A 54,643-nucleotide genomic window follows, 5' to 3' on the forward strand; every position below is an offset into this window, starting at 1 on the left:
GCTTCCACACCACCTTCCTCGTGCAGCACTGGCTCGGCAACATGGGCATGGCCCGCCGCTACGCCGACTACCTGCCCTCGGACGGCTTCACCCCCCTCAACATGGTCTCCACCATCGGCGCCTTCATCCTCGGAGCCTCCACGTTGCCGTTCATCTGGAACGCCTTCCGCAGCGCCAGATTCGGCGAGGTCGCCACCGTGGACGACCCCTGGGGCTACGGCAGCTCCCTCGAATGGGCCACTTCCTGCCCACCCCCGCGCCACAACTTCCTTGAGATCCCCCGCATCCGCTCCGAGCGCCCCGCGTTCGAGCTGCACTACCCGCACATGTCCGAACGCATGCGCGCCGAAGCGCATATCGGCAAGCGGCACAAGGGCGAGCTCGACCAGCACTGACCAGCAAGCTGATTTGGGAGCAATGACGCCGATGGGCGCACAGCCACAGCCGACAGCGCTCATCACAGTCACTGGGACAGACCGCCCAGGGGTGTCCTCGGCGCTCTTCGACGGTCTCGCCCGTGTCGGGGTGAGCCTCCTCGACGTGCAGCAGGTCGTGATCCGGGGCAAGCTCACGCTCGCGGTGCTGGTCCGCTCGGACGAGGACCCCCGACTGCTCACCGAGGTCTTGGAAGAGGCGACGCGCGATCTCGGCGTGCGGCTCTCGGTCGAGGTCGGCGAGGGCGTGTCTGCCCGCCCGCCGGTGTCCACACATGTGGTGACCGTCCTCGGCAGCGCGCTGAGCGCCCAGGCGTTCAGCGCGATCACCTCCGCGCTCGCGCAGTCCGGCGCGAATATCAACTTCATCCGGGGCATCACGGACTACCCGGTGATCGGGATCGAGCTGTGGGTCCAGGCTTCGGCCTCGGGCGTCGAGGCCGACACCGCGCTGCGGGCCGCGATGGCGCTCGTCTCGGCGGCGGAGGGCGTGGACATCGCGGTGCAGCCGGGCGGCTTGGAGCGCCGGGCGAAACGGCTCATCGTCTTCGACGTCGACTCCACCCTGATCCAGGACGAAGTGATCGAGCTGCTCGCCGCGAAGGCCGGGCGGGAAGAAGAGGTCGCCCAGATCACCAAGCGGGCCATGGAGGGCGAGATCGACTTCACCGCCTCCTTGCGCGACCGGGTGGCGACACTGGCGGGCCTCCCGGAGTCGGTGATGGCCGAAGTCGCGTCGGAGCTGCGGCTCACGCCGGGCGCCCGCACCACGATCCGGACGCTGCGCAGGCTCGGCTATCGGTGCGGTCTCGTGTCCGGCGGCTTCCACCAGGTGATCGACCCGCTCGCCGCCGAGCTTGGCGTCGAGTTCGTCGAGGCCAACACGCTTGAGGTCCGAGACGGCAAATTGACCGGCAAGGTGATCGGGCAGATCGTCGACCGCGCTGGAAAAGCGTGGTCCTTGCGCGCGTTCGCGCGCCAAAGCGGCATTCCGCTTTCCCAGACGGTCGCGGTGGGCGACGGTGCGAACGATATCGACATGCTGGCCGCTGCGGGCCTCGGCGTGGCCTTCAACGCGAAGCCCGCGCTGCGCGAAGTCGCCGACGCGAGCCTCAACCAGCCGTATCTCGACACTGTGCTGTACGTGCTGGGCGTGACCCGCCATGAGATCGAAGCGGCGGACGCTTTGGACGGCGTCCAGGCCGAGCGGCCCGCCCTCGAGGACGGCGAAACGGCCCGGCAAGAGCCCTGATCGGGGTTCTTCGAAGAGGACCAGTGTGTTCGCATATGCTTATGCCGACTGGGGGACAGCCCTGGGCAGGTCGCATCAACGATGAGCGAAGGGAATTGAGGAAGCACATGGCCACGGGAGAGGTCGGGGCGGTCGCGTTGCACGTGTCCACGCTGGAGTACGTGCGGAAACTGGCGAAGACGGAGAGCGTTCCCACCGTGCTCGCTTGTTATCAGGGCTTCTACACGGACATCGAGCGCCGCCGCAAGGAATGGGAGCTCATGAACCAAGAGCTCAACGAGAAGGGCATCCTCCGGGGGGAGGCGGTGCATCCCGAGCTCCAAGAATGGCTTGAGGCGCTGGACCACCCCGACCGAGAGCTCTCCGGGCGGATCAAGCGGGGGGAGTCGATGCTGAGGTTGACGTTGGTCCGCCGTGGCAAGGTGCATGCCCTCGCGATCCGCTACGGGGACGAGATCGTGATCCAGGACTTCGAGTACGACGCGCAGAAGTCCTCCGGCCAGCTCGCGAAACCCGCGCTGGTCGTCTTGGGCGAGGGGGTGACTCCGGACTTCAACCGCGTGAGCGCGCCGACGCAGAGCATCGTCGACGCGATGCCTCGGAGCGTCGAGCTGGACGTGGTCTACACCTCGCTGTTGCGAGTCGGCGCCAGCCCGAAGGACGCGAAGACGCTCGCGACCATTATGGCGAACGTCGAAGTGCAGTCTGAGTTCGTCGCCTATGAGCGGGGAGAGGGCACCCGGGTCCGGAGCAAGGGCGCGGTCTCGATCTTCGATTCCCCCAAGGGCCGGTTCGTCTCCAGCCCCAGCCAGGCGTCGGACGGCGAGATCTGGTCCACGTTCTCGCCTGGCTCGGACCACCGGGTCTCGCAGGCTTTCGCCTCGCTCGTCGAGTTGCTGCCGAGCGAGAAATGGTGGCCTGAGGCCGACTGACCGGCGGCGCTTTCGCGCCGCCGGAGGTCACTGCTTCGGCTGGGGAGCGCCCGGCTGCGGGGGCTGGCCGTAGGGAGACTGCCCCGGAGCGGGCGCATGGCGGCCGCCTGGCGCAGGCCCACCGCCGGGCGGAGGACCTGGCGGCAGAGAACCGCCGGGACGGGGGCCTTGCGGAACCGGGGGGCGCATGGTCCCAGGAAGGGGCCCGCCAGGTCGCGGTCCAACTGGCGCTCCCGGTCCACCAGGCCCGCCCGGAACACCAGGTCGTGGTCCAACTGGCGCTCCTGGTCCACCAGGCCCTCCCGGTCCACCAGGCCCTCCCGGTCCACCAGGCCCGAAGGGCGGGCGCGGGGATCCTGGCATAGGGCCCAACGCGGGGCGCGGGCCTCCCGCAGGCGGTTGTCCCGGTCCGACTGGGCCGGAAGGCGCGGGCCCCGGTTGTCCAGGCAGGCCAGGGGCGCCGGGCCTGGGCGGGACGGGCTGGCGCGCGGGCGCCTGCCTGCCTTGGCCGTAGAAACGAAGCTCTTCTCGGGGGTTCACCATGTTCAGGACAAATTCTTTGTCCTCGGTGACCACCTTGACCTGGCCAGGGGACGTGGGGTCCTGGACGAGGGCGAGGTCCACCTCGGGCGTCTTCTCCTTGCCCTGGGGCAGCACGCGCATCACGGTGATCTCGGATCCGTGCATCTGCACGTCCACCCCGTCGAAGACCAAGACGTTGTACTCGCGGCCGGAGTTGCTGGCCCGCTCGGCTGCGGCCTGCCCGCCGGAGAGCCAGAGCGCCTTGCGGCTGTTCACCACGGCGACCATGGGCTGCCAGATGTGCGGACGGTCGGTGTGGACGAGCACGCGCGCGCCGACGCAGAGCGCACGGAGCACCACCTGCTGCGCGAGCTGGATGTCGCCGATGATTTCGACGTTCGTCGACTGCTGCGAGCTCGACGTGACGCCGAAGAGCGCCATCGTGACCGCCTGGCCGTTTTGATTGGCCCCGATGAGCTGGCCGCAGCCGGACGCTTGGATGCGCAGATCGCGCAAGCGCTTGGTGGCCGCGGTGATGCTCGGCGCGGGGGCCTCAAGGCTGCGCGTGCCGAACGGCAAGCTGGAGAGGAAGCCTTTCAGCTGCTCGCCGCTGAGCCGGGACAAAGTCGGCAGCGGGGGAGCGCTGATCTGCTTGGGCGTGAGGTAGCGGACGAACCCGGAGATTTGGACGTAGTCGCGGACGTCGGTGTGCCCGCCCGCCGGACGCAGCCGCAAGGTGACGGTGGTCAGGTTCGAGGGCACGGTCCAGAGCTGGGTGAGCCCGGCCCGGCTGAACGCGGCGGGCGAGATCTGGAAGGTGGTGAAGTGGCGGTACTGGCCGCCGTTGATCTCTTTCCACGACTCCGTCATATCGTCGAACCGGAGCCCCTCGGAAAGCCGCCCGATCGCCGTGTTCATCTGCGCCGCGTTGAGGATGTGCACTCGTTGGCCGCTCTCCCTGAGCCGGTGCGCGACGCGGCTCGTGGCGCTCATCATGGTCTTGAGCACGCCTTCCGGGCCGCCGCCGCGTTTTTCGACGGCTTCTGGGCAGCTGAGCGGGTTCAGCCGGAGCACGACCCAGACCGAGCGGTAGGCGATCGCGGGAAGCTTGCCGAGGATGCTCTCGTAGACCTGGGTGTACGGGGCGTTGTTGGGGGCCCGCCAGCCGTGGCTGATCACGTCGATGCCGTCGAGGACGATGTCTTTGTACTGGTTGAGCGATGCGGCGAGCGTGTCGAGGGACACGATGTCGTCGGTCTGGATGTCTCGGGGCGAGAGCGTCGTCGGCTCGTATGGGCGAGGGGTGACGTGCAAGACGGAGATGAGCAGGTCGTCGTCCCAGCGGAAGCCGAACAGCGCGCCGCCCTCGCCGCTCACGTCGAACGCGTTCGGGATGTGCTCGGGGCCGAGCTTCTTGTTGGGCTTGACCATTTTGCGCCACAGATAGGCGGCGAGCGTGCCGATCCGGACGGTGAGCGACTTCCCCCGGACCTTCAGGACGAGGAGCAGCGCGAGGACGGCGGGGACCGCGATGACCGCCCACAGCGGGGCCTTGAGCTTCGCGAGGAGGAAGAAGGCGAGGACGGCGACGATCTCGGCGGGGACAAGGTTCTTCGGACGAAGCTCCAAGCTCGCCAAGAGCGGCTTGCGGCCCGGACGGAACTGGGCCTCGGCCTTCTTGTCGGCTTTCTGCTTGGCTTTGAAAGCGGCGACTTCCTCTTTGGTCGGCTTCGCCGCGTTCGACTGGCGATTGCGGAACGCCATATCGAGATGATCGGGCGCCGGCGCGGGCGCTGGTGCGCTCATTTTTTCCCTCCTGTTCGATTCCGACGAGCGTCGCGGATGGGGATGCTCACCACGGCTCCCAGTGCCAAGAGCAGCAACGCGATGCCGCTCACCATCAAGGCGAAGTCCCTCGGCCGGTGCTCGGGCAAGGGCGGTGGGACCGGGGGCGCGAGCCGCTTGGTGGCGTACTGCTGCATGAAGTCGAGCGCGGGGCCGGGCTGCTCGGTCAGCGCGGCGACGATGTCGACCAGGCCGTATCCGACGAAGTTGTCCCTGCCGCGCGGCGGATGGATCGCGGTGCGCTCCAGCTGCTCGATCACCTGCTCGTGGTTCCAATCGGGGTGCTGTTGCCGCAGGAGCGCGGCCGCGCCGGAGACGATCGGAGCCGCGAAGCTGGTGCCTTGGATGGTCTGCAGTTTTCCATCGCCCTGCGGGGTCGCGTCGGCGAGGTCTCGGGGCTCTTGGACGTCTTCGCCGGGGCGGGGGTTCACCGAGATCATGCTGTCGCCAGGCGCGGCGATGCCGACCCAGGGGCCGCCGATCGTGCCGCTGCTCTGCTGGCCCTGGCCGTTGAGGTCGACGCCCGCAGGCTGGCCGGAGCGGTCGATCCAGCCGACGGTGAGCACGTACTGGTACCACCACGCGGGGGTCACGACGGTCTGCAGGGTCGACCAGTTCGCGGGGTTCGCCGGTTCCGCCGTGTTGAACGGGGCCTTCGGGTCGTAGGGATAGCGCTGGGTGGCGTCGTAGTCGGGGTTCTGCGCCTTGCACGTGGCGTCTTTGCTGCCGCCCGCCATGTTGCCCGCGGCGACGACGACGACGGCGTCTTTCGCCTCGGCGGCGTAGCGCAGCGCGGCTCCGAGGTCCGCGTCCTTGAACCGGTTGTCGTTCTGCTGCCAGTTGCCCGCCACGAAGCAGGAGTCGATGGAGATGTTGATGATCTGCGCGCCCTTGTTGGCGGCGTGGACGACCGCGTGGGCGAGGGTGTCGAGGGTGCCCGCAGGGTTGTTGTTCTCGCTGCCTTTAGGGCCGAAGAGGTCGCTGGACTGGCGGATCGAGATGATATGGGCGTCGGGGGCGACGCCGACGAAGGAGTCGGTCTCGGGCTTGGCCTTGGCGGCGATGATGCCCGCGGCGAAGGTGCCGTGCAGGTCGCAGTCGTCGAGGCCGTTGGTGTCCCCGCCATGGCCGCCCTGGCCCTCGCCGCGCACGTAGTCGCCGCCGCCCTCGACGCCTTCGAGGCGCCCGGGGACCGTGCTGACCCCGGTGTCGATGATCGCCACCTTGATTCCGGCCCCGGTGGCGATTCTGTGCGCCGCGTCCAGGTCGAGGCTGCGCTGGCCCCAGGTCGGGTTCTTGAAGTTCGTGTCCGGCTCGTGCTCGCCGGTGCGGCAGAGGGATTTCTGCTCGTACTCGACATCGCCGCTGGAGACCACGTCGCTCGGCACGCCGTCAGAGGCATTCGGCGGACCGGTGACGCCGTTGTCGGCGAAGGCCAGCGGTGCTTGGGAGCCGGGGAGGGGGGAGACCGCGAGGAAGACTCCGGCCATTCCTGCCGCGACCGCGCGCAAGCCGATGTTGCGGGCTGCTGCTGTGGAACTCGTCTTCTGCGTCATGGCCGCTGCCCCCTCCTGGCGCGCAAGAACAAAAATCGGATCAAAAGGACGGCGCCGAAGACGAGCAGGGCTGCTCCGGAGATAACCCCGACGACAATGGCAGGCGATGTGGCCTTGGACGCGGAAGAGGGACCGAGCGGCGCGGGCTCCGCCCCGTTGAGCGCGGCGACCGGGTCCACGACGCCGTAGCCGACAGCGGGATTCCAGCCGCCTTCGGGGTGGCGGGAGAACTTCTCCAGCCGCTGGATGACTTCTGCCGCTTTGAGCTCGGGATATTTCGCGCGGATCAGCGCCGCCGTCCCCGCGACGTACGCGGCCGCGTAACTGGGGCCTTGGATGAACTGGAGCTTCCCGTCGCCCGCAGGGGTGCCGTCGGCGAGGTCTGCGTTGGGTTTGCCTTGGACGTCCTCGCCGGGGCGCGGGTTCAGGGAGACGATCTCACTGCCCGGTGCGGCGATGCCGACCCATGGGCCTGCCAGCGTGCCTGTGGATTGCCGCTGCCAGTCGCCGTCGGTTCCAGCGCCTTGTCCGTTCTGGTCGGACCAGCCGACGGCCAGCGCCCATTGGGAGTGCCACGCGGGGGTCATCACAGTCCGAGCCCGCCGCCATTGGGCCTTGTCCGAAGGGCTCTGGGCCTGGCCGGGCGAGATCGCTCCGAACGGGTTCGAGGCGCAGCTTTCGTTGATGAAGCCCGCAGAGGTCACGACGACGGCGTCTTTCTCCTCGGCGGCGTAGCGCAGCGCGGCCCCGACCTCTTGGTCGGTGGTGAGGGCCGTGTTCTGCGCGAAGCCTTCGACGGCGAAGCAGGAGCCGACGGCGATGTCGATGACCTTCGCCCCGAGGCCTGCGGCGTGGACGATCGCCTGCGCGAGGGTGTGGAGCGTGCCCGCAGTGGTGTTCTCGCTGCCTTTGACTCCGAAGAGGTCGCTGGACTGGCGGATGGAGATGATATGGGCGTCGGGGGCGACTCCGACGAAGGCGTCGGTCGAAGGTTTGGCCTTGGCTGCGATGATGCCCGCGGCGAAGGTGCCGTGCAGGTCACAGTCGTCGAGGCCGTTGGTGTCCCCGCCATGGCTGCCTTGTCCCTCGCCCTGGACGTAGTCGCCGCCGCCCTCGACGTCGTCGAGGCGTCCGGGGACCGTGCTGACCCCGGTGTCGATGACTGCCACCCTGACGCCTGCCCCGGTGCTGATCTTGTGCGCCGCGTCCAGGTCGAGGCTGCGCTGGCCCAACGTCGGGACCTTGAAGTCCGAGTTCGGGAGGTGCTCGCCCGCGCGGCAGAGGAACTTTTGCTCGTACGCGAGCTCTGGGAGGACTTGGCCGGACGGGGGAGCGGCGGTGATCGCGGGCGGGCCGTCGAAGCCGCTGTCGGCGAACGCGGGCTGGGCGGTCGAGCCGAAGACGAGCAGGGTCGCTGTCGTCGCAGACGCGGCCCGCGCGGCAAGACGTGCCATGGGCGAACCGGCAGGGATCATATCTCGACGTTCCGTACCGCGCTGTAGAGGCCCATGATCCAGAACACCAGCGGGAAGATGATAGCGATGAGCACGTATTCGAAGACCTCGCCCGCTCGCCGCATCACCGGGGAGTACGTCTGGTTCGGCACGACCACGCCGATGATCAGGAACGCGATGGAGAAGAGGATCAGCGCCACGCCGAGCGCCAGCGCGATCCACGGCTGGTGCTCGAGCGTGCCCCGGCCCCCGGAGTAGACCAACGCGACGAAGAGGATGAAGCCTGCCGAGATCATCACGCTCGCCTGCACGAGGTCGGTGAAGCTGCGCCCGCGCAGCACGAGCACGATGGAGACGATGAGCCCGAGGACGATGCCCTGCCACGGGTAGTCGGCGGTGGGGCGGGCCGCCGCGAGCGCGCCGCCGATGGCGATCAGGCTCGACGCGATGACCAGCCCGGTGAGGTAGTTGTTCGAGGCTTTGGCGCGCTGCTCGAGGTCCTTCGCGTTGGGCAGCGCCATCGCGCCGATGGCGCCGATGCCCTCGACCGAGGGGTGCAGGTCGATCTCTTCCGCGTCAACGGCCTGGCCTGCGGTCGGCACCGGGGGGAGTGGCAGCTTGGCGAGGGCGATGGTGAGCTTCGAGCCAGCCGAGATGATGAAGATGGCGGCGCAGACCAGAGCGGCCCCGACGACCTGGGGGCCGTGGTGGAAGATGTCCATGTCCGCGTAGGCGACGCCGACCAGCAGGGTGAGCGTCGCCAGCGCGGTGTGCAAGACAGTGCCGGAGATCGAGATGCGGGAGGAGATGATGGCGATCACGAAGCTCACCGCGCACGCCGCCCAGATGGCGGACAGGCCGATGGCTCCGGGGACGGCGACCATGACGCCGAAGAAGACGAACGGCACCGCGCACCACGACAGCACGTTGGCGGTCGTGTGCTGGTGGTAGCGCCTGCCGATGATCCAACCCGCGACGTTGAAGAAGACGCCCCAGACGATCAGCAGGACCGGGGCGAGGAAGTCCTCGAACCGGCTCGCGTGCGGCACGCTGCCGTACAGGAACAGGAGCCGCGCGGCGAAGAACGAGGCGATCACGAGCGTCGCCATGCCGAGGTAGCGGGCCGCGGTGGCGCTCCAGTGTCGGAACGCGTGCTGGTTGACCCGAGCGACGGCGTCGATCACGTCGTCGAAGAGGAGCGGCGACTCTTCTGCCGCGACCGCTCGGAGGATCAACAAGTCCCCGTCGTACACGCCTGCCTCGGCGAGCGTCTTGGTCAACGGGATGGGGGCCTGGCCGACCCGGCCGAGCGTCCATTGGTTGCGCGCCTCGTTCTGGCTGCCTTCGCCGCCGAGGTTGGGCACCCTGGTCTGGATGAGCGCGACGAGGTCGGGGATGAGCACCGCGACCGGCACCTCGGCCGGGAGCCCGACGTCGAACTGAGCGTTCCCCCCGAGCACGGCGACCCGGCACAGCGCGGGCTCGATGCTGCTTCCCGACTCCTTGGTCAAAGCTGGTGAGCTCACCGGCTGCACTCCCTCCGAGGACTGACGGTCCGAATCAGGCCGCCCCTCTGGAGGCCCCTTCTCCGGATTTCACAATTATTGTCGTGAGTAGACACTAGACCACTATCATGGGGCGCCGCTCCACCAGTGTCCAGTGAAGGGCCCGCCGCGCCCTCTGCGCGCGTTCGCGAAGGGAACACGGCAGACTAGGGGCATGACAACGACCGACTCCGATCTGGTCCTCGATTTCACGAGGGTCCTCTTACGACGCGGCAAAAACACGCTCGTCGGGCCGATCGACTGGAAAGTGGAGCTCGACGAGCGCTGGGTCGTCATCGGTCCGAACGGGGCCGGGAAGACCTCGCTCTTGCGCCTCTCGGCGGCACAAGAGCACCCCACAGCCGGGACTGCGATGGTGCTCGGGGAGCGGCTCGGACGGACCGATGTCGCGGAGCTGCGGCCGAGGGTGGGGCTCGCCTCGTCCGCGCTGACCCCACGGATCCCCTCGGACGAGGTGGCGCTGAACCTGGTCATGTCGGCGGGGCATGCGGTCGTCGGGCGCTGGAAGGAGCGCTACGAGCGATTGGACGAGGACCGGGCGCACGCCGTCCTCGGCATGCTCGGCGCGGAGAAGCTCGCCGGCCGCAGTTTCGGAACCTTGTCGGAGGGGGAGCGCAAACGGGTGCTCATCGCGAGGGCGCTCATGGTGGACCCCGAGCTGCTGCTGCTCGACGAGCCCTCCGCCGGTCTCGACCTCGGCGGACGGGAGGACCTGGTGGCCCGGCTCTCCGTGTTGGCGGACGACCCGGACGCCCCGGCGATCGTCATGGTCACCCATCACGTCGAGGAGATTCCGCCCGGCTTCAGCCACGCGTTGCTCCTGCGCGACGGGCTGGTCGTGGCCCAGGGCTTGCTGGCCGATGTGCTCACCAGCGAGAACCTGTCCAAGACGTTCGACCAGCCGATTTTTCTCGCGAAAGCGGGCGGGCGCTACTTCGCCAGGCGCGCGAGCAGCTCGGCCCGGCGGCTGGCCGGCGGTTGATCCGCTGCTGGTAGGGTGCGCTGTATGGCTGAATTCGTGACTGCGCAGAAGCAAGCGGAACACCCCGGAGTGGCGGTCATCCGCCTCGACAGGCCGCCGATGAACGCCCTGAACGCGGCGCTCTTGCGCGAGATCTCCGCAGCGGTCGACGAGGTCAGCGCGGACGACGAGGTGCGCGCGGTGGTCGTCTACGGCGGCGAGAAGGTGTTCGCGGCGGGAGCGGACATCAAGGAGATGGCTGGTCTCAACCATGACGAGATGGTCGCGCGGGCAGGCGAGCTGCAGTCCGGCCTGAGCGCGCTCGCGCGGATCCCCAAGCCCACCGTCGCCGCCATCACGGGATACGCCCTCGGCGGCGGTTTGGAGCTCGCGCTCGGGGCCGACCGGAGGATTGTCGGGGACAACGTGAAGGTCGGTCTGCCGGAGATCCTGCTCGGCGTGATTCCGGGCGGCGGCGGGACGCAGCGGCTGCCCCGTTTGGTCGGGGTCGCGAAGGCGAAGGACCTGATCTTCTCCGGGCGGTTCGTCGGGGCGGCCGAGGCGCTGCAGATCGGCCTTGTGGACGAAGTTGTGGCCCCTGACGAGGTGCTGGGCGCCGCTCTGGCGTGGGCTTCGCGGTTCTCGGGGGCGGCGAGTGTCGCGCTGCGGGCCGCCAAACGCGCGATCGACGAGGGCGTGGACACCGATCTCGATTCCGGTCTCGCGCTGGAGGAGGAGCTCTTCGCCAGCCTTTTCGGGACCGAGGACCGCGCGATCGGCATGGCTTCCTTCATCGAGAGCGGTCCCGGGAAGGCGAAATTCGTCGGGCGTTAATCCGGCACGATAAGCTGTCGCGTTATGACTGCGCACGAAGAAGCCCCGCCCGTCGGCGGAGAAGACATCGCTCAGCCCCGCCCGCACGCCACCGCCGAAGAGGTCGCGGCCGCGTTGCAGGACACCAAGCTCGCCCAGGTGCTCTACCACGACTGGGAAGCGGAGACCTACGACGAGAAGTGGGCGATCTCTTACGACGAGCGGTGCGTCGAATACGCCAAAAACCGGTTCGACCTGGTCGCCCCTGGGCAGCGCCTGCCGTACGGGCGCGCGCTCGAGCTCGGCTGCGGCACGGGGTTCTTCCTGCTCAACCTCATGCAGGGCGGAGTCGCCGAGAAGGGGAGCGTCACCGATCTCTCGCCGGGCATGGTCAAGGTGGCGTTGCGCAACGCCGAGCAGCTCGGTCTGGACGTGGACGGACGGGTGGCGGACGCCGAGGGCATCCCTTATCCGGACGACACCTTCGACCTCGTGGTCGGGCACGCCGTGCTCCACCACATCCCCGACGTGCAGCAGGCGCTCGCCGAGGTGCTGCGGGTCTTGAAGCCGGGCGGGCGGTTCGTCTTCGCGGGCGAGCCCACCACGATCGGCAACTGGTACGCGCGGCGGCTCGGCCAGATCACTTGGCACACCACGATCGCGGTGACCAAGCTTCCGTTCTTCAAGAGCTGGCGGCGGCCGAAGCAGGAGCTCGACGAGTCCTCGCGGGCCGCGGCGCTGGAAGCGGTCGTGGACCTGCACACGTTCGACCCCGCGCAGTTGCGCGAGATCGGCCGTCGGGCAGGAGCCCAGGATGTGCGGGTGGTGACCGAGGAGCTGTTCGCGGCGTTCGTCGGCTGGCCGGTGCGGACGTTCGAAGCCGCCGTGCCGCAAGGGAAGCTCGGCTGGGGCTGGGCGAAGTTCGCCTTCAACGCCTGGAAGGGCGCGAGCTGGCTCGACACGCGTGTGGCGCACAAAGTGGTGCCGGACAAGTTCTTCTACAACGCGTTGATCACTGGCGTGAAGCGGGGCTGAGGCGCCGCTTCGTTCTTGCTCAGCCGGGAGTAGTGAGGTGGTGCTGGCCGGTCGGGCTGGTCCAGTGGACGGTTCCGTCTGGCTCTTGACGGTCTTGCCAGTGTCCGTGTGTTTTGGCTTTGGGGGCACCTCCCACGAGTTCTGCGAGTGGGGGAGGGTGGTGTCTGCACAATCGTTTGAGGTTGTTGGGGACAGTCAAGCCGCCCGTGTTGGGATCGTTGTGGTCGAACGGGATGTGGGGGTACCGCCCGCGGCCCCCTCGGGGCCGTGGGGGAGGGTCGAGTTCTGTTCGCGCTCTTCGGTGGCAGCCTGGGAATCGGCAGTGCTGGTCGCGCACATTCACGTGGGTTTCGAGGGCCGGTGTGGGTTGGGGGTACCTCCCGCGAGCGCTAGCGAGTGGGGGAGATTGCTCTGGTGTGGTGGTGAAGCGGATGTGTTTGGCTGTTTTCGCGAGTATTCGTGCGAGGTCCGGGTCAATCGGGGCTCCGTCCAGCAGGGCTGGGAGGTCGTCTTTTCCGATGAGGGCGGGGAGCTGGACGACGAGTTCGATGTTCTTGGGGTGATGTGCGGGGCGTTGGGCCGCCTTGCAGGACGGCTTGCCGCATTGGCAGACGAGTTGGTGCTCGCCGCGTGCGAGTGCGGCTAATGCGTCGCTGTGTCGGGTGTGGAGGGGGCGGGGGTCGCCGAGGGGGGATGTGCCAGTGCAGACGGTGCGGGCGATGGCGTCGAGTCTCTCGCGGAGCTCTGCTGCCGCTTCGAGTGGCATGGTGCCGCGCAGGTCGGACAGACGCGCAGGGCGGAGCCCGGAGTGTCCAGAAAGCTCAGTGCCGTCACTGACGGGGGTGATGGTGAACGAGCGGGACTTGTGCGCCCGCTCGCGACGTTTCTTGCACCACTCGGGGTCCAGGCGCAGGTACTGGGCCTCCATGAGTTGCGAGATCTTCCGTAGGAGTGTGCCCGCCAGCGCGGGGCTTGCACGGCGAGCCACGCGTCCAGCTCCTCCCGGCAACCCGAAGGAGCGAAACCCAAGTTCTCCCCGATGTACCGAGCCGCTTTCGCCGTGACCTCGGCCGCCGCCAGCTTCGCCCCGAGCTTCGGGTAGTTGGCGGTCCCATTTTTTGAGGTCGACACCGTCTCCGCGAACGACAACATGGCCTCCGCGCCGCGCGACGAGACCCGAGCGCAGGCCCGATCTCCAACAACACCGCCTCGCGCGTCGCGAACGAGAAAATCCCTTTCCCGCACTGACGCTCTTCCACGATCTGGCGCTGCGCGACCTCCTCGGCGATCCTCGCCACCAGCACAGCCTTCTGGGAGAGCAGCAGGGACTCCTCGCGCTCCACCTCTGCGAGCGCGGCGAACAAATCCCTCACCGCCGAACCGGCCCCGACCGTACTGTCCATATGTTCGATTCTACCCGAAAACGCCAGGCAGAACAAGGAAAAACCAAAAGAAAATCGAGGGAATATCAGCGCTTGCGAGAGAGCGAGAGGCCGAAATCGCCGTCCGGGTCGGTCCACCAGCCGACGAGGTCGAATCCTGCCTCGTCCAGCTCGCGGGCGATTCCTTCGCGCCGGAATTTGCAGCTGACTTCGGTGTGGAGCTCCTCGCCTTCGGCGAAGCCCACGTCGAGGCCGAGGTCTGCGACCCGCACGCGCTGCGCGTGGACGGCGCGCAGCCGCATCTCGATCCACTCCTGCTCCGTGTCCCACAACGCGACGTGCTCGAAGCCGCCGAGGTCGAAGTCGGCGCGCAGCTCTCGGTTGAGGATCGCGAGGAGGTTGCGGTTGAACGCGGCAGTGACCCCGGCGCTGTCGTCGTAGGCCCGCACCAGCCGCTCGGAGTCTTTCACGAGGTCCGTGCCGAGCAGCAAGGTCTCGCCGGAGCGCAGCGTGTCCGCGATGTCGGCGAGCAGCTTGGCGCGGGGCTCGGGCGCGTAGTTTCCAATCGTGCCGCCGAGGAAGACCAACATGCGGTCCTCGCCGCCGGGGAGGAATCCGAGGTGCCGGTCGAAGTCCCCGACAACACAGTCGACCTGCATCCCCGGATAGCGCCGGGTCAAACCGCCCGCCGCGCCGTCGAGGGCGGACTCGCTCACGTCGAAGGCGACGTAGCGGCCGGGCCGCAGCGCGTCGAGGAGCGTTCTGGTCTTGTCGGAGGACCCCGAGCCGAGCTCCATGGCGGTCCGCGCGCCGGAGAGCTCCGCGATCTCGTCCGCGGCGAGGCGCAACGCCGCGCGCTCGGCCTCGGTCGGGTAGTACTCGGGCAGCATGGTGATCTCGTCGAACAGCTCGCTGCCGCGCTGGTCGTAAAGCCATTTCGGCGGGATCCGCTTCGGGGCCGACCGCAGCCCGGCGAGCACGTCCGCCCGCAGGCCCTGACGCAAGTCGTCCGGCAGCAGCAGTTGGGTATGGGTGATGACCGATTCGGTGTAGAGAGGCATCAGGCGTCCTCCGCCAATCGCAGTCCCGCGAACGGCCAGCGGCAGGCGGGGCCGAAGAAGTTGCGGTAGGTGATCCGGGTGTGCCCGACCGGGGTGACGCAGGCTCCGCCGCGCAGCGTCATCTGTCCCGACATGAATTTCCCGTTGTACTCGCCGACGGCGCCTGCGGGCGGGGCGTAGCCGCGGTAGCCGACGTACGGGCTCGCGGTCCACTGCCACACCTGCCCCTGCCATTGCCCGTCCGGGGCCGCGCCGGGGCGCAGCCCGATCTGGCGGCGCGTGTCCGGGCCGACCCCCGCCTCGCGGGCGGCGTGCTCCCATTCGAACTCTGTCGGCAGGCGCCTGCCCGCCCAGCGCGCGAACGCGTCGGCCTCGTAGTGGCTCACATGGCTCACGGGCTCTTCCGGACGGACCGGCGCGAGCCCGCCAAGGCCGAATTGCAGCCATTGCCCGTCCTCGCCCCGCTCCCAGTACAAGGGCGCAGCCCAGCCGTCGGTCTGGACCGTGCGCCAGCCGTCCGACAGCCACAGCTCCGGGCGGCGGTATCCGCCGTCTGCGATGAAGGCGAGCCATTCCGCGTTCGTGACGAGGGACGACGCGATCCGGTACGGCTCAAGCCACACTTTGTGGCGGGGGCCCTCGTTGTCGTAGTGGAAGCCCTCGCCCGCATGGCCGACCTCGACCAAGCCGCCCGCGTGCTCCGACCATTGCTGCTCGGCGGCGCCAGTCGGGCGCGGGTCCGCGTCGAAGCGGGGGAGGTAGGCAGGTTTGAGGGGGTTCGCCGCGAGCGCGTGCTTGATGTCCATGAGCAAAAGCTCCTGGTGCTGCTGCTCGTGGTTGAGCCCGAGGACGACAAGCTCCGCGAGCGTGTCGTCCGTGCCGGGCTCCAGCAGCGCGGCCATCGCCTCGTCGACCGTCTGCCGGTACGCGGCGACCTCCCCGATCCCCGGCCGGGTGATCATGCCCCGATGGTTGCGCTCGTGCCGGGGGCCGACCGCCTCGTAGTACGAGTTGAAGAGGAACTGGAAGTCCTCGCTGTAGACCGTGTAGCCGGGACATCGGGGCAGGAGCACGAACGTCTCGAAGAACCATGTGGTGTGCGCGCGGTGCCATTTGGTCGGGCTCGCGTCGGGCATGGACTGCACCGTCTGGTCTTCGGGGGAGAGCGGCTCGGCGAGGCGCTCGGTCGCGACGCGCACCGCGCGGTACTGCTCGGCGAGCGTCGCGGGGCTCGGCGGCGCCTCCGTCCCGGTGGGATGGAGGCGGACGCTCGGGGTTTCGGTGAGGGACATACGTTGGCCTTTCGCCGGATTATCCGTCCTCAAAACACCCTACACGCGGGCGCCGACAAAGATCTTTCGATCTATGGCACAGCACACACCCTGCTGGCGAGAGAGAGCAATCAGCCCTGGTGGAGGCCGCATTCCGTTTTGCTGAACCCAGCCCAACGGCCGCTGCGGGCGTCTTCGCCGGGGAGCGGCTTGCGCGTGCACGGCGCGCAGCCGATCGACGGGTACCCCTCTTCCACGAGGGGGTTCACCAGCACGCCGTGCTGGCTCGCGTACGTGGCGAACTCCTCGTCGCTCCACATCACAATGGGATTGAACTTCACCAGGCCGAAGGCTTCGTCGTAGACGACTTTCGGCGCGTTGGCCCGCGTGGGGGACTCTGCCCGGCGGATGCCGGTGATCCAGGCCCGGTAGTTCGCGAGCCCCTCGGTGAGCGGCACGACTTTGCGCAGCCTGCAGCATTCTCCCGGCTCGCTGGCGAAGAGGTCCTTGCCGAGGAGCGCGTCCTGCTCGGCGACCGACTGCTTCGGCGCGAAGTCCACGACGCGGACGTCGGGATAGACCAGCGGGACCGCGCCTCGGACGCCGAGCGTCTCGGGGAAGTGGTAGCCGGTGTCGAGGAAGATCACGTCCACGTCCGGCTTGATCTTCGCGACCACGTCGACCAGGACCGCGTCCTGCATGTTCGAGGCCACGGCGATCTTGCCGTCCACATGCTCGAACGCCCACCGGACGATTTCCTCGGCCGAAGCGTCGGCGAGTTCCCTCGCGCCGCGCTCGGCGAGCTCCCGGTCGTGTTCTTTCTGGTCGGTCGTCGCAGTTGTCACGCTCACCTCAACACTCTCAGCGAAGTTCTTGTTCCTCGGCCCGCCGCGCCCAGTCGGCGAACCGCTCGCCTTCGGCGCGGTTCTGCACGTAACTGGTCACCACTCGCTCGATGTAGTCGCCGAGCTCATGCGTGGTGACCTTGTGCTGGCGCAGCTTGCGGCCGAAATCCGGGCCGAAGCCGAGGCTTCCGCCCAAATGGGCTTGGAAGCCTTCCACGGGGGATTCGCTCTCGTCGTCGTTCACCATCTGCCCCTTGAAGCCGATGTCGGCGATCTGGGAGCGGGCGCAGGAGTTCGGGCAGCCGTTGATATTGATGGTGATGGGGGAGTCGAGCTGGCCGTCGAGATGCGCGAGCCGGGTCTCGAGCTCGGGGACGAGCACCTGGGACCGCTTGCGGGTCTCCGCGAACGAGAGCTTGCAGAACTCGATGCCGCTGCACGCCATCAGATTGCGCCGCCAGATCGAGGGCCGGGCTTTGAGCCCGAGGGGCTCGAGCTCGTCGATCAGCGTCTCGACATGCTCGTCCGCCACGTCGAGGACGAGGAATTTCTGGTACGGGGTGAACCGGATCTTGTCGGAGCCCGCGCGCTCGGCCGCCGCTGCGGCCTCGGCGAGGATCGTGCCCGAGACGCGGCCCGCGATCGGCGCGAAGCCGACGGCGTTGCGCCCGTCCTTCTGCCGGGTCACGCCGACATGGTCTCGGGTCGGGACCTGCGGGGGAGCGGGCCCGTCGACGAGCGCCCTGCCGAGGTACTCCCCTTCGAGGACCTGGCGGAATTTCTCGATCCCCCAGTCCTTGACCAGGAACTTCAGCCTGGCTTTCGCGCGAAGGCGGCGGTAGCCGTAGTCGCGGAAGATGCTGACCACGCCTTCCCAGACATCGGGGACCTCGGCCTCGGGCACCCACGCGCCGACCCGTTGCCCGAGTATCGGGTTCGTGGACAGGCCGCCGCCGACCCACAGGTCGAAGCCGGGGCCGTGCTCGGGATGGACCACGCCGACGAACGCGACGTCCTGCACCTCGTGCGGCACGTCCATCAGGCCGGTGATCGCGGTTTTGAACTTTCGGGGCAGGTTCTGGTACTCGGGCTTGCCGATGTAGCGGCGTTTGATCTCCCCGATCGCCCAGGACGGGTCGATCAGCTCGTCCTCGGCCACGCCCGCGAGCGGGGAGCCGAGGATGACGCGGGGGCAGTCGCCGCAGGCTTCGGTGGTGCCGAGGCCGACGGCTTCCAGCCGCCGCCAGATCTCCGGCATGTCCTCGACGCGGATCCAGTGCAGCTGCACGTTCTCCCGGTCCGAGAGGTCGGCGGTGTTCCTGCCGAACTCGACCGACAGGGCGGCGATGGTCCGCAGCTGCTCCAGGTTCAACGCGCCGCCGTCGGTGCGGATCCGGAGCATGAAGAACTTCGCCTCCAAGAGGTCGGTGTTGTCGTCCCCGGTGTAGGTGCCGTCGTAGCCCTGCTCGCGCTGGGTGTAGAGGCCCCACCAGCGGAATCGTCCCCGAAGGTCTTCTTTCGAGATGCTGTCGAAGCCCTCTTTCGCGTAGATCTCCTCGATCCGCTCGCGCACTCCGAGCGGAGCGGCCTCCTGCTTGATGCGCTCGTTGTCGTTCAGCGGGGCCTGCCCGCTCACTTTCCACTGCCCCTCGTCGCGGGTCTTCTGCGGTCGAGGGGGTGCTGGGCTGGGCGCTTCGGACATCATGTCCATTGTAGGGGAGGATTCGCCGTGTTCAGTACGCGTGCCCCACACTGGAGCGGTGCGATTGCAACCTGAGGGCGCTGCCCTGACCGCCCCCGCTGTGGCGACTGCGGACGGGTTCCCGCTCGACTCGCTCGGGCCGGGCCCAGACGCGCCGTTCGGGGTGTACGTGCACGTCCCGTTCTGCGCGAGCCGCTGCGGCTATTGCGACTTCAACACCTACACGCCGGGGGAGCTCGGCGGCCGGGGCGGAACGGCGGAGTGGTTCGCGGCGCTGGAGCAGGAGCTCGAACTGGCTTCGGCGGCATTGGGCAGGACGGGCGCCCCGCCCGTCGTCGGCACGGTCTTCGTCGGCGGCGGCACGCCCTCGCTGCTCGGGGCGGACGGCCTCGCGCGCGTCCTCGGCGCGATCGGCTCGCGTTTCCCCCTGGCCGGGTCGCTGGAGGCCACCTGCGAGGCGAACCCCGAGTCCACCTCCCCGGAGTTCTTCGAAGGGATCCGCGCGGCCGGGTACACCAGGGTGTCCCTCGGCATGCAGTCCGCGGCGGCCCACGTGCTCGCGGTGCTCGACAGGGCGCACACGCCGGGCCGCGCCCCGCAGGCCGCCGAGGAGGCGCGCGCCGCCGGGTTCGAGCACGTCAACCTGGATCTCATCTACGGGACTCCCGGCGAGTCGGAGGCGGACCTCAAACGCAGCCTCGCCGTGGTCGCGCAGTCCCCGGTGGACCATGTCTCCGCGTACGCGCTCACCGTCCACGAGGGCACCGCCATGGGGCGGGCGGTCTCGAAGGGGCTGCTGTCCGCTCCGGACGACGACGTGCTGGCCGAGCGCCACGCCATGGTGGACGAGACGCTGGCCGCGGCGGGCTACGACTGGTACGAGGTCTCGAACTGGGCGAAAAGCGCGGACGCGAGGTGCAGGCACAACCTGGGGTACTGGCAGGGCGGCGACTGGTGGGGCGCGGGGCCGGGGGCGCATTCGCATGTGGACGGCGTGCGGTGGTGGAACGTCAAGCATCCGGCCCGCTACGCGGCGATGGCCTCGGCGGGCGAGGTCCCGGTCGCCGGGTTCGAGGCGCTCACCGCCGAGGAGCGGCACACCGAGGACGTGATGCTGCGGCTGCGGCTGCGCGAGGGCCTCGCCCGTTCCGTGCTGCGCGGGCCGGAGCTCGGACGCGCGGAGCAGCTCGTCGCCGAAGGCTTGCTGCTCGACCGGGCGGGACGGATCGTCCTGGCCCCCTCGTCCCGCATGCTCGCGGACGGGCTGGCGGTGCGGTTGCTCAGCGCGTGACCGTATCGGCAGGCGGGGCTGTCGTCCGGCATGTCCGTGCGCCCAAGCGGAGTTTTGGCTCTTGGGGCGTAAAATGGTCTTTCTCAGGAGGTGATTGAGAGCATGACCAGCCCCCAGGACAGGCGGTTCGAGATTTTGCGGGCCATCGTCACCGACTACGTGGCGACACAAGAGCCGGTCGGCTCGAAGGCGCTCGTCGACCGGTACGGCCTCGGCGTCTCCAGCGCGACAGTCCGCAACGACATGGCCGTGCTTGAGGCGGAGGGCTACATCGCGCAGCCGCACACCAGCTCCGGGCGGGTGCCGACCGAGCGCGGCTATCGCGAGTTCGTCAACCGGATCGCGGAGATCAAGCCCCTCTCGTCCCCGGAGCGGCGGTCGATCCTGCAGTTCCTCGAGCACGGCGTCGACCTCGACGACGTGCTGATGCGCAGCGTGCGCCTGCTCACCCAGCTCACCCGGCAGGTCGCGGTCATCCAGTACCCGACGCTGGTCACCGCGAGCGTGCGGCACTTGGAGATCGTGGCGCTCGCCCCTCGGCGGCTGCTGCTGGTCCTCATCGCGGACTCCGGCCGAGTGGACCAGCGGATCGTCGAGCTCGTCGAGGACATCGACGAGGAGACGGCGGCGGCTTTGCGCGCGATGTTCAACAAAGCGCTCGCGGGCAAACGCCTCGACCTCGCGGGCGCCGCGGCCATGGAGCTCGCCGAGCAGGTGGAGCCGAGCCTGCGCAAACACATCGTCACCGTCGCGACGGGCCTGGTGGAGTCGCTCGTCCAACGGCCGCAAGAGCGGCTCGTGGTCGGCGGCGCGGCGAACCTCACCCGCAACGCGGCCGATTTCGAAGGGCTCTCCGGCTCGCTGTGGTCCGTGCTCGAAGCGCTTGAGGAGCAGGTCGTGGTGCTCAAGCTGTTCGCGGCCGCCCAAGACCCTGGCATGGTCACCGTGCAGATCGGCGAGGAGACGCGGTCCGAGCAGATGCGCGGCGCGTCGGTGGTCTCAACGGCCTACGGGACGGACGGCGCGGTGTTCGGCGGGGTCGGCGTGGTCGGCCCGACCCGAATGGACTACCCGGGCACTATCGCCGCTGTCGCGGCTGTGGCGAGGTATGTCGGCGAAGTCCTCGCCGAACGCTGAATTCCACCCGGGCTCCCCGGAACGCGTCCTTTTGTTAGCACTCGGCCTGCGCCTTTGCCAATGTTCGGTAGAGTTCTCATAATGTCTGAGGGGAGCTAAGAGGCCGAAGGTAAGACTATGAGGAACAACGTGGCGCGAGACTACTACGCGATTTTGGGCGTCGACCGCTCGGCGAGCGACCAAGAGCTCAAGCGGGCCTACCGGAAGCTGGCGCGGGAGTTGCACCCCGACGTCAACCCCGGCGAGGAGGAGCGGTTCAAAGAGGTGACCACCGCCTACGAAGTGCTCTCCGACCCGCAGAAGCGCCAGATCGTGGACGCGGGGGGCGACCCGTTGGACTCTCGGGGCGGCGGCGGTTTCGACGGGTTCGGCGGGTTCGGCGGCCTCTCGGACGTGTTCGAGGCGTTCTTCGGGCAGGGGTTCAACGCAGGCGGCGGCGGCGCGGGCCGCTCGCGCGGGCCGAAGGGCCGCGTGCGGGCAGGGTCGGACGCGCTGGTCCGGGTCACCTTGGACCTTGAGGAGTGCGCGAGCGGCGTACGCCAAGAACTGGCCGTCGACACGGCGATCCTGTGCGACTCCTGCGTCGGCTCGGGCAGCGCCACCAGCGCCAAGCCCGCCCGGTGCGCCACCTGCGGCGGCGCGGGCGAGGTGCAGTCGGTGCAGCGCTCCTTCATCGGCCAAATGATCACGGCGCGGCCGTGCCCGACGTGCGACGGCGCGGGCGAAGTGGTGCAGGACCCGTGCGGGAAGTGCGGCGGCGGGGGCCGGGTCCGGGCGCGGCGCTCGATCATGGTGGACATTCCTGCCGGAGTCGGCGAGGGCGTCCGGGTCCGCTTGGCGGGGCAGGGCGAGGTCGGCCCCGGCGGCGGCGCGGCAGGCGATCTGTACGTCGAGGTGCGCGAGCGCGCGCACCCGGTGTTTTTCCGCAACGGCGACGACCTGCATTGCACGGTCCGGGTGCCTGTGGTCGACGCGGCGCTCGGCGCGACGGTCCCGCTGACGACCATTCTCGGCGAGGAGGCGTTGGTCGAGGTGGCGCCTGGCACGCAGCCCGGGACGGTGGCCGAGTTGCGCGGGCAAGGCATGCCGCAGGTGCGCGGCGGGGTGCGGGGCACCCTGCATGTGCATCTCGACGTGGTCGTCCCGGCCAAGCTCGACCACAAGCAGTCCGAGAAGCTGCGCGAGTTCCGCGATCTGCGCGACGAGGAGCCGGAGGTCGTCTCGGCCGCCTCAAGCCACACGGGCGGGTTGTTCTCGCGTTTGAAGGAAGCGTTCCGAGGCCGCTGAGCCGGTCCCGGTGCGGGAGCCTACCAGCCCCGTTCGCGCCATTCGTCGAGATGCGGGCGCTCGGAGCCGAGCGTCGTGCCCTTGCCGTGCCCCGGATGCACCACGGTCGGGTCGGGGAGCCGGTCGAAGATCCGCTCGCTCACATCCCCGATGAGCGAGGCGAAGTCCTTCGGGCTGGTGGTCTTGCCGACCCCGCCGGGGAAGAGCGAGTCGCCGGTGAAGACATGGGTCGGGGCGCCTGCGCGGGTGAGAGAGACCGCCACGGAGCCGGGGGTGTGCCCGCGCAGCTCGACGACTGGCAGGCGCAGCTCGCCGATCCGCAGCTCGTCGCCCTCGGCGAGCAGCTGGTCTGCGGGCACCGGGACGCCGGAGGCGTCGTGGCGCCCGATGGCGGTCGGCGCGCCGAGCTCTTTGGCGACATCGGCGAGAGACTGCCAGTGGTCGGGGTGCTGATGCGTCGTGAGGATGAGCCCGACCTTCGCCCCGGAGCCCTCGACCAGCTCTAAAATCCGCTCGGTCTCGTTCGCGGCGTCGATGAGCAGAGCGGACTTCGTCGCGATGTCCTCGACGAGGTAGACGTTGTTGTCCATCGGCCCGACGGAGATCCGGCTGATCCGCGCTCCGGGGATCTCGACGACTTCGGGGGCATGGGAACCAGTCACTAGGGATACTCCTTGAAAATCGTATGGAACCGATCGGGCCCTTCAGCAGTCATACTATATGTGCGAACTGTGCAGCTGGTTCTCAAGGCGGGGAGCGATGAAGCCTGCCCCTGCTTTTGACCCCTTTGGAAACACCGACTCGGTGGCGGCGCTCCAGGCGTACGCCGAGCGGACGAGCGCTTGCGCCGAGAGCCCGGACCAGGCTTTGCGGGTGAGCGCGGACCGCTACGGCAGGCCGTCCGAGGTGGGCGGTTTCTCGGCGCGAACGTTCGAGCAGGCGGTGTGGCTGGCGCGGCTGGCAAGCGAAGCCCGCGAGTCGGTGTTCGCCAAGCGCACCCTGCAGCTGGCCGAGGCGGCGAGAGGGCTCGGCGAGCAGGAGATTTTGGGTTGCCCGGCTGCTCCAGGCCCGGCGCTCACCCCGGATGTGGTGCCGCTCGCCCCCGGCGTGGAGATCTTCCCCGACGCCTATCGGAACTGGGGGTTCCCCGATCCTGTGCCGCCGCCGGAGGGGGAGCGCCCGCTGTTGGTGGACTGCGAGTCCTGTCCGCCGGAGCAGCGCGACGGACTGCTGCGGCAACTGGCGTGGGCGAGTTCCCCCGACCGCCGCGTCCAGGTGGCGGTCGACGCCTGCGGGGCAGTCGCGGGAGTCTTCGTGTCCCCGGACGCGCCCGAGCGGTACACGGCGGGTTTGCTGTCGGTCGTCGCCCGCAGGCTGCACACCGTGGCGTGCGGCTACATGCGGGGGATGCTGCGCGAGCTCACCGCGCAGGAGTGGACCTTCGCTCCGTATCTGCTGCGCTCGCACAGCGCGAGCTGGACGCGGTGGCCTCGGGCGGAGAGCGAGCTGTGGACGGCTGGCTCGGCGCAGGACGAACGCCCTTCGGGCTGGCCGCGCCTCGACGAGCTCGGCTCGCTCGACGCGTTCCCGCAGGCGTTGGTCTCTGCGGCGCGGGGCGACGAGCCGCCCCCCAGCGGGGCCACGGGGTGGTGCGCCACACCGGAAGGGCAGGAGCTGGCGGTGGACGGCACGGGGCTGCCGAGGCGGATGCTGCCCGCGAACAGGCCTCTCGACACGGGCTGGTACGAGTCGGGGCTGGCCGCAGCCCGAGCGGCGTGCGTCGCCGCGCTCGCCAGAGCCGGATACGGCGGCCCGGTCGTCGAAGTGCGCCCCGATCCGGCGATCGCCCCGCTCTTGTGGACCCAGTCCTGGTGGGGCCGCGCCGGTTCGGAGACCGTCGAGCCGGTGGACGAACGGGCCGGGCGGCTCGCTTTGAAAGTGGCGACGAAGCGTCGCTGCGCCGAGGGCAAAGACCCGGCGTGGGTGGACCGGCTATACGCCAAGGCCGCAGGCGTGCTCGTCGCGGAGCGGAGCCCGGACTCGCTGCTGTCTGTGACGGTCGGCGCGGACTGCTCGCCTGCAGACGTCGTCGTGCGCCCCGAGGCGTGGGCCGTGCACTCTCCTGAACGGGTTGTGGAGCTGCTCAACCAGTGCTACCTCGACGCCGCCGACCAAGTCCGCGCCACGCAGGTCTGGCTGCTGCGCGAGCTATGGCGGTGCCCGGCCGACCTTGTGGTGGACCACTACACCCCGCATATGTCGTTCTTGCACCCGGTGCCCGGGGCGCCCGCCCCGGTGCGGCTCGCGCAGTTGCTCGGCTGAGCCTCCTCAGGCGGAGCGGGGGAGCTCAGAGGCTGGCGAGCCTGGCGACGGTCCTGCCCGCGAGGTCCTCGGACACGCCGGGCAAGCCCGAGACGACGAGGACGTCGATATCGCGGACTCTGGCGACCGTGTAGTAGAAGACCTCGTTGCGGAACGGGTCGGACTTGGCGAAGGCGTAGGTCACTTTGAGCCCGAGGCTGCTGTCGTTCTCGGGGATGGCGGCGGACGAGACCGTGTACGCCGAGTACTGTTCGGAGCTCCCGCTCAAGGTCACGGTGAAGGCGGCGCATTTCGCCAGCCAGTCTCTGGCGAAATCGACGAGGCCCCCTTCGCCTTCTTTGGGCCGCATGAGCAGTTCTGTCGCATACCGTCCGTCGTAGAACATGCCATTGAAATCGTCGGCGTAGGCATGGGCCTCGGCCACTGCTCTGTCGTGCTCGCCGAACAGGCGCAGCGAGCAGTCGGCTGGCTTCGCGGCCTGCGCGGCGACCGGGCTCTTGCTCTGCGCGCTGATCTTCAGGTACTTCGGGACGTCGCCCTGCGTCATCAGCGTGGCGCGGAGCTCCTCGGGGGATTTGTCCGCGAGGCTCGATTTCTGCGGGGCCGCGGCGGGCGGCGGCGGCGCGTCGTCGAAATGCGCGATCCGGCCGAGGCCGATCAAGGCGGCTGCCACGACCACGACGACGGCGAGCGCCGCCACGGCGAGGCGGGGGGCTCGCAGGATCGTCTTGAGGGCGGCTCTGGTCATTATTTCGGGGGGGCGGGCTGCGCGATCTTCTGCAAGATCGCGCTCGTGCTGGTGTCGGCGAGGTCGGTGCTGCTGTACTCGCTGGCCATCGTCTTGACCACCACATCGTGCTTGAGCGCGACGGTGACCCAGTTGAGCAGGGCGCGTTTGGGCTCCTCGTCCTGCGAGATCCGCACGCCGAGGCTGGTGTCGGCGTTGGGGAACGACTTGTTGCCGATCAGCTCCTGCCGGACTGCGACGGAGGCCGAGGTCTGCGGGTTCGTGTAGGTGTAGTTCAAGCACCGGGCGGACAGGGACTCGCGGTACTCGGCGATGGCGTCGGCTTCGGGGCGTTGCACGCCGATCATGATCACCACGCTGTCCGGCAACGAGGTGACTGTGTTGATCACATTGGTGCGGATCGTGGCTTTGGCGGCCCAGGCGACGGATTTCGGTTTGACCGGCTGCGCGCAGTCGGAGGGGTTCGTGCTCACCGACGGGTCGACCGGGTTGGACCCGTTCTCGGGGCCAAGGCCGTCGACGAGCCCGAGGGACGAGGTCCCCTGCTGGCTGACGATCGTCCATCCGTCGGGCGCTTGGGCGGGCAGATACCCGGCGAGCTCTTCGACGGTGTGGTCGCCGAACAACGAGGGCTGCTTGTTTTGCGGGCTGTCGTTCCCGTTCGAGGAGAACGCGAACATCGCGACCACAGAGATCACTGCGACCACGACGAGCGCCCCCGCGATGAGCGGGCCTTTGTTGTCGGCTTTGGCCTGCGGCGGGCTCGGCGGCGGGGCGGTGAGGCTGGACGGCTGGGCCACCAGCGGGGTGAACGGCATCGGCCGGAGCGAGGAGGCGGGCCGTCCCGCGTACAGGGGGCCTTGCGACCTCGGCCGCGCCCGAATAGGCAGCGCGGGCTCGGCGGCGAAAGCGGGCTGCTGGCCCGCGGCTCCCGTTGTCTGGCCGGGAGGCGGGGCGAACGCCAAAGGAGAGGCGGAAGCGGCAGGGGCGAACGGGGAGGGCGACGGCGGCGGGGGAGTGGAGCCGGGCGGCGCCGTGAACGGCGAAGCGTGCTCGGAGGGCCGGGCGAACGGGGATTGCGGCGGCGGGCCGGGAGCCATCCCCGGCCGGGCGGGGCCAGGTTGCGGGGACGCGAAGGGCGATTGCACGGGGCCTCTGCTGTACGGCGAGGACGGCCCGCCGGTGCGCGGCGCGTCCAAGACTGCCGTGCCGCCGGGGCCGGGCGTCCTGCCGGGGGGCGGCTGGTTGGCGACCGAGGCGGTCCGGCGAGCCGGGTATCCGCTCGCCAATCCGGGGGAAGGCGGCAACCCCGCTGGGAACCCCGGCGGCGGCGCCGGTGCTCGCTCGGTCAAGGATCCTCCTCCATCGCCCGACCTCGTCGCCGGGACTGAACGTTCTACGGGAGAATACTACGACCCTGCGTTCGTCGCCACCCAAACAGCCGTGTTCGGAGGCAGCAGGCCCCCCTCGAGCGGCGCGCTGGCGAGCAGCGTCCGGACGCCGTCCGATGCGATCTCGCCCCCGGCGGCCCAGGGCGGCGCGACGGGCGCGTCCGTCGTGTTGAGCGCGCAGACGAGCCCGCCACGGCGGAAGGCGAGCTGCCCTTCGGGCACGTCCAGCCATTCGAACTCCGCCTCGGAGAACTCGGGGCGGCTCCGGCGAAGTGCGATGGCCTCGCGGTACAGCGACAGCGTCGAAGCCCCGTCCGCGCTCTCGTGCGCGACGGTCGAGTCGCCCCAGCCCTCGGGCATGGGGAGCCAGGTGCTGGCGGCCGCGCTGAACCCGTAGGGCGGCTCGTCGCCGGACCAGGGCAGCGGGACCCGGCAGCTGTCCCGGCCTCGGAGCGTGTGCCCGGACCGCTCCCACATGGGGTCTTGCAGCGCCTCGTCGGGCAGCTGGACCGATTCGAGGCCCAGCTCCGCGCCGTTGTACACGAAGACGACTCCGGGGAGCGCGAGCACGACCAGCGCCATGGCCCGAGCCCTGGCGAGCCCGGCCTCGCCGCCGCCGTAGCGGGTCGCCTCCCGCTCGACGTCGTGGTTGGACAGGGTCCACGTGGCGGTCCCCGCCACGGAGCGGACGGCCTCGAACGAGCGGGTGATCGCCTCGCGGAGCTCCTCAGCCTCGAACTCGGCCTCCACGAGCTTGAAGTTGAAGCCGAGGTGCAGCTCGTCGGGCCGCAGGTAGGCGGCGAAGGTCTCGTCGTCGCGGGCCCAGATCTCCCCGACGGTCATTCGGCCGGGGTACTCGTCGAGCACGGCGCGGACCCTGCGGTGGATGTCGTGGACGTCGGGGTGGTTGAACCGCAGGTCTCCAGGGCTGTGGTCCAAAAGGCCCGCGCCGACGTCGGTCATGTCCGGCAGCCCCGGCGGTTTGGCCATCCCGTGCGCGACGTCGATGCGGAACCCGTCCGCGCCCCGGTCGAGCCAGAAGCGCAGCGTGGTCTCGAGGTCGGCGAGGACTTCCGGGTTCTCCCAGTTCAAATCTGGCTGTTCCGGGGCGAAGATGTGCAAATACCACTGCTCTGGTTTTGTCTCAGCCGCCGACGGGCTGCCAGCCCCGTCCGGCCCGTGGACGCGGGTCCAGGCCGGGCCGCCGAAGATGCTGGGCCAGTTGTTGGGCGGCTCGTCGCCGTTCTCGCCCTTGCCGTCCCGGAAGATATAGCGCTCGCGCTCCGGGCTGCCCGGAGCCGCGGCGAGCGCGGCTTGGAACCACGGGTGCTGCTCGCTGGTGTGATTGGGGACGAGGTCCATGATCAGCTTCAAGCCACGGGCGTGCGCCGCGGCCAGCAGCCGGTCGAACGCTTCGAGGCCGCCGAAGAGCGGGTCGACGTCGCGGGGGTCGCTCACGTCGTAGCCGTGGTCGGCCATCGGCGAACGCATGATGGGGCTGAGCCACAGCCCGTCGATCCCGAGGCCGACGAGGTGGTCGAGGCCTTCGGCCACGCCGTCCAAGTCGCCGACCCCGTCGCCGTTCGCGTCCTTGAACGAGCGGGGGTACACCTGGTACAAGACAGCGTCGTCCCACCACTGCTCAGATTGCGTCATACGGCCATTCTGCCCTCTGGCGGTGGATCGCGCTTGCTGCGGGCCGAGACTCTTACGGGGCGTTCATGAGCGAGTTCGCGGCCATCTCGAGGTAGGCCCACAGTTCTTGGCGGTGCGGCTCGTCCATGGCCTCCGGGCTGACGGCTTCCACTCCCGCGCGCATGCAGCGCAGCCACGCGTCGCGCTCGGCGGGGCCGATGACGAACGGCACATGCCGCATCCTCAGCCGCGGATGGCCCCGGCTCTCCGAATAGGTCCGGGGACCGCCCCAGTACTGCTGGAGGAACAACCGCAGGTGGAGCTCGGCTTCGGCGAGGTCGTCCTGGTACATGGGCGCGAGCAACGGGTCTTTGGCGACTTCGACGTAGAAGCCCTTCGTGATGGCCTCGAACGTCGCGGCCCCGCCGACAGCCTCGTAAAAGCTGGGCGGGCTCGTGCCCGCGAGGTCTGCTGCGGGAGAGGGCTCTGGCGCGGAGCTCATCGGAAACTCCCTTCTTCAGATCTGTTCGGCATGTCTGCTCAGCATGCTGAAATCAAAAATATCAGGCGCCGAGCGCCGCCACGTGGTAGGAAGTAAAGAAGTTTGCCAACGCCGACACCGGATGAGGAAGGAAGAGCATTGATCGTGAGGTCCAGATCAGCAAGGTCGCGCAGAGCTTGTGATCAACAGAGCGCCTGCTAGGCGCGCTGACCGGACTTTCCCGCCGATCAAGCTCCACCAGCGACAGGAGCGCCAGAAGATGCCGTCACACCGCCGATCGCTTGCTGGCGGCGCCACGCTGGTTTTGAACGTGGGCTTCGAGCCGCTCAACATCATCCCCCACCGCCGCGCCGTCGTGCTTGTGTACTCCGAGCGGGCCGAGCTGGTGGAGCCGACGAATCTGACGGCGCGCTCGGAGCGGCAGGAGCTGCAAGTGCCGAGCGTCATCCGGCTGTCGCGCTATATCCGAGTCCCGTACCGGGCGACCGTGCCGCTGACACGGACGGCGGTGGTCGCGCGGGACAAGCACCGCTGCGTGTACTGCGGCGGCAAGCCGGAGACGATCGACCACGTGGTGCCCCGCTCGCGGGGCGGGCAGCACGCGTGGACCAACGTGGTCGCGGCCTGCCAGAAATGCAACCACAAGAAGGGCAACCGGCTCTTGGCCGAGCTCGGCTGGTCGTTGCGCGAGGCGCCCGCCGCCCCGAAGGGCGCGGTGCCGGGGTTCGTCTCCGGCGAGCATCCCAGCGCGTGGCGGCGGTACTTGGGCTTGGCCGAGGAGCGCGGCCATTTCGAGCAGCGCACCGCGTGATCCTCTGATCGGGGCTTGCTCCGCGAACCTGCGGGGCCCTTGCTAGAGTGTCCGCATGCCTGTGCCACTCCTCCATAGCCTTCCGCTGGTGGTGATCGCCGTCGTCGCGGTGCTGAGCTACTTCCTCGCAAAGGACCGCGCGCGCCCCGCTCAGTACCGGCTGGGCGAGCCGTGGACCGCAGGCACGGTGCTGTGGAGCGCCGTGGACGAGATCGGCCATGGGGGCTCCCATGGCGAAGCGCACGGCGACGTGGTCGGAAAGGCGGTCAGCGGTGAGTGGTGAGCTTGTGGCGCACGGCGAGCGGGTCCCCGTGGTCTCGACCGCGCTCGATCCCGCGGAGCCGTTGACGCATCTGCCGTTCAGCGTCGAGCAGCGCGTCGCGGTGGACGAGGCGCTCACCCGCGCCACCAGGGGCACGGGCGTGCAGTTCTCGGTCCGGATCGGCGACCTCGGCGCGGACGCGCTGGCAGGCGCGAAGCAGGTCTTCCCGCATGTGCCGGAGGCGCAGCGGGGCGTGCTCATCGCGATCTCCCCGAACGAGCGGAAAGTGGCCGTGGTCTCGGGCTCGGACGTGGAACGGGCGACCGAGCCGGTGCTCCAGCTCGGTGTCGCCGCCGCGACGAGCGTGCTTGCCGAGGCGACGGGGAAAGCTCTGGACAACGCTCTTGTCGACGCTGTCATTGCGGCGATCCGTGTGATCGCCAGCGCCGTCGAGCCTGTCTGACGATTAGGGCGGGCCCGCAGCGGCCCCGATAGGAATTGCTCCGATGATCGAGACGGCGCGGACCGGCGAGGCGGCGCAGGGCTCGAAAAGCGGGCTGGCCGGGCGCGGCGCGCACGTGCTCGTGGCGCTTGTCGCGGTCCTGGTCTTCGCCGGGGCCGTGTGGGTTATCGGCTACTTCGGCTGGTTCGTCGTCCGCAGCGTGTGGAGCGACGACCCGGACCCGCCGAGCGTGGCGTTCGCAGCAGGTGTCGCGCTCTGCGTCGTGGGCTGTTTGGCCGTGGCGACGAGCTCGTTGGTCGCGGTGTTGTGGCGGTTGGAGGTGCTCGGGGCCGATCGCGGCTTCGCGCGCGCGGCGCGCAGGAGCTGGGCGGCGGGCGCGCTCTGCGCGGTGGCCGGGCTGGCCGTGCTCGTCGGGCTCGGCGTCGTGATGACGGCCGTCTCCCAGTTGTCGCCCTACGCGAAGGCCGTTGTGATCGCGGTGTTCGCGCTGTGCGCCCTGATCCCCATCGCTCCCGGCTACGAGATTTGGCGGCGACGCGCAGGCGCGAAGACCGATTGACTGTTTCGCCTCGGTTTTGCCGGTACCCTAGAGAGCTGTGGCAACTCCGAAGGTCGAAAGGTTGATCAACCTCGTGATCGCGCTGCTCTCGGCCAGGGGATACGTCTCCGCGGAGCACATCAGGGACTCGGTCTCCGGCTATTCGGAGACCCCGAGCGAAGAAGCCTTCGAGCGGATGTTCGAGCGGGACAAGGCCGAGCTGCGCGAGCTCGGCGTCCCGATCGAGACGGGCAAGATCTCGCGGATGTACGGCGGCGTGGGGTACCGCATCCGACGCGACGCGTACGAGCTGCCCGAGATCGTGTTCACTCCCGAAGAAGCCGCCGCAGTCGCGGTGGCAGGTGCGTTGTGGCAGACCAAGGAGCTGGCAGGGACGGTCGACCGGGCACTGGTCAAGCTGCGGGCGGCGGGATCCCCGATCTATCCGTCCGACTCGCCCATGGTGGACGTCGTCTGGCAGACCGAGCCCGGCTCGCGCGGCTCGGAGGAGGTGTTCACCGCATTGGTGGGCGCGGCGGAATCCGGCCGCCGGGTTTCCTTCGAGTACCGGGCCGACCCGGTCAAACCCCTCCAGGCCCGGACTTTGGAGCCCTGGGGCGTTGTGACGCACCGGGGCCGGTGGTACGTGCTCGGATGGGACATCGACCGGGACGCGCCCCGCACATTCCGGCTCTCCCGGATCCACGGCGCGGTCAAGGACAAGGGGCGGGCGGAGACCGACTCCCTCTACACCCCCGAGCAGTTGCGGGCGAAGGTCGTGGAGCTCGTCGACCCGCCAGCCCCGACGGAGACAGCGTTGGTGTGGGCGGAGCGCGGCGAGGCGGAGGGCCTGCGCAGGCTGGGCGCGGTCGTCGGGGAACGCGAGTTGGACGGCGCGGCAGGCGATCTGGTCGAGATCCCGTTGAGCTCGACGCAGACCCTCGCGAGGGCGATCGCGGGATTCGGCGCGCACGCGGTCGCGCTTGAGCCGGAACGGTTGCGCGACGAGGTCGTCGCGCGGCTCCAAGCGGTCGCAGGCACGTCCGGGGGAGAGCTGGCTGCCTCCCAGGTGGATGGGATGCCAGGCCATGAGCCCCGACGGGTACTGGGTGGGCGGAGCGTACCCGAGGGGCGAAATAACGCCGCAGACCGCCAGCTGGGAGACAGCTGATGCCGCCGACGAACCTCGCGACCCGGCTCACCCGGATGCTCAGCATCATCCCGTATTTCCTCGCCCATCCTGGGCAGAACGTCCGAGAGGGGGCCCAGGCGCTCGGCATGAGCGTCGCGGACTTGCACCGCGACCTGAACCAGCTCTGGCTCTGCGGCCTGCCCGGCTACAGCCCTGGCGACCTGATCGACATCTCGTTCGCCGGAGACGGAGTCGAAGTCGGCTTTTCCGCCGGAGTGGACCGCCCGTTGCGGCTCACACGGACCGAGGCGACGCTCTTGGTGGTGGCGCTGCGCGCGCTCGCGGAGCTGCCGAGCGGGGTCGACCCGACCGCGGCCCTCTCCGCGATCGCAAAGATCGAGGCGGCCAGCCAGGGGGAAAGCTCTGCCGCGCCCGCCCCGCCCGAGCCCGAGTCGCCCGCGATCCGCACCGCCCGCGCCGCGCTGGCTTCGGGGAAGGCTTTGCAGATCCGGTACTACTCCGCCACCAGCGACGCGGTGACGGATCGGATCATCGATCCGATCCGAGTGGTGATCCAGGGCCGGAGCTCCTACATCCAGGCGTGGTGCCGCGCCTCCCAGGCGGTCCGGCTGTTCCGGCTGGACCGGCTCGACGGCGCGACAGAGCTGTCCGAGCCGTCGCGGCCGCAGGCTTCGCCTGCGGTTCCCGCAGGCTTCTGGGGCGAGTCGGGGCAGCCGCCGCAGGCGCTCGTCGCGGTGGCCCCGGAGTCGACCTGGGCGATCGAGCACCACGGCATGACAGCGCTCGAGGAATCGCCCGCGAGCGGGCGGCACGCCCACACCGAAGACGGCTGGGTCGTCGCCAGGCTGGGGTACGGCTCGTCGGACTGGCTGCGCCGGTTCTTGCTCGGCCACGGCACGGAGATCCGTCTCCTCGAACCCGCCGAATCGGCCACTGACGCGGCAGAGTCCGCGCGACTCGCGCTGCGCCGGTACGCGGCTTTGGCGAACTCTCAGCCTGGCGGGTTAGAATCGGCTGGACAGACGTCTTAGGAAGGTGATCGCACTATGGGAACTTGGAGCGTATGGCACTGGGTGGTCGTGCTGGTCGTTCTCGTGCTGCTCTTCGGCTCGAAGCGGCTGCCGGACGCGGCACGTGGGCTCGGGCGCTCGCTGCGCATCTTGAAGTCCGAGGTTCGGCAGATGAACTCCGAGGACGAGCCCGACTCGGCCGAGGCGAAACCCGCCGCTCCGGCTCCGGCCCAGAAGCCTGCGGCTGAGCCTGCCGCGCCGTCGAGTCTGGAACTGGCCGCCGCGCCCCAGCAGCAGGCGAGCGAGCAGGCTTCGCACGCGACGACCGCCTAGTGGCGGGGGCGGGCCCCGGAGGTTTCTGCACGAGGCCGGACGCAATGCCGCCTGCTCGGGGAGGCGTTGCTTCGTGAAGAAACCTTCCCGCGCGGTCGGGGGCGTGCTGCGTCGGCTCAAACTGTCGTCCTGGCTGCGCAAGCGGCCGAACAACCCCGACGGCGTGATGTCGCTCGTGGAGCATCTCTACGAGCTGCGCCGCCGTCTGCTCATCTCGTTGGCGGCGGTGGCGCTGACGACCGTCTTCGGCGTGCTCTGGTACAACGAGTCCATCCTCGGGATCCCGAGCCTCGGCGAGATCCTGCGCCAGCCGTACTGTTCCCTCCCGCAGAACCTCCGGGTCGACCTCAGCCACGACGGCTCGTGCCGCCTGCTCGCGATCAACCCCTTCGACCAGATCATGCTGCGGTTCAAAGTGGGCCTGCTCGCGGGCGTCGTGCTGGCGTGCCCGGTGTGGCTGCACCAGATCTGGGCGTTCATCACTCCGGGCCTGTACACGCACGAGCGCCGGTACGCGGCCGGGTTCGTCGTCCCCGCCGCGGTGCTCTTCATGGGCGGGGCGGTCCTCGCCTATCTCATCTACTCGCAGGGCCTGAAGTTCCTGCTGCAAGCGGGCGGCGAGTTCCAGATCACCGCGCTCGACGGCGAAGCCTATTTCAATGTGCTGTGCAATCTGCTGGTGATCTTCGGGGTGAGCTTCGAGCTGCCGCTGTTGGTGGTGGCGCTCAACTTCACCGGCGTGCTCCCGTACGCCAAGATCTCCGAATGGCGCCGGGGGATCATTTTCGGGCTCTTCGTCTTCGCCGCCATAGCGACCCCTGGCCAGGACCCCTTCTCCATGATCGCCCTCGCCTTGGCGCTGACCATCCTCTTCGAGATCGCCGCGCAGATCGCCCATGTCCGGGAGTGGCGCAAGGGCCGCAAGGCGCAGCACGAGCCGGAGCTCTCCGACGACGAGGCCGCGCCGATCGACCCCGCAGGCCCAGTCGGCTCCGCCGCGCCGATCGCGTCGGAAGGCTCTGACGACCAGCCCTACGCGGACATCACATGACCGCAGAGAGCAGGGAGCGCCCGTCCTCGCAGGCGGAGGCGCCCGATTACTTCGCGGAGTTCCAGGCGGGCCTGCGGTTCAAGCTCGACCCGTTCCAGGTGCGGGCGTGCCGAGCGGTGCAAGAAGGCAGGGGAGCGTTGGTCTGCGCGCCCACCGGCGCGGGCAAGACGGTCGTGGGCGAGTTCGCCGCCGCGCTCGCCGTCGCCAAGGGCGGCAAATGCTTCTACACCACGCCCATCAAGGCGTTGTCGAACCAGAAGCACGCCGATTTCGCGGCGCTGCTCGGAGCCGACCAAGTGGGCCTGTTGACCGGGGATGTCTCGGTGAACTCCGAGGCTCCGGTCGTGGTGATGACGACCGAGGTGCTGCGGAACATGATCTACGCGCACTCGCCGACGTTGGCCGGGCTCTCCCACGTGGTGATGGACGAGGTCCACTACCTCGCCGACCGGTTCCGAGGCGCGGTGTGGGAAGAGGTCATCTTGAACCTCCCCCGCGAGGTCGTCGTGGTGAGCCTGTCCGCGACGGTCGGCAACGCCGAGGAGTTCGGGGAATGGCTCCAAGAGGTCCGGGGGGACACCGAGGTGGTGGTCGAGGAGCGCCGCCCGGTGCCGCTGTCGCAGCATGTGCTGGTCGGCGAGCGGATGTTCGACCTGGAGCCAGAAGATCCGCGCCACGGCGAGCGAAGCGCGGACGGGGAGCTCTCGAAGGCCGAGCGGCGGCTGCGCCACGAGCTCGAGGCCCATATCAAGCAGCAAGAGGCGCTGGCGAGCTTCGACGACCCGAGGCCGGTCCGCCACCGGGGCGGCCAGCCGCCCCGGCGCCGTGGAGGCCACGGGCAGACTTTCCTGTCCAGGGCGCGGGTGATCGGCAAGCTCGAAGAGGAACGGCTGCTGCCCGCCATCTGGTTCATTTTCTCCCGGGCGGGATGCGACGACGCGGTGGCGCACTGCTTGCGCTCCCCGCTGCGGCTGATCTCGCCGGAGCAGAGCGCCGAGGTCCGTGCGCTGATCGAAGAGCGGACCGCGCAGCTGGACTCCGCCGACCTGCGGGTCCTCGGCTACGAGACGTGGAAGAGCGCGCTGGAGCGGGGCATCGCGGCGCATCACGCGGGCATGTTCACCCTCTGGCGGCATATCGTGGAAGAGCTGTTCGTCAAGGGCATGGTGAAAGTCGTCTTCGCGACCGAGACGCTCGCCCTCGGGGTGAACATGCCCGCGCGCTCGGTGGTCCTGGAAAGCCTGGTGAAGTTCAACGGCGAGTCCCACGTCGACCTGACCCCGGGGGAGTACACCCAGCTCACCGGGCGGGCGGGCCGCCGAGGCATCGACACGCGCGGACACGCGGTGCTGCGTTGGAAGCCGGGCGTGCGCGCGGCCTCCATGCTCCGGCTGACCGACTCGCGCACCTATCCGCTGCGCAGCTCGTTCCGCCCCTCGTACAACATGTCGGTGAACCTCATCGACCGGGTCGGCCCGGCCGCGAGCCGGAGCCTTTTGGCGCAGTCGTTCGCCCAATTCCAGACCGATCGCTCGGTCTCCTCGGCGGCGGTGGTGCTCGCCCGGCGCGAGCAGGAGCTGGAGAAGGAGACCAAACGGCTCGACATCGCGGCCTCCCCGCTCAGCTCTGCGGACGTGCTCGACTATTTGGCCCGCAAATCGGACCTGAGCAGCGGCGCTTCGCGCACGCAACAGCGCAAGGGCCGGTCGGGTTCCGTCGGCGACGGGATCCGGTCGCTGCGGCGCGGCGACGTGGTCCGGGTGCCGGTCGGTCGCAGGCAGGGCTGGGCGGTGGTGCTCTCGCCCGACCACGACGGCGCGCACCCGAGGCCGCTCGTGCTCACCGAGGCGGGCTGGAGCGGAAAGATCTCCGCGGTGGACTTCGCCAATGAGGCTCCGCAGTTGGTGGGGACGATGTCCGTCCCGAAGCATCTCGACCCACGGGACGGGCGGACCAAACGCGACACTGCCGCCCGGCTGACCGCGTACACCGAGAGCCTGCCCGCGCCGCTCCCGAAGCGGGAGCGCGCCGCCGCGTCGGACGGCCCCCGGTCGTTGCGCGAACATCCGGTGCACCGGATATCGCAGCGCGAGGAAGTGCTCGCCATCGCGCGGAGGCAGCGGACTTTGACGACGCAAGTGGAGCGGCTGCGCGAGGAGATCGGCGGCCGCTCGGGCTCCCTGGCCCGGATGTTCGACCAGATCACGGCCCTGCTGGCAGATTTCGGCTATTTGGCTCCCGATCCAGACTCGGACGAGGGGCCGACCACCACCGACCTCGGCCGCATGCTTCGGCGCACCTACAGCGAGTCCGACCTGCTGATCTGCGAGTGTCTTCGCTGGCGGATCTGGGAGGAGCTTTCCCCCGCAGAGCTCGCAGCCGTGGCCTCCTGCGTGCTCTACGAGCCGCGCGGCGACGACGAGCGCGTGTCGCGGATGCCGACGCGCGCCGCGCAGACCGCGCTTGCCGAGACATTGAGGTTGTGGAGCGAGGTCGGCTCGGCGGAGCAGGCGCGGAACCTGCCGACGACCAGGGAGCCTAACGCGGGCCTCGCGCACGCGATGTGGGCCTGGGCCGACGGCGCGAACTTGGGCGACGCGCTCGACAGCCATCGCGGCCTCGCCCTCTCGCCGGGCGATTTCATCCGCTGGTGCAGGCAGGTGGTCGACCTGTTGGGGCAGATCGAAGCTCTCGCGCCGAGCGCGGAGCTCGCCGAGCGCGCCCGCGCCGCGATCAACGGGGTCAGGCGCGGCGTCGTGGCTCTTGAGGCTTGATCGCTGACACGCGGGGACAAGGTCGTCGCCGTGTGGTGTCGGTTCGTCCTGCTGCCTGGGGGCGCATGTCCTGGTGTTCAGCCTGGTGTTCAGTCTGCTGTTCGGCGCGGTGTTCTTCGGCTCGGCGCTGCTGTCGGGAGCGGCGGGGGTCGATCCGCTCGTGCTGTGGGGATTCGCGGTGGCCTTCGCGTTGCTTTTGGGCATGGTGGCGGCCCTTGCGATGCGCCGGGGGCGTGACTGCTCAGGGAGTCTTTAGCCGGTGTGGCCCCTGCCGACTACTCGAAAGCGGCGACCGGCTCAAACGCACTGGCCCGTTGATGATTGCCATATGCGGTGTCAACGCACTGGTCCAGGCTGTTTCGGTCTCGGCCTCCCCGTCGGCGGACAGCGTGCCGTTGCGGCTTCTCTCCGTGGCGTTGATCACGAGCTCGGGCGTGTGCTACTGGATGTGCCCGAAGCTGCCGCGGGCGGGCGCCGAGCTTCTGGCGGCGCCTGAGCGATGAGCGTGGCGCGGGAGCCCTAGGCCAGTTCGGCCTCGGCGAGCAGGGCCGCCCACTGCTGCGGGGTTCGTGCCGCGATCCGCTCGACGGGGCCCGAGACGCAGAGGGCGGCGCGCACGGCGGTCCGTCCGTCCGCCCACACCGGCACGGAGACGCTTGCCACGCCCGGCTCGCGCTCGCCCGCGCTGTGCGCCCAGCCGCGCTCGCGGACGAGCGTGAGCGCCTCCTCGTCGAAGGCGGCCGCGCGCAGCAGGCGGGCGCGCAGCTCTGGCTCCTCCCACGCGAGGAGCACTTGCGCCCCCGAGCCCGCGGTGAGCGGCAGCCGCGCGCCGACCGGGACCGAGTCCCGCAGCCCCGATGCTGGCTCGGCGGAGGCGACACACACGCGATGGTCGCCCTCCCTGCGGTAGAGCTGGACGCTCTCGCCGACCTCCTCCCGCAACGCGGGGAGGGCACGGGCCGCGGCTTCGACGAGCGGGTCGGCCGCATGCGCGGCGAGCTCGTGCAGTCCTGGTCCGAGCATGAAACGGCCGTCGCCGTCTTTGGCGAGGAGGCGATGGGTGTGCAACGCCTGGGCGAGGCGGTGCGCCGTGGCGCGGGGCAGCCCGGTGCGGGCGGTGAGCTGGCCGAGGCTCGCGGGGCCTTGGCGCAGCGCGTGCAGGACGAGGACGGATTTGTCGAGCACCCCGATGCCGCTCGATCCGGTTTCGGGAAAGCTCGGACCTCTGCTATCATTGCCCATATATTGATACTAGCATCTCAAATAGTGAGATTTCTCAATGATGGAGGAGCCGCCGTGACAGCCCCACGGACCTTGCCCCAGAAAGTGTGGGACAACCACGTCGTCGCCCGAGACGAGGCGGGCGGCGCGGACCTGCTCTACATCGACTTGCACCTCGTCCACGAGGTGACGAGCCCGCAGGCCTTCGACGGACTGCGCCTCGCGGGCCGCACGCTGCGCAGGCCCGACCTCACCATCGCGACGGAGGACCACAACGTCCCGACGGACACTGTCCTCGGGCCGATCAAAGACCCGGTCTCCCGCGCCCAGATCGAGGCGTTGCGCGTGAACACCGCCGAGTTCGGCGTGCCGCTGCACCCGATGGGCGCCGCCGAGCAGGGCATCGTGCACGTCATGGGGCCGCAGCTGGGGCTCACCCAGCCGGGGACGACCGTGGTCTGCGGCGACAGCCACACCTCGACCCACGGCGCGTTCGGCGCCTTCGCGCTCGGCATCGGCACCTCCGAGGTCGAGCACGTCATGGCCACACAGACGCTGTGGCTCAAGCCGTTCAAGACGATGGCGATCAACGTCTCCGGCTCGCTCGCGCCGGGGGTGGTCGCGAAAGACCTCATTCTCGCGGTGATCGCCGAGATCGGCACCGGCGGCGGCCTCGGCCACGTGCTCGAATACCGGGGCCAAGCCGTGCGAGAGCTTTCCATGGAGGCCCGCATGACGATGTGCAACATGTCGATCGAGGCGGGCGCCCGCGCGGGCATGGTCGCCCCCGACGAGACGACCTTCGCCTACCTCAAAGGCCGCGAGCGGGTGCCGAAGGGCGCCGACTGGGACCACGCCGTTGCCGCCTGGCGGCAGCTGCCGACCGACGAGGGCGCGCGGTTCGACCGCGAGGTCTTCATCGACGGCTCCAAGCTCGCCCCGTTCGTCACCTGGGGCACCAACCCGGGCCAAGGCGCCCCGCTCTCGTCCGCGGTGCCCGACCCGGACACCCTCGGCGAGGACCAGGAGCGGGCCGCCGCCCGCCGCGCGCTCGAATACATGGGCCTCGCGGCAGGCACGCCCCTGCGGGACATCTCGGTGGACGCGGTGTTCGTCGGATCGTGCACGAACGGGCGGATCGAGGACTTGCGCGAGGTGGCTTCGGTCCTCAAGGGCCGCAAGGTCGCCGAGGGCGTGCGGATGCTCATCGTCCCCGGCTCGGGCCGGGTGCGCGAGCAGGCCGAGGCGGAAGGGCTCGCGGAGGTGTTCGAGCGGGCCGGGGCGCAGTGGCGCCAGCCGGGCTGCTCCATGTGCCTCGGCATGAACCCGGACCAGCTCGCGCCAGGCGAGCGCTGCGCGTCCACGTCGAACCGCAACTTCGAGGGCCGTCAGGGCCGGGGCGGGCGCACCCATCTGGTGTCGCCGCTCGTCGCCGCCGCCACGGCGGTGCGCGGCAAGCTGTCGTCCCCGGCCGACCTGTGAGGAGGAAATAATGGAACCGTTCACTACCCACACCGGAGTCGGCGTGCCCCTGCGTCGTTTCCAGGTGGACACCGACCAGATCATCCCCGCCGTCTACCTCAAGCGGATCACCCGCACCGGCTTTGAGGACGGGCTTTTCGCGGAATGGCGCAAGGAGCCGGACTTCGTCCTCAACCGTCCCCCCTACGACCAGGGCTCGGTGCTCGTCGCGGGCAGCCCGTTCGGCGTCGGCTCCTCGCGCGAGCACGCGGTCTGGGCATTGTGGGACTTCGGCTTCCGTGTCGTGGTCGCCGCCGAGTTCGGCGACATATTCCGAGGCAACGCCGGGAAGTCGGGCCTGCTCACCGCGCAGGTGGCGCAAGCGGACGTGGAGCTGCTGTGGAAGGCGCTCGAAGAGCAGCCCGGCCTTGAGATCACGGCGGACCTCGCCAAGAAGACGGTCACGGCGGGCCCGGTGACCGTCGCGTTCCGGATCGACGACGGCGTGCGGGGACGGCTTCTGGAAGGCCTGGACGACGTGGCGCTCACACTGCAGCACGCGGACGCCCTGGCCGCCTTCGAAGCGAAGCGCCCGTCCTGGCTGCCGACCACCGCAGGCTGATTTCCCACTGGCGCTGTCAGTGATCCCCGCTACACTTTCTCCATGGGAAAGAAAGTGTCGGCGACGTTGACGGACGCGCAGCTCGAAATTATCGAGCGGGCTGTGTCCGAGGGGGCGGCGAAGTCCGTCGCGGCTTTCGTCGCCGCTGCTGTGGCGGAGAAATGCGGGGCAGTTTCGCGGCAGGACGCGCACGGGGACGGCGAAGACCCTCTCGAGAGTTTGCTGCGAGAGATGGACGAAGAGTACGGCCCGCCGTCGCCGGAGGCCGAAGCATGGGCGGAAGAGCAGATCGCCCGGTTGCTCGGCAGGGCGCAATCGGCATGAGCGTGGACGGGAGAGCGGGCTACACGCTGGACGCCGGTGCGTTGATCGCGTTCGAACGTGGCGATGAGCGGATACGGAAGTTGATTGCGCGCGCCGTGCGGCAGCGTCTGCCCCTCCACGTCCCCGCGACCGCACTGGCCCAAGCTTGGCGCGGCGGTCCGAGACAAGCTCGCTTGTCACGTTTGCTTGCCTCGGGCCATGTCGGTGTGCCCGTGCTTGACGAACAGGCTGCTCGGCGGGTGGGATTGCTATGCGGGAAGTCTCGCCACCACGACATCGTCGATGTGCATGTTGCGGTGGACGCTCGGGAGCATCGTCACCAGGTGGTCACCTCCGATCCCGACGATTTGCGCAGGGTCGACCCCGGTCTCGGGATTGTCGAAATCTAAGGCTGGAGCAGCCGCACCGGCAGCTTGAGGCTGGGCCGGGGGGTCGGCTCTCGGCTGTCGTGCCGCTTCGCGCCGCGATACACCTCGACGGTCCGCTCCGCCACCGAGCGCCAGTCGAAGCCGTCGGCGATCCGGTCCCTGGCCGCTTTCGCCATGCGGGCCGAGCGGGCGGGGCTGGCGAGCGAGCGGCCCACCGCCTCGGCGAGCGCGGCGACCTCGCCGGGGGGGAAGGTCCGACCGTTGACGTTCTCGGCAACGGCTTCGCCGAGCCCGCCGGTGTCGGCGACGACCAGCGGGACGCCCGCGGCCGCGCCTTCGAGCGCGACCAAGCCGAACGGCTCGTAACGGCTGGGCACGACCATCGCGGACGACGCCCGCATATGGCGCTGGATCCCGTTGCGGTCGAGCTTCCCGAAGAACCTGACCGCGCTCGCGACTTTGTGCTCGCGCGCGATCTCGCGAAGCCATTGCTCCTGGGTGCCCGTGCCGACGACCGACAGCGTCGTCCCCGGATGCGCTGTGCGGATCGCGGGCAGCGCCGCGACGAGGTCGTGGACGCCTTTCTCGTACTCAAGCCTGCCGACGAAGAGCAGCCGGGGCGGGGTCGCGCAGCGGTCCGGCGGGCGGAACGGCCAGATGGACAAGTCGATCCCGTTGGGAATGACCGCGACTGGCTCGTCCAACGGTTCGAACAGGGTTGTCGTCTCGCGGCACATGGACTCCGAGCAGCAGATCAACGCGTCGGAGCCGTGCGCGAGCCACCGCTCCGCCGAGTGCACTTGGGCGCTGACGGGGTTGCCGATCCAACCGTCGTGGCGCCCTGCCTCAGTGGCATGGACGGTGGTGACGAGCGGGACGGCGAGATGCTCGGCCAATGCGATCGCGGGCGCGGCGACCAGCCAGTCGTGCGCGTGCACCACCTCGGGCTGGAAGGATTCCGCGAGCGCAAGGCCCGCCCTGAGCATGGCGTGCCCGAACGAGAGCGTCCATGCGACAAGGTCCGAGCCGAATTCCAGGCTCAGCGGGTCTTCGGGCACCGAGACGACCCGCACGCCGTCTTGCGTCGTCGTGGCCAGCGGGGATTGCGCGGCGGTGGCTCCCATCGGGCCTCGGGAGAGCACCACGACCTCATGCCCGAGCCCGGCGAGCGCCTTGGCGAGCTCCTGCACATGTCTGCCGAGCCCGCCGACCACGACGGGCGGATGCTCCCAGCTGAGCAGCAGGACACGCATCAACGGGGCCCGAGGCGACGGGCGTCGAGCCTGCCGAAGAGGCTGTCCGCGATCTGCCAGCCAGCGGCGAGCCGGACGGCTTTGGCCTCATGCCCGGACTCGGCGGCCTCCGCGATCTCCCGCGTGGCGTGCGCGTGCAGATGCGCCCGGCCCCGCGCGTATTGGGCGGCGGTGTCCTTGCTGACGAGGAACGCCCAGTCGCTGGAAACGGTGAGCAGCGCCTCGCGCAGAATCTGGTCGGAGACCCGGTCGCGGAACAACTGGGGCTGCGCGAGCCGCTTGTCGACGCTGCGCAACGCGGTGTCCACCACGTCGGCGTTGAGCTCGACAAGGTCGGCGACCTGCGGGCCTGCCCAGACCCGCCAGTCTTTGCCCGATCCCCAGGAGCAGTCGCCCGGGTCGAGGCGCTCGCCGACGAATCCGTCCGAGGCCGCTTCGGCGAGGGTGCCGACCCGCACGCCCGCCTCGGGCAACGCGGTCAGCACCTGTTCGAGCCACTCCGGCCCCTCGTGCCACCAATGTCCGAAGAGCTCGGTGTCGAACGCCGCGACCACGAGCGCGGGCCGCCCGGTCCTGGCCGACTCGGCGACGAGGCGCTCGCGCACCGTCTGCACGAAATCCGCGACGTCGCGGCGCACTGCCACCTGGGCCCGAGCGGGGTCGTAGGGGGCTTTCTCGGCGTCGGGCACGTGGTGGCCGGTGACCCTGGCGGGCTTGAGGCCGACGAGGTGGTCGTAGGTGTGGAAGTCCCGGTAGGCGCCGTCGCCGGGGTAGCCGGACTTGGGCGACCAGACGCGGTAGGTGACGGAGAGGTCCCGCCCGAACGCGAGCACGTCGGTGCCCTCGACGGGCCTGCCTGCCGCTGTCTCCCCGTGCATGGCGGGGCCGTCGAGCAGGAACCGCTCCACCCCGGCCCGCGCGTACTCGTCGCCCATCCCAGGGGTGAAGGCGCATTCGGGGGCCCAGATGCCGCGCGGGCGGCCAAGGCCGCGGGCCTGCGCGTCGGCGAGGCCCTCCCGCAGGGTGAACTCGCGCATCCTCGGGTTGAGCAGCGGGCTGAACGAGTGGGCGAGCGGGCCGCCGAGGAGCTCGACCACGTTCGTGTCCACGAGCTGGCGCAGCACCGGGGAGCCGCCGTGCAACCAGCTGGATTCGAATTCGGCGAGCGCGGCGCTCGCCTGGCGGTGCTCGTAGGCGCCGAGGCGGCGCAGCGCCTCGGGCGAGCTGGCGGTCCCCGGGCGCGCGCCGGTCGACTGGACCACGGCGGCCTCGTCGGCGCGCAGGGCCCAGTTCGCGAGCCAATGGCGCATGCCGGTCAGCGCGAGGGGGTCGTCCAGCTGGGCGGCGAGCACGGGCGTGAGGGACAAGGAGAGCAGGTTCGTCCGACCGGTCTCGCCCAGCCTGCGCAGCAGGCTGAACAGGGGGAGGTACGACTGGGCCCACGCCTGGTAGAGCCATTCCTCGCCCACCGGCCACCGGCCGTGGTTGACGACCCAGGGGAGGTGCGTGTGCAGGACGAAGCTGAACATCCCCGGCACGCTGTTGCTCGGCGCGCTGCGGGGGGTCATGCCTTGGTCCCGAAGGCGATCAGGTCGAGGCAGTCGTCGAGCCGGTCCACGTCGTCACGGCCACGGGCCTCGAAATCGAAGTCTTTTGTCGTGATGGAAGACACAGCGTCGAGCAGCTCGTCCGGCCACGGCTCGCCGGACAGCGCCAGCTCGGTCTGCGCGCCGATGAGCCCGCCGGGGTGCCGCGAGTCGAGCCCGGCCAGGCGCGGGCCGTGGTAGAGGCCCGCCATGGAGGCGACCTGGAACCCGGCCTCGGCCATGAGGTCCCAGAGCTCCGCGGGCGCGAACTCTTTGGTGTGGAACGGGTTGAGGGGCACGTCCCTGCCGGGGGAGAAGGTGATCCGGTTGGGCGTCGAGACGATGAGCGTCCCGCCGCTCTTCAGCGCTCGGCGGCATTCCCGAAGAAAGCCGATCTGGTCCCAAAGATGCTCGATCACCTGCAGGTTCACGACGACGTCGATGGAGTCGGACCGGAACGGCAGCTGCGCGAGATTGCCCCGCACGGCTGTGACGGCCGGGTATTTGGCGCGGGTGTGGGCGATGGCCTGCTGGTCGTAGTCGAGGGCGAACACGGCCCGGGCGCGGCGGGCGAGGAGGTTCGCGCCGTAGCCCTCCCCGGAGCCCGCTTCGAGCACCACGCGGTTCTCGCACAGCTCGTTCCCGGCGGGGGACAGCATCTCGTACACCGCCTCGTGCCTGCGGAACCAATAGTTCTCCCTGGCGATGTCGGGCACGGTTCGCTCTCCGGTGAGCGGCAACGGATCGAGTTCGGATGGTGTGGACATTAGCTCGCAACACTATCAAGAGGACCAGGTGCGCGTTTTTCGGAGGCGATGCGGTAGCGTGGCTTCGTGGTGGTACGTTACTGACGGGTAACTTACGCGCGCAGTCCCGCGAGTGACCCGGCAAACCCCACCGCAGCGACGCGAGCTCGCGCCGCGCCCTAACCGAAAACGTCGATCGAGGAGACACGAGGCAAACCCATGCCGAATATCGTTGTACTGATCAAGCAGGTTCCGGACACCTGGTCCGAGCGCAAGCTGGCCGATGGTGACTACACGTTGGACCGAGGCGCGGCGGACGCCGTCCTCGACGAGATCAACGAGCGCTCCGTCGAGGAGGCGCTGCAGATCAAGGAGCGCGACGGGGGCGAGGTCATCGTCCTCACGGTCGGCCCCGAGCGCGCGGGCGAGGCAGTGCGCAAGGCGCTGTCGATGGGCGCGGACCGGGCGGTGCACGTCCAGGACGACGCGATCCGCGGCTCCGACGCGATCCAGACCGCCTGGGTGATCGCCAAGGCCCTCGGCACCATTGAGGGCGTGAACCTGGTCATCGCGGGCAACGAGGCCACCGACGGCCGCGTCGGCGCGGTGCCCGCGATCGTCGCCGAGTACCTGGGCCTGCCCCAGCTCACGAGCGTCCGCAAGGTCGTCATCGAGGGCGACAGCATCACCGCCGTGCGCGAGACCGACGAGGCCGTCTACACGCTCAAGGCCCCGCTCCCCGCGATCGTGTCGGTGACCGAGAAGATCAACGAGCCCCGGTTCCCGTCCTTCAAGGGCATCATGGCCGCGAAGAAGAAGCCGGTCGAGGTGCTGTCCCTGGCCGACCTCGGCGTCGAGGCCGACGAGGTCGGCGTCGCGAACGCCGGGTCGAAGGTCCTGTCGGTCGCCGCGAAGCCCGCGAAGTCCGCTGGCGAGAAGGTCGTGGACGAGGACGGCGCTGGCGGTCCGCAGATCGCGCAGTACCTCATCTCCCAGAAGATCATCTGACCTGACTGACGCACGCATCGAGAAGACTTATTTAGGAGAGAATTATGGCTGAAGTGCTCGCCCTCATCGACTACGCGGACGGAGCTCCGCGCAAGGTCGCCCTGGAACTCATCACCGCCGCGAACGCCATCGGCGAGGCTTCTGCCGTCGTCGTCGGCGCCCCCGGCACGACGGACTCGCTCGTCTCGGCGCTCAAGGCCGCGGGCGCCCACAAGATCTACGCCGCCGAGTCGGAGGCCGCGACGAAGTACTTCCTCACCCCCAAGGTGGACGTGCTCGCGAACCTCGCGGAGACCGCTTCCCCGGCCGCGATCCTCGTCGCCGCGTCGATCGACGGCAAAGAGGTCGCGGGCCGAGTCGCCGCGCGGCTCGGCTCCGGCTTGCTCACCGACGTCATCGACGTGAAGCAGGACGGCTCGGCCACGCACTCGATCTTCGGCGGCGCGTTCACCGTCGAGGCGCAGACCACCGGCGAAGTCCCGGTCATCGCCGTGCGTCCGGGCGCTGTCGCGGCCGCGCCGCAGGAGGCCGCGGGCGTCGTCGAGCAGGTCGAGGTGCCCGAGCCCGCCGCCAACGCCGTGGAGATCGTCTCGAAAGAGCCGCTCGTGAAGGGCGACCGCCCGGAGCTCACCGAGGCGGCCATCGTCGTCTCCGGCGGACGTGGCGTCGGCAGCGCCGACAACTTCAAGGTGGTCGAGTCCCTGGCCGACTCGTTCGGCGCTGCGGTCGGCGCGTCCCGCGCAGCGGTGGACTCCGGCTTCTACCCGGGCCAGTTCCAGGTCGGCCAGACCGGCAAGACGGTCTCCCCGCAGCTGTACGTCGCGCTCGGCATCTCCGGCGCGATCCAGCACCGCGCGGGCATGCAGACCTCGAAGACCATCGTCGCGGTGAACAAGGACGAAGAGGCCCCGATCTTCGAGATCGCGGACTACGGCGTCGTCGGCGACCTGTTCAAGGTCGCCCCGACCCTCGAGGCCGAGGTCAAGAAGCACAAGGGCTGATCAAGCCGCAGTAAGAGCGCGGCCCCGGAGCTTGGCTCCGGGGCCGCGCTCTTGTTTCCGGTAACGTGGCCGCTCATGACTGCGAGCTCTGTTTCCGGCTTCCCGATCCGCGACGCGACTGCGGCGGACGCGGCGGCCTGCGCGGCGATCTACGCGCCGTATGTCTTGGACACGGCGATCAGCTTCGAAGAGGTCCCGCCGACCGCCGAGGAGATGGCGGCCCGGATCGCGAAGGCGCAGGAGCGGCACGCGTGGCTGGTGCTGGAGCAAGAGGGCAGCGTCGTCGGCTACGCCTACGCCGGCCCGTTCGCGTCGCGCGCGGCGTACCAGTGGAGCTGCGAGGTGAGCATTTACCTGCAGCGGGGCAGCGCGAGCAAAGGCGGTGGCAGGGCGCTGTACACCGAGCTGCTGGCCAGGCTCGCGGAGCGGGGCTACCGCTGCGCGTTCGGCGGCTACACGCTGCCGAACCGGGCGAGCGAGTCCCTGCACCGGGCGATGGGCTTCCGGCTCTCGGGGGTGCACCGCAAGGTCGGCTTCAAGCACGGGGCCTGGCGCGACGTGGCCTGGGCCCAACGCGACCTCGGCCCGGACGACGAGCCGCCGGGCGATATCGGCTGACCGCCCTGCGGCTCACTCCGGCTCGCGGAACAGCTCGTCGTCCATGGCCTCGTCCACGGCGATGACGCGCAGGTCGAGGTCAGTTCGGGCTTCGAGGCCCGAACCGTCGTCCGGGCGGAGGACGAACACGCAGACACCTGTCTGCACGTCGAGGCGCACCAGCGACGGGCCCGAAGGAATCCACCGGGAGTTCCGCTCGTCGTCGTCGCCTGCCAGCAGCGGGCAGCAGCCGCAGCGCGGGGAGTACCGGGCCGTCGGCGTCGCGAGCGCCTCCCACGCGGGCCTGCCGTGGTGGAGCACCGCTCGCAGGTCGTGGAGCTCGACAGGCGGCTCGGCCGCGCCATCGCGGCCATCGGCCAGCTCCACCGGGTCGAGCGTCGCGACCCAGTGGTAATCGCGGTGAAACGGCGGGTCGTATTGGATGGCGAATGGGAACGCCTCGTGCGGCCGGGCCAGCACCAAACCGTCTTCGTCGTAGACCGGGGCGGCCTCTGTCGGCCAGATGCGCGGTTTCGGCTTGCTGGCCTCGGCGGTCATCGCGGCGAGTTCGGCCGGGTCGAGATCGTCGCAGCCGATGAACCCGACCGCCACGACGGTCGAGCCGCCGGAGTCCAGCGAGGCCTCGATGATCGACACGGCTCCGTCGCTGGACTCGACTCGGAGCTTGTCGGGCCGTCGCAGGGAGCCGCGCTCGCGCCGTTCCCCGCCGAAGACGCTGCGCTCGTACTCCAGCGTCGACCACCGCCACGGGGAGGAGCGGGCCAGTGATCGGAACTGATCCGCTGTGGGATCGGCGAAGAGGTCGAGCATCTGGTCAGTATCCGCTTCCCTGTGGTACTCCGGCAAATCCTTTTCCCGGCTCGGCTGCAGGCTGCCTCGCTCAGCGCCGGGTCAACAATCCTTTGCGGGAGAACCAGATCGTCGCCGACAGGCCGCAGGCCGCGGCGAAGAGCAGCCAGAGCCCCGGGGCGCCTTTGCCGTAGTTCTGGTCCAGCCACTTCCCGCCGAGGTCGGTGAAGGTGCCGAGCATGGTCGCGAGGCTGTACGCGAGCGAGAACCCGGTGGCCCGGACCGCTTTCGGCATGACCTCGACGAGCGCGACCACCATCGCGCCGTTGTAGCTGGCGTAGAGCAGCGCGAGCCACAGCTCGACGGCGAGCATATGCCCCAACGAGGGGTGGGTGACGAGCCATAGGAGGGCGGGATACGCGGTGAGCACCCCGAGCGTCGCGGCGACCACCAGGATCGGGCCGCGCCCGATTCGGTCCGACAGCGCCCCGGACAGCGGCAGGACGCAGAAGTTCGCCATGCCGACGCAGAGGACGACGACGAGGCTTTGGCGCACGGACAGGTGCAGGTCCTCTTTGCCGAAGGTCGCGGTGTAGTTCGTGATGAAGTAGAAGAACACCGTCGTCATCACGACCCAGCCCATGCCCGCGATCACCAGCGGCAGGTTCGCGGCGACGCTCTGGCGGATCTCGGCGAAGCTCGGGTGGTGGTTTTGGTGCGCGAAGCCCTCGGTCTCCTCCAGCGAGCGGCGGACGAGATAGATGAAGGGGACGATCAGGCAGCCCGCGACGAACGGGATCCGCCAGCCCCAGTCGACCAGGACCTGGTGCGGGAGTGTCTCGCGGATGAGGATGCCGACGATGCTGCCCACGATGACCGACACTTGCTGGCTCGCAGACTGCCAGCTCACGAAGAAACCCCTGCGCTCCGGCGGCGCCATCTCCGCGAGGTAGACCGACACGCCGCCGAGCTCCACGCCTGCGGAGAAGCCTTGCAAGAGCCTGCCCGCGATCACCCCGATCGGCGCGAGGATCCCGATCTGGGCGTAGCCGGGCAGGAACGCGACCATGGCGGTGCCGATCGCCATGATCAGCAGGGTGAGCAGAAGCCCCTTGCGCCGCCCGATCCGGTCGACGTAGGGGCCGAGGACGAGCGCGCCCACGGGCCGCATCACCGAGCCGAGCCAGAACGTCGCGAACGCGGCGAGCTCGGACACGTAGTGGCTGTGGGCGGGGAAGTAGACCCTGCCGATGTCGTGCGCGAAGATGCCGAACACCATGAAGTCGTACATTTCGAGGAAGTTCCCGCTCACCACTCGCAACACCATGGCGGCCTGCGATTTCGCGGTCTTCGGTTTGGCGGCGGCGGGCGGCTCGCCCGTCGCCTCGGTCGGCTGCTGCTGCGTCGCGCTTTCAAGCACGGCTGTCTTCTCCTCGAAGTCCTGGGTGTCTGGAATACGGTTTCGTCCTAGGACGCTTCTACCAGAAGACGCGCACGAGCGCAGTCCCGGCGCGCGGTACTGTGGAGGGCATGCCGCACGAGAACCACGGACAGCACCATCACCACCGCGAACGCCAGCCGGGGGAGCCGCTGCGGATCGGCGTCGGCGGGCCGGTGGGCTCGGGAAAGACCGCTCTGGTGGCGGCGCTGTGCCGGGCGCTGCGCGAGGACTATCAGCTCGCTGTGCTCACGAATGATATTTACACCACAGAAGACGCCGATTTCCTCCGTCGGCACGCGGTGCTCCCGGACGAGCGGATCACCGCTGTGAAGACCGGCGGCTGCCCGCACACCGCGATCCGCGACGACATCACCGCGAACCTCAACGCGGTGGAGGACCTGGTCGAGGCGAACCCCGGCCTCGACCTGGTGCTTGTGGAGTCCGGGGGCGACAACCTCACGGCGATGTTCTCCACCGGGCTGGTGGACGCGCAGATCTTCGTCCTCGACGTGGCGGGCGGCGACAAAGTGCCCCGCAAGGGCGGGCCGGGGGTCACGTTCGCCGACTTGCTGGTGATCAACAAGACCGACCTCGCGCCGCTCGTCGGCGCGGACTTGTCCGTGATGGACCGGGACGCGAGCGCGGTCCGCGCGGGCCGCCCGACCGTCTTTCTGTCGTTGACCGAGGACCCTGCCGCGACTCCGGTGACCGATTGGCTCAAACCGCAGCTCGATGCGCTCGTGGCTGCGCGTTGACGCCGTCGCGGGCAGGGTCCCGCGATGGCGTTCGGAGGGGGTGTTCACGGTCCGCCTCACCGGGGAGGACCAGGTCCATATCGTCTCCGCCGCCGCAGGACCGCTCGGCGGCGACGAGGTCGTGGTCGAGGTCCATGTGGGCGAGGGGGCCTCGCTGACGGTGCGCGGCGTGGCCGCGAGCGTGGCCCTGCCGGGATCCGCGACCGACCGTTCCTCGTGGTCGTGGGAGCTCGACGTCGCCGAGGGCGGCAGACTGCTGCTCGAACCGCAGCCGGTCATCGTCGCGGGCCGGGCCGCCCATCACGGGGCGACCGCGCTGCGGCTCGCCAGCGGGGCCTCTGCCGTGCTCGTGGAGCAGGCGCAGATCGGCCGGTTCGGGGAGGCCGAGGGGGCGTGGCGGGGCTCGTTGGCGGTGGACGTGGACGGCCAGGAGCTCCTGCGGCACGCGGTCGAGCTGGGCGAGGGCAGCGCGACGTGGGACCGGGGCTTCGCCCCTGCCGCGATCGAGAGCGAGTTCCGCTACCCGGACGACCGCCCTGCCTGGGTTGGCATGCCGGAGCCCGTCCGGGCAGCCCGGCGCGCGCAGCGGCAAGACGCGTCCGCGTTGGCGGCGCGATTGCCGCTGGCGGGCGGGGGGAGCCTCACGACCAGGCTGTCTTCCCGCCTCGTCGACATGTGATCCGAGAGATAAGGAAAACGCGAATAATTCCCGCCTCGTGCGAGTTGAACAAGAGGTAAATACATCCGATGATCCGATAATAGAAATGAAGGTGATGGCCATGGTGGCGAAGAAAGCATTCGCGGCGGCAGCGGCCCTCGGTGCTGCGGCTCTGCTCGGGGCGGCGGCGCCTGCGAGCGCGAAGACGATCGGCGGAGCCTCGGGCTACGACGTGACGTACCAGGTCTCCGGGACGCAGGGCGCGAACATCGCGAGGATCCGGTACCAGGGCTCTGGCGGCGAGGGCGTGACGAACGCCGCGAGCCTGCCGTGGAGCTACAGCTTCCATGTCGGCGGCGGGTCCGACGGCTACAACGTCCCGGCGGCCCCGGTCGGCGTGTACGTCGACTCCCCGGCGGGCGCCTCGGCCAGCCCCTCGGGCCTCTACACCTGCGAGATCTTCGTGAACGGGCAGCTCATGGAAACGCGGACGCGCGACACGGGCCATGTGGCCATCTGTGTCACGCACGACGACTGAGCGCGGGCCCGGTCGTCGCGGAGATCACTGCGGGACGTGGATGTCGGGGGGCAGCGTCACTGGCGGGAGCGGCCCGGACGGGGCGTAGCTGGCGCACAGCGGGCTGGTCTTCTGCAGGATGTCCACGAGCAGGCTGCACACGGAACGCTTGGCGAGCTTCCACTTGTCGCCCTGCCAGACGAAGAAGATCTCGACCTTGTCGAGGTGCTGGTCCCCCTTGGAGATGCTGAAGAAGACGTGGAGCAGGCAGCCCGAGTCGATCTTGCTCTCGTCCAAAATCTTGTAGCTGATGTCCGGGTTCTCCCGATTGGCCTGGACGAGCTGGTCGAAGAGCTCCGGATCTTTGTCCCCGTCTTCGAGCAGGTCCGTCTTCTCCGGGCTCGGGATTTTCGGGTCGAGCGCCCGGTCGAGCATGCCCTGCAAGGTCTCGACCGAGGGGATCGGGTGCGCGCAGGCGACAGCGGGGGGGCCGCTGGGCCGCACGGGCGGGTCGCCGGTCGCGTGGCACGCGGCAGAGGCCGGCGCCAGCGCGAGCGCCACGAGCGCCGCGGCCGCCTTTCTGCTCTGGATCTTCATTTCGGTTAATCTACACACCCATGGCATCGTTGACTGGAAGTTCCTGACACCCATGGATACATATGTGACACTCATCACAACCGGTGGGACGATTGCCAGCGTCGCCGACGACGCGGGGGTGCGCCGCCCGGTCCTCGGAGCGCAGGACCTCCTCGGCGCGACCGGCCACGCCGGGCGGGTTCGGGTCCGCGAGGTGGTCCGCAAAGACAGCTCCTTGCTCGATTTCGCGGATCTGGATTCGATCCGGCGAGCGGCTTCCGAAGCGGTCGCGGACCCCGCGTCCGCAGGCGTCGTCGTGGCGCACGGGACGGACACGATGGAGGAGACGGCTCTGCTGCTCGACCTCATGGTCGGCGGCGACAAGCCCGTCGTGCTCACCGGCGCCGCCCGCCCCGCCTCGGACTCCGAGGCGGACGGCCCGGCGAACCTGCGCGACGCGTTGGCGCTCGCCTCGGGCAACGGCGCGCGCGGGCCGGGCGCGGTGATCTGTTTCGCAGGGGCGGCGCTCGTCGCCCGTGGCGCGCACAAGCGGCACACCGGCGGCGACGACATCTTCGGCGGCTCGGCGCACCGCTGCGGGGAGGGCGTTGTCGTCACCGCCCCTGCTTGCGACATCGCCCCTGTCCGGGTCGATGTCGCGGCCATGTACCCGGGCGCGGACGCCGTCGCGCTCGACGCGTACGCGTCGGCGGGCGCGCGGGGCGTGGTCCTGGAGACGATGGGCAACGGCGGCGTGCCCGAGGCCGTCGCCGATGCGGTCGCCGGGCTCGTGCGCGCAGGAGTGGCGGTCGTCGCCTGTTCGCGGGTGCCGGGAGCCCCGGTGACGGGGGCGTACTCCGGCGGGGCCCGGCTGGTCGAGGCCGGGGCCTTGCTCGCCCAGGAGCTGCGCGCCCCGCAAGCCCGGATCCAGCTCGCGGCGCTGATCGCGGGCGGAGAAGACCTTCGGCGTTATCCGTGGTGAAATCCGCCCGGCTTTCTGGTACAGTGGCCGGGCCAATCCCCTGTAGCTCAATTGGCAGAGCATCCGACTGTTAATCGGACGGTTGCTGGTTCGAGTCCAGCCGGGGGAGCAGTTTCAGGTCGTATCCCCCGGTCGGGGGATACGACCTTTCTCGTTCGAGGCCGCCCGCCGCGACACGCTCGGGCCGCGAGGGACACGGGTAGATGCGCTCGGGCGCAAGCCGTGCTAATCTTGTGGCGGTTAAATGCTTTGTGATGTGCTCGCGAGGTTTTTCACGCGGGTAGTCGCGCTTGGTCGAAACTTCGACTCTAAGCCCTGTTCCTGCGGCCCGAAGACGGAATACCGCTTCGAATTCAAGAAAATGCAAGGGAATAACACCATGGCCAACGGCACGGTCAAATTTTTCAACGAGGAAAAGGGCTTCGGCTTCATCGCTCCCGAGGACGGCGGCAAGGACTTGTTCGTCCACTTCACCGGGATCGTCGAGAACGGCGGCTTCCGCACCCTGAAAGAGGGCCAGCGGGTCCAGTTCGAGGTCGAGTCCACCCAGCGCGGCCCCCAGGCCGTCTCGGTTGTGGCGGTCTGATCCGCCCCTCGGGCGACTGACGAGGAAAGCCCCCGCCACAGGCGGGGGCTTTCCTCGTCTCTAGGGCCCCCGGCGCGATCCTCGATATGAACGGGGCCTCCTCCTTCCGGGAGTGGCTCCGGCGGCGGCCGGTCAGCTGGTTCTCTTCGGAGTCTGCGCCGGTGTCTGCTGCGGGGTGGCGGGCGTGGTCGCGCTCGGTTTTGCTGGCGCGGGGGCGGTGGTCGTCGGGGCTTGCTGGCCTGCGGGGCTCTGGCCGCAGACTCGGGTGTAGTTGGCCTGGTAGACGACGACTGCGCCGGTGATGTTGACGCCGAGGCTGCCGAGTTTGAGCGGGTTCAGGCTGTTGGCCTGCGAGGAGGCGATCTGCGAGACGGAGTCCGCCGCGTCGTCGACGGTCCCGGCGAGTTTGTCGGCGGAGTTGCGCAAGGGGGAGTCCGCGACGGCTGGCGCGGCGCTTTTGAGCTCGCCGCTGATGCGGCGAAGCGAGTCGACGATGTTTTGGAGCTTCGCCGCGGCGGGGGAGGCTGCGGTCGTCGGGGCGGGCGAGGCGCTCGTCGGGGCGACGGGCGGGGCCTTCTGCTCCGTTGCGGCTGCCGGGGCCTGGTTGGCGAGGTACGCGTTCGCGTTGTCCCGCAAGTTGTCGATCGCGGGCTGCACCTTGCTCAACGCCGCGCATGAGTCGCCCGCGGGCTTCGGCGCGGGGTCTGCGGCGCTCGTGGGGCCGATCAGGACGAGTCCCCACGCGCTTGCCGCGAGCAGGGCCGTCGGGACTCTCAAGGAACTTGGTGTGCGC

General features: G+C 69.5%; 52 protein-coding genes, 1 tRNA gene and 2 pseudogenes (1 of these 55 cut by a window edge). 33 read left to right on the top strand and 22 right to left on the bottom strand.

Annotated features, from left to right (window positions below):
- The 3 genes and pseudogenes from ACRC20_RS00380 to ACRC20_RS00390 all read left to right on the top strand — a co-directional run.
- Window positions 1-395, top strand: a pseudogene (locus tag ACRC20_RS00380) (cytochrome ubiquinol oxidase subunit I); the annotation flags it as partial.
- Between the two features lie 31 nt (window positions 396-426).
- Window positions 427-1,686, top strand: a complete 1,260-nt coding sequence (gene serB, locus ACRC20_RS00385; RefSeq protein ID WP_438684346.1) for a phosphoserine phosphatase SerB — start codon at window positions 427-429, stop codon at window positions 1,684-1,686.
- Between the two features lie 107 nt (window positions 1,687-1,793).
- Window positions 1,794-2,618 (top strand): ESX secretion-associated protein EspG, encoded by an 825-nt coding sequence (locus tag ACRC20_RS00390; protein WP_438684347.1) that lies wholly within the window; start codon window positions 1,794-1,796, stop codon window positions 2,616-2,618.
- 27 nt (window positions 2,619-2,645) lie between these two features.
- On the opposite strand, the gene eccE is transcribed toward ACRC20_RS00390, so the two are convergent.
- From eccE to eccD, 4 genes are read right to left on the bottom strand one after another with little or no spacing between them, the layout of a single operon-like run.
- Window positions 2,646-4,904 carry a type VII secretion protein EccE gene (eccE, locus tag ACRC20_RS00395; protein WP_438684348.1) on the bottom strand — a complete coding sequence of 753 codons (2,259 nt, stop codon included), beginning with the start codon at window positions 4,902-4,904 and terminating at the stop codon, window positions 2,646-2,648.
- A 38-nt stretch (window positions 4,905-4,942) separates the two neighbouring features.
- Window positions 4,943-6,541 carry a type VII secretion-associated serine protease mycosin gene (mycP, locus tag ACRC20_RS00400; RefSeq protein ID WP_438684349.1) on the bottom strand — a complete coding sequence of 533 codons (1,599 nt, stop codon included), beginning with the start codon at window positions 6,539-6,541 and terminating at the stop codon, window positions 4,943-4,945.
- Window positions 6,538-7,995 carry a type VII secretion-associated serine protease mycosin gene (mycP, locus tag ACRC20_RS00405; protein ID WP_438684350.1) on the bottom strand — a complete coding sequence of 486 codons (1,458 nt, stop codon included), beginning with the start codon at window positions 7,993-7,995 and terminating at the stop codon, window positions 6,538-6,540. Before mycP (ACRC20_RS00405) ends, mycP (ACRC20_RS00400) begins: the two co-directional genes overlap by 4 nt.
- Before the next feature lie 17 nt (window positions 7,996-8,012).
- On the bottom strand, window positions 8,013-9,521 hold the full coding sequence (eccD, locus tag ACRC20_RS00410; RefSeq protein ID WP_438684351.1) for a type VII secretion integral membrane protein EccD: 1,509 nt from the start codon (window positions 9,519-9,521) through the stop codon (window positions 8,013-8,015).
- Window positions 9,522-9,714: 193 nt separating this feature from the next.
- Between eccD and ACRC20_RS00415 the strand changes: the two genes are divergently transcribed.
- The 3 genes from ACRC20_RS00415 to ACRC20_RS00425 are packed head-to-tail and all read left to right on the top strand — an operon-like array spanning window position 9,715 to window position 12,369.
- Window positions 9,715-10,542, top strand: a complete 828-nt coding sequence (locus ACRC20_RS00415) for an ABC transporter ATP-binding protein (protein ID WP_438684352.1) — start codon at window positions 9,715-9,717, stop codon at window positions 10,540-10,542.
- 24 nt (window positions 10,543-10,566) lie between these two features.
- Window positions 10,567-11,355: an enoyl-CoA hydratase/isomerase family protein gene (locus tag ACRC20_RS00420; RefSeq protein WP_438684353.1), complete on the top strand. Its 789-nt coding sequence runs from the start codon at window positions 10,567-10,569 to the stop codon at window positions 11,353-11,355.
- A 24-nt stretch (window positions 11,356-11,379) separates the two neighbouring features.
- Window positions 11,380-12,369, top strand: a complete 990-nt coding sequence (locus ACRC20_RS00425) for a class I SAM-dependent methyltransferase (RefSeq protein ID WP_438684354.1) — start codon at window positions 11,380-11,382, stop codon at window positions 12,367-12,369.
- A 19-nt stretch (window positions 12,370-12,388) separates the two neighbouring features.
- Here the strand turns inward: ACRC20_RS00425 and ACRC20_RS00430 are convergent, their stop codons facing one another.
- The 5 genes from ACRC20_RS00430 to ACRC20_RS00450 form a co-directional block, all read right to left on the bottom strand.
- Window positions 12,389-13,297 carry a DUF222 domain-containing protein gene (locus ACRC20_RS00430; protein WP_438684639.1) on the bottom strand — a complete coding sequence of 303 codons (909 nt, stop codon included), beginning with the start codon at window positions 13,295-13,297 and terminating at the stop codon, window positions 12,389-12,391.
- A 540-nt stretch (window positions 13,298-13,837) separates the two neighbouring features.
- Entirely contained in the window at window positions 13,838-14,812 is a 975-nt protein-coding gene (egtD, locus tag ACRC20_RS00435; protein WP_438684355.1) for an L-histidine N(alpha)-methyltransferase, read from the bottom strand.
- The gene (gene egtB / locus ACRC20_RS00440) at window positions 14,812-16,104 is read right to left on the bottom strand and encodes an ergothioneine biosynthesis protein EgtB (protein ID WP_438684356.1); all 1,293 of its coding nucleotides are present in this window, start codon (window positions 16,102-16,104) and stop codon (window positions 14,812-14,814) included. Before egtB ends, egtD begins: the two co-directional genes overlap by 1 nt.
- Window positions 16,105-16,214: 110 nt before the next feature.
- Window positions 16,215-16,928 carry a phosphoadenylyl-sulfate reductase gene (locus tag ACRC20_RS00445; protein ID WP_438684640.1) on the bottom strand — a complete coding sequence of 238 codons (714 nt, stop codon included), beginning with the start codon at window positions 16,926-16,928 and terminating at the stop codon, window positions 16,215-16,217.
- A 16-nt stretch (window positions 16,929-16,944) separates the two neighbouring features.
- The gene (locus ACRC20_RS00450; RefSeq protein ID WP_438684357.1) at window positions 16,945-18,639 is read right to left on the bottom strand and encodes a nitrite/sulfite reductase; all 1,695 of its coding nucleotides are present in this window, start codon (window positions 18,637-18,639) and stop codon (window positions 16,945-16,947) included.
- A gap of 49 nt (window positions 18,640-18,688) precedes the next feature.
- On the opposite strand from ACRC20_RS00450, the gene hemW reads away from it, so the two are divergent.
- The 3 genes from hemW to dnaJ all read left to right on the top strand — a co-directional run bounded on the left by hemW (window position 18,689) and on the right by dnaJ (window position 22,345).
- Entirely contained in the window at window positions 18,689-19,921 is a 1,233-nt protein-coding gene (gene hemW / locus ACRC20_RS00455; RefSeq protein ID WP_438684358.1) for a radical SAM family heme chaperone HemW, read from the top strand.
- Between the two features lie 102 nt (window positions 19,922-20,023).
- Window positions 20,024-21,058, top strand: coding sequence for a heat-inducible transcriptional repressor HrcA (hrcA, locus tag ACRC20_RS00460; RefSeq protein WP_438684359.1), 1,035 nt, complete (start codon window positions 20,024-20,026; stop codon window positions 21,056-21,058).
- Window positions 21,059-21,187: 129 nt separating this feature from the next.
- On the top strand, window positions 21,188-22,345 hold the full coding sequence (dnaJ, locus tag ACRC20_RS00465) for a molecular chaperone DnaJ (protein WP_438684641.1): 1,158 nt from the start codon (window positions 21,188-21,190) through the stop codon (window positions 22,343-22,345).
- Between the two features lie 20 nt (window positions 22,346-22,365).
- On the opposite strand, the gene ACRC20_RS00470 is transcribed toward dnaJ, so the two are convergent.
- Window positions 22,366-23,007 (bottom strand): MBL fold metallo-hydrolase, encoded by a 642-nt coding sequence (locus ACRC20_RS00470; RefSeq protein ID WP_438684360.1) that lies wholly within the window; start codon window positions 23,005-23,007, stop codon window positions 22,366-22,368.
- 97 nt (window positions 23,008-23,104) lie between these two features.
- Between ACRC20_RS00470 and ACRC20_RS00475 the strand changes: the two genes are divergently transcribed.
- Entirely contained in the window at window positions 23,105-24,667 is a 1,563-nt protein-coding gene (locus ACRC20_RS00475) for a hypothetical protein (protein ID WP_438684361.1), read from the top strand.
- A 25-nt stretch (window positions 24,668-24,692) separates the two neighbouring features.
- Here ACRC20_RS00475 and ACRC20_RS00480 read toward each other — a convergent pair whose 3' ends face one another.
- From ACRC20_RS00480 to ACRC20_RS00495, 4 genes are read right to left on the bottom strand one after another with little or no spacing between them, the layout of a single operon-like run.
- A complete protein-coding gene (locus ACRC20_RS00480; RefSeq protein WP_438684362.1) occupies window positions 24,693-25,415 on the bottom strand; it encodes a hypothetical protein in 723 nt (240 codons plus the stop codon).
- Entirely contained in the window at window positions 25,415-26,767 is a 1,353-nt protein-coding gene (locus tag ACRC20_RS00485) for a hypothetical protein (RefSeq protein ID WP_438684363.1), read from the bottom strand. The genes ACRC20_RS00480 and ACRC20_RS00485 overlap by 1 nt, the downstream gene beginning before the upstream one ends.
- A gap of 57 nt (window positions 26,768-26,824) precedes the next feature.
- Entirely contained in the window at window positions 26,825-28,462 is a 1,638-nt protein-coding gene (locus tag ACRC20_RS00490) for a glycoside hydrolase family 13 protein (protein WP_438684364.1), read from the bottom strand.
- A 52-nt stretch (window positions 28,463-28,514) separates the two neighbouring features.
- Window positions 28,515-28,943 carry a globin gene (locus tag ACRC20_RS00495; protein ID WP_438684365.1) on the bottom strand — a complete coding sequence of 143 codons (429 nt, stop codon included), beginning with the start codon at window positions 28,941-28,943 and terminating at the stop codon, window positions 28,515-28,517.
- A 259-nt stretch (window positions 28,944-29,202) separates the two neighbouring features.
- Between ACRC20_RS00495 and ACRC20_RS00500 the strand changes: the two genes are divergently transcribed.
- The 10 genes and pseudogenes from ACRC20_RS00500 (at window position 29,203) to ACRC20_RS00545 (ending at window position 37,594) form a co-directional block, all read left to right on the top strand.
- Window positions 29,203-29,754, top strand: a complete 552-nt coding sequence (locus tag ACRC20_RS00500; RefSeq protein ID WP_438684366.1) for an HNH endonuclease — start codon at window positions 29,203-29,205, stop codon at window positions 29,752-29,754.
- 55 nt (window positions 29,755-29,809) lie between these two features.
- Entirely contained in the window at window positions 29,810-30,037 is a 228-nt protein-coding gene (gene ctaJ / locus ACRC20_RS00505) for an aa3-type cytochrome oxidase subunit CtaJ (protein WP_438684367.1), read from the top strand.
- Window positions 30,027-30,479 (top strand): DUF5130 family protein, encoded by a 453-nt coding sequence (locus ACRC20_RS00510; RefSeq protein ID WP_438684368.1) that lies wholly within the window; start codon window positions 30,027-30,029, stop codon window positions 30,477-30,479. The genes ctaJ and ACRC20_RS00510 overlap by 11 nt, the downstream gene beginning before the upstream one ends.
- A gap of 43 nt (window positions 30,480-30,522) precedes the next feature.
- Window positions 30,523-31,038, top strand: coding sequence for a glycoprotein (locus ACRC20_RS00515; RefSeq protein ID WP_438684369.1), 516 nt, complete (start codon window positions 30,523-30,525; stop codon window positions 31,036-31,038).
- A 37-nt stretch (window positions 31,039-31,075) separates the two neighbouring features.
- A pseudogene (locus tag ACRC20_RS00520) lies at window positions 31,076-32,062 on the top strand (helix-turn-helix transcriptional regulator); the annotation flags it as partial.
- Window positions 32,063-32,187: 125 nt separating this feature from the next.
- The gene (locus ACRC20_RS00525) at window positions 32,188-33,201 is read left to right on the top strand and encodes a helix-turn-helix transcriptional regulator (RefSeq protein ID WP_438684370.1); all 1,014 of its coding nucleotides are present in this window, start codon (window positions 32,188-32,190) and stop codon (window positions 33,199-33,201) included.
- A 15-nt stretch (window positions 33,202-33,216) separates the two neighbouring features.
- Window positions 33,217-33,513, top strand: a complete 297-nt coding sequence (gene tatA, locus ACRC20_RS00530; RefSeq protein ID WP_438684371.1) for a Sec-independent protein translocase subunit TatA — start codon at window positions 33,217-33,219, stop codon at window positions 33,511-33,513.
- A gap of 166 nt (window positions 33,514-33,679) precedes the next feature.
- On the top strand, window positions 33,680-34,564 hold the full coding sequence (gene tatC / locus ACRC20_RS00535) for a twin-arginine translocase subunit TatC (RefSeq protein ID WP_438684642.1): 885 nt from the start codon (window positions 33,680-33,682) through the stop codon (window positions 34,562-34,564).
- Window positions 34,561-37,338, top strand: a complete 2,778-nt coding sequence (locus tag ACRC20_RS00540; RefSeq protein ID WP_438684372.1) for a DEAD/DEAH box helicase — start codon at window positions 34,561-34,563, stop codon at window positions 37,336-37,338. Before tatC ends, ACRC20_RS00540 begins: the two co-directional genes overlap by 4 nt.
- A 73-nt stretch (window positions 37,339-37,411) precedes the next feature.
- Entirely contained in the window at window positions 37,412-37,594 is a 183-nt protein-coding gene (locus tag ACRC20_RS00545) for a hypothetical protein (protein WP_438684373.1), read from the top strand.
- 263 nt (window positions 37,595-37,857) lie between these two features.
- On the opposite strand, the gene ACRC20_RS00550 is transcribed toward ACRC20_RS00545, so the two are convergent.
- Window positions 37,858-38,580, bottom strand: a complete 723-nt coding sequence (locus ACRC20_RS00550; RefSeq protein WP_438684374.1) for an IclR family transcriptional regulator — start codon at window positions 38,578-38,580, stop codon at window positions 37,858-37,860.
- A gap of 54 nt (window positions 38,581-38,634) precedes the next feature.
- Here ACRC20_RS00550 and leuC point away from each other — a divergent pair, with 54 nt between their 5' ends.
- Genes leuC through ACRC20_RS00570 form a run of 4 tightly spaced genes read left to right on the top strand, consistent with a single transcriptional unit; the run spans window position 38,635 to window position 41,355 of the window.
- The gene (leuC, locus tag ACRC20_RS00555; RefSeq protein ID WP_438684375.1) at window positions 38,635-40,041 is read left to right on the top strand and encodes a 3-isopropylmalate dehydratase large subunit; all 1,407 of its coding nucleotides are present in this window, start codon (window positions 38,635-38,637) and stop codon (window positions 40,039-40,041) included.
- A gap of 10 nt (window positions 40,042-40,051) precedes the next feature.
- Complete coding sequence (leuD, locus tag ACRC20_RS00560; protein WP_438684376.1) at window positions 40,052-40,642, top strand: 3-isopropylmalate dehydratase small subunit; 591 nt, start codon at window positions 40,052-40,054, stop codon at window positions 40,640-40,642.
- Window positions 40,643-40,684: 42 nt separating this feature from the next.
- Window positions 40,685-40,966 carry a hypothetical protein gene (locus tag ACRC20_RS00565; protein ID WP_438684377.1) on the top strand — a complete coding sequence of 94 codons (282 nt, stop codon included), beginning with the start codon at window positions 40,685-40,687 and terminating at the stop codon, window positions 40,964-40,966.
- Entirely contained in the window at window positions 40,963-41,355 is a 393-nt protein-coding gene (locus ACRC20_RS00570; RefSeq protein ID WP_438684378.1) for a PIN domain-containing protein, read from the top strand. Before ACRC20_RS00565 ends, ACRC20_RS00570 begins: the two co-directional genes overlap by 4 nt.
- Here ACRC20_RS00570 and ACRC20_RS00575 read toward each other — a convergent pair.
- From ACRC20_RS00575 to ACRC20_RS00585, 3 genes are read right to left on the bottom strand one after another with little or no spacing between them, the layout of a single operon-like run.
- Window positions 41,352-42,587, bottom strand: coding sequence for a glycosyltransferase family 4 protein (locus ACRC20_RS00575; protein WP_438684379.1), 1,236 nt, complete (start codon window positions 42,585-42,587; stop codon window positions 41,352-41,354). The genes ACRC20_RS00570 and ACRC20_RS00575 overlap by 4 nt on opposite strands.
- Window positions 42,587-44,155, bottom strand: a complete 1,569-nt coding sequence (locus ACRC20_RS00580) for a 1,4-alpha-glucan branching protein domain-containing protein (protein ID WP_438684380.1) — start codon at window positions 44,153-44,155, stop codon at window positions 42,587-42,589. The genes ACRC20_RS00575 and ACRC20_RS00580 overlap by 1 nt, the downstream gene beginning before the upstream one ends.
- A complete protein-coding gene (locus ACRC20_RS00585; RefSeq protein WP_438684381.1) occupies window positions 44,152-44,940 on the bottom strand; it encodes a class I SAM-dependent methyltransferase in 789 nt (262 codons plus the stop codon). Before ACRC20_RS00585 ends, ACRC20_RS00580 begins: the two co-directional genes overlap by 4 nt.
- 198 nt (window positions 44,941-45,138) lie before the next feature.
- Between ACRC20_RS00585 and ACRC20_RS00590 the strand changes: the two genes are divergently transcribed.
- The 3 genes from ACRC20_RS00590 (at window position 45,139) to ACRC20_RS00600 (ending at window position 47,546) form a co-directional block, all read left to right on the top strand.
- Window positions 45,139-45,927: an electron transfer flavoprotein subunit beta/FixA family protein gene (locus tag ACRC20_RS00590; protein WP_438684382.1), complete on the top strand. Its 789-nt coding sequence runs from the start codon at window positions 45,139-45,141 to the stop codon at window positions 45,925-45,927.
- Window positions 45,928-45,971: 44 nt separating this feature from the next.
- Window positions 45,972-46,928, top strand: coding sequence for an electron transfer flavoprotein subunit alpha/FixB family protein (locus ACRC20_RS00595; RefSeq protein ID WP_438684383.1), 957 nt, complete (start codon window positions 45,972-45,974; stop codon window positions 46,926-46,928).
- A 75-nt stretch (window positions 46,929-47,003) separates the two neighbouring features.
- A complete protein-coding gene (locus ACRC20_RS00600) occupies window positions 47,004-47,546 on the top strand; it encodes a GNAT family N-acetyltransferase (RefSeq protein ID WP_438684384.1) in 543 nt (180 codons plus the stop codon).
- A 12-nt stretch (window positions 47,547-47,558) separates the two neighbouring features.
- Here the strand turns inward: ACRC20_RS00600 and ACRC20_RS00605 are convergent, their stop codons facing one another.
- Window positions 47,559-48,356 carry a hypothetical protein gene (locus ACRC20_RS00605; protein WP_438684385.1) on the bottom strand — a complete coding sequence of 266 codons (798 nt, stop codon included), beginning with the start codon at window positions 48,354-48,356 and terminating at the stop codon, window positions 47,559-47,561.
- A 70-nt stretch (window positions 48,357-48,426) separates the two neighbouring features.
- Window positions 48,427-49,755 carry an MFS transporter gene (locus ACRC20_RS00610; protein WP_438684386.1) on the bottom strand — a complete coding sequence of 443 codons (1,329 nt, stop codon included), beginning with the start codon at window positions 49,753-49,755 and terminating at the stop codon, window positions 48,427-48,429.
- 110 nt (window positions 49,756-49,865) lie between these two features.
- Between ACRC20_RS00610 and ureG the strand changes: the two genes are divergently transcribed.
- The 3 genes from ureG to ACRC20_RS00625 all read left to right on the top strand — a co-directional run bounded on the left by ureG (window position 49,866) and on the right by ACRC20_RS00625 (window position 51,727).
- Window positions 49,866-50,531, top strand: a complete 666-nt coding sequence (ureG, locus tag ACRC20_RS00615) for an urease accessory protein UreG (RefSeq protein ID WP_438684387.1) — start codon at window positions 49,866-49,868, stop codon at window positions 50,529-50,531.
- Window positions 50,509-51,210, top strand: a complete 702-nt coding sequence (locus ACRC20_RS00620) for an urease accessory protein UreD (protein ID WP_438684388.1) — start codon at window positions 50,509-50,511, stop codon at window positions 51,208-51,210. Before ureG ends, ACRC20_RS00620 begins: the two co-directional genes overlap by 23 nt.
- Window positions 51,211-51,295: 85 nt before the next feature.
- Window positions 51,296-51,727, top strand: a complete 432-nt coding sequence (locus tag ACRC20_RS00625; protein WP_438684389.1) for a hypothetical protein — start codon at window positions 51,296-51,298, stop codon at window positions 51,725-51,727.
- Window positions 51,728-51,751: 24 nt separating this feature from the next.
- Here the strand turns inward: ACRC20_RS00625 and ACRC20_RS00630 are convergent, their stop codons facing one another.
- Window positions 51,752-52,303, bottom strand: a complete 552-nt coding sequence (locus ACRC20_RS00630; RefSeq protein WP_438684390.1) for a hypothetical protein — start codon at window positions 52,301-52,303, stop codon at window positions 51,752-51,754.
- Between the two features lie 64 nt (window positions 52,304-52,367).
- Between ACRC20_RS00630 and ACRC20_RS00635 the strand changes: the two genes are divergently transcribed.
- The 3 genes from ACRC20_RS00635 (at window position 52,368) to ACRC20_RS00645 (ending at window position 53,850) form a co-directional block, all read left to right on the top strand.
- Window positions 52,368-53,264, top strand: a complete 897-nt coding sequence (locus ACRC20_RS00635; RefSeq protein WP_438684391.1) for an asparaginase — start codon at window positions 52,368-52,370, stop codon at window positions 53,262-53,264.
- A 36-nt stretch (window positions 53,265-53,300) separates the two neighbouring features.
- Window positions 53,301-53,373 (top strand) — tRNA-Asn (locus tag ACRC20_RS00640).
- A 270-nt stretch (window positions 53,374-53,643) separates the two neighbouring features.
- Entirely contained in the window at window positions 53,644-53,850 is a 207-nt protein-coding gene (locus ACRC20_RS00645; protein WP_438684643.1) for a cold-shock protein, read from the top strand.
- Between the two features lie 132 nt (window positions 53,851-53,982).
- Here ACRC20_RS00645 and ACRC20_RS00650 read toward each other — a convergent pair whose 3' ends face one another.
- Window positions 53,983-54,643, bottom strand: partial view of a hypothetical protein gene (locus ACRC20_RS00650; protein WP_438684392.1) — the 3' portion only. The gene runs 2 nt beyond the window's last position; the window shows 661 of its 663 coding nt (coding positions 3-663); only part of the start codon is in view: it crosses the right edge, with 1 base visible at window position 54,643; it ends in the stop codon at window positions 53,983-53,985.

The organism is Segniliparus sp. (genome assembly GCF_051660745.1).
Lineage (GTDB): Bacteria > Actinomycetota > Actinomycetes > Mycobacteriales > Mycobacteriaceae > Segniliparus.

Bases quoted from the DNA above. Each gene is read 5' to 3' on its own strand.
- ACRC20_RS00475 (WP_438684361.1), top strand. From the start codon at position 23,105: ATGAAGCCTGCCCCTGCTTTTGACCCCTTTGGAAACACCGACTCGGTG.
- ACRC20_RS00565 (WP_438684377.1), top strand. From the start codon at position 40,685: ATGGGAAAGAAAGTGTCGGCGACGTTGACGGACGCGCAGCTCGAAATT.
- ACRC20_RS00540 (WP_438684372.1), top strand. From the start codon at position 34,561: ATGACCGCAGAGAGCAGGGAGCGCCCGTCCTCGCAGGCGGAGGCGCCC.
- ACRC20_RS00570 (WP_438684378.1), top strand. From the start codon at position 40,963: ATGAGCGTGGACGGGAGAGCGGGCTACACGCTGGACGCCGGTGCGTTG.
- ACRC20_RS00415 (WP_438684352.1), top strand. From the start codon at position 9,715: ATGACAACGACCGACTCCGATCTGGTCCTCGATTTCACGAGGGTCCTC.
- ACRC20_RS00480 (WP_438684362.1), bottom strand. From the start codon at position 25,415: ATGACCAGAGCCGCCCTCAAGACGATCCTGCGAGCCCCCCGCCTCGCC.
- ACRC20_RS00580 (WP_438684380.1), bottom strand. From the start codon at position 44,155: ATGACCCCCCGCAGCGCGCCGAGCAACAGCGTGCCGGGGATGTTCAGC.
- ACRC20_RS00515 (WP_438684369.1), top strand. From the start codon at position 30,523: ATGATCGAGACGGCGCGGACCGGCGAGGCGGCGCAGGGCTCGAAAAGC.
- ACRC20_RS00550 (WP_438684374.1), bottom strand. From the start codon at position 38,580: ATGGGCAATGATAGCAGAGGTCCGAGCTTTCCCGAAACCGGATCGAGC.
- ACRC20_RS00620 (WP_438684388.1), top strand. From the start codon at position 50,509: ATGCGCTCGTGGCTGCGCGTTGACGCCGTCGCGGGCAGGGTCCCGCGA.
- ACRC20_RS00590 (WP_438684382.1), top strand. From the start codon at position 45,139: ATGCCGAATATCGTTGTACTGATCAAGCAGGTTCCGGACACCTGGTCC.
- ACRC20_RS00495 (WP_438684365.1), bottom strand. From the start codon at position 28,943: ATGAGCTCCGCGCCAGAGCCCTCTCCCGCAGCAGACCTCGCGGGCACG.
- egtB (WP_438684356.1), bottom strand. From the start codon at position 16,104: ATGTCCCTCACCGAAACCCCGAGCGTCCGCCTCCATCCCACCGGGACG.
- ACRC20_RS00605 (WP_438684385.1), bottom strand. From the start codon at position 48,356: ATGCTCGACCTCTTCGCCGATCCCACAGCGGATCAGTTCCGATCACTG.
- ACRC20_RS00595 (WP_438684383.1), top strand. From the start codon at position 45,972: ATGGCTGAAGTGCTCGCCCTCATCGACTACGCGGACGGAGCTCCGCGC.
- ACRC20_RS00585 (WP_438684381.1), bottom strand. From the start codon at position 44,940: ATGTCCACACCATCCGAACTCGATCCGTTGCCGCTCACCGGAGAGCGA.
- ACRC20_RS00420 (WP_438684353.1), top strand. From the start codon at position 10,567: ATGGCTGAATTCGTGACTGCGCAGAAGCAAGCGGAACACCCCGGAGTG.
- ACRC20_RS00630 (WP_438684390.1), bottom strand. From the start codon at position 52,303: ATGAAGATCCAGAGCAGAAAGGCGGCCGCGGCGCTCGTGGCGCTCGCG.
- ACRC20_RS00390 (WP_438684347.1), top strand. From the start codon at position 1,794: ATGGCCACGGGAGAGGTCGGGGCGGTCGCGTTGCACGTGTCCACGCTG.
- ACRC20_RS00625 (WP_438684389.1), top strand. From the start codon at position 51,296: ATGAAGGTGATGGCCATGGTGGCGAAGAAAGCATTCGCGGCGGCAGCG.
- mycP (WP_438684349.1), bottom strand. From the start codon at position 6,541: ATGACGCAGAAGACGAGTTCCACAGCAGCAGCCCGCAACATCGGCTTG.
- ACRC20_RS00645 (WP_438684643.1), top strand. From the start codon at position 53,644: ATGGCCAACGGCACGGTCAAATTTTTCAACGAGGAAAAGGGCTTCGGC.
- ACRC20_RS00575 (WP_438684379.1), bottom strand. From the start codon at position 42,587: ATGCGTGTCCTGCTGCTCAGCTGGGAGCATCCGCCCGTCGTGGTCGGC.
- tatC (WP_438684642.1), top strand. From the start codon at position 33,680: ATGTCGCTCGTGGAGCATCTCTACGAGCTGCGCCGCCGTCTGCTCATC.
- egtD (WP_438684355.1), bottom strand. From the start codon at position 14,812: ATGCCTCTCTACACCGAATCGGTCATCACCCATACCCAACTGCTGCTG.
- ACRC20_RS00525 (WP_438684370.1), top strand. From the start codon at position 32,188: ATGCCGCCGACGAACCTCGCGACCCGGCTCACCCGGATGCTCAGCATC.
- ACRC20_RS00430 (WP_438684639.1), bottom strand. From the start codon at position 13,297: ATGGAGGCCCAGTACCTGCGCCTGGACCCCGAGTGGTGCAAGAAACGT.
- serB (WP_438684346.1), top strand. From the start codon at position 427: ATGGGCGCACAGCCACAGCCGACAGCGCTCATCACAGTCACTGGGACA.
- ACRC20_RS00500 (WP_438684366.1), top strand. From the start codon at position 29,203: ATGCCGTCACACCGCCGATCGCTTGCTGGCGGCGCCACGCTGGTTTTG.
- hrcA (WP_438684359.1), top strand. From the start codon at position 20,024: ATGACCAGCCCCCAGGACAGGCGGTTCGAGATTTTGCGGGCCATCGTC.
- ACRC20_RS00450 (WP_438684357.1), bottom strand. From the start codon at position 18,639: ATGGACATGATGTCCGAAGCGCCCAGCCCAGCACCCCCTCGACCGCAG.
- leuD (WP_438684376.1), top strand. From the start codon at position 40,052: ATGGAACCGTTCACTACCCACACCGGAGTCGGCGTGCCCCTGCGTCGT.
- ctaJ (WP_438684367.1), top strand. From the start codon at position 29,810: ATGCCTGTGCCACTCCTCCATAGCCTTCCGCTGGTGGTGATCGCCGTC.
- ACRC20_RS00490 (WP_438684364.1), bottom strand. From the start codon at position 28,462: ATGACGCAATCTGAGCAGTGGTGGGACGACGCTGTCTTGTACCAGGTG.
- ACRC20_RS00600 (WP_438684384.1), top strand. From the start codon at position 47,004: ATGACTGCGAGCTCTGTTTCCGGCTTCCCGATCCGCGACGCGACTGCG.
- tatA (WP_438684371.1), top strand. From the start codon at position 33,217: ATGGGAACTTGGAGCGTATGGCACTGGGTGGTCGTGCTGGTCGTTCTC.
- eccE (WP_438684348.1), bottom strand. From the start codon at position 4,904: ATGGCGTTCCGCAATCGCCAGTCGAACGCGGCGAAGCCGACCAAAGAG.
- mycP (WP_438684350.1), bottom strand. From the start codon at position 7,995: ATGGCACGTCTTGCCGCGCGGGCCGCGTCTGCGACGACAGCGACCCTG.
- ACRC20_RS00425 (WP_438684354.1), top strand. From the start codon at position 11,380: ATGACTGCGCACGAAGAAGCCCCGCCCGTCGGCGGAGAAGACATCGCT.
- ureG (WP_438684387.1), top strand. From the start codon at position 49,866: ATGCCGCACGAGAACCACGGACAGCACCATCACCACCGCGAACGCCAG.